The sequence below is a fragment of the Rothia sp. P6271 genome (assembly GCF_048512995.1).
In the GTDB taxonomy this organism is placed as follows: domain Bacteria; phylum Actinomycetota; class Actinomycetes; order Actinomycetales; family Micrococcaceae; genus Rothia.
The window spans coordinates 1-41,051 of record NZ_JBLXXV010000012.1 but is presented as its reverse complement, the minus strand read 5'-3'; the positions used below and the strand labels follow the sequence as shown (position 1 = coordinate 41,051).

Sequence of the window (41,051 nt, the reverse complement as noted above, 5' to 3'; positions counted from 1 at the left end):
GTTTCTCATCATTAAGATGATAGAGACCTAGGTAATAAAAGAGCACCCCTCCGCAGAGGGGTGCTCTTTTATTTTAATAACCTTCTTAGAAGTTATTTTTATGGGAATGTATACTCGCGTTCTCAGTGGAGATATTTCCGCCTACATGCTTATTGACTGTATTGAGGGATGATTCCTTGTGATACTTCTAAGAGCTATCCTTGCCTCTAAAAATCAATAGATAAAATTACGAAGCTGTATACGCACTTCGATAAATATTACGAATAAGCACTTGTTGACGTAGGCGAATAAATACCTGTTCAAGAAAATCATGCATATAACGTTCGTCGGTGCTTGTTGAAGCAGCAAAGCTAAGTCCCGAAAACGCTCCAAGTACAATGGATACTTTCACCAGAACAGAGCTTATAGGAAGTTCTACTCCAAACAATAAAAAGTTCTCTGGAACATGGTTGACCCAAGATGCAGCAGCTTCTGTTGGGATAGCAAAACTGCCAAACCATATGAAAAAGAGAAAAACAAAGATAGAAAACATGAAAGTTTGGATGCACTGAACCGTAGCTGGGACAAGAATAAAATTAATACGTTCACTTAGTCCTAAAGGTTTAGCAGAAACAGAACCTTCTATACGTTCTGTAACTGTGTTCCAAAAGATCCTAGAGTCAGCTGATACTCTCTGATAATCTTCTGCATTAAAGCGGATTTCCTTGCCTTGATGATCTCCTAGAACCTCTTTAGAACGTTCAATAACAGTTGTTGTGATAATAAAAAGTGCAAGAGTAAACATTACGGCTGATACACCAAAGGTTTTTGTATAACTGAGAGTGTCTGCTACTTTCCATATTTCTGCGTTAACAAAGAAAAACAAGACTGCAACCATCAACATCGGCAAAACCTTTGCAATCATAATCATTGCCGATCCAAGCTGTACAAGAGTTTCTTTAAACGCCCACCATAAAATTGAATCTAACCCTAGAAAAAGTGCTAATAGTATAGCTACCACGCAAAGAATAACCTCAATGGAAGAGCTAAAGAAGAGAGGCTCCCCAATACCCATTCGATAGCTTAGGCTGGGGGATAAAAGATACATGATGGAGAGAATGCTCGTAGATCCGGTAATAACAAAAAGTGTTTGCGGTATTTTTCTTTTAAAACGAAGAACTAGCCACGGGATAACAAATGCTACTAGCGGTCCACCAAACAAGAGAACGAAAGCTCCAATGCCTTTGATAATTTCTAGTTGGATATCATCACTGGTATCTTCTTGAACAAAAATTTTATCGTCTAGATGAGCCAAAATAGCCACAGAAATCGTCACAATGAATAAGGTGACTGATAGCCATAACCCTAAAGGAGTAATTCTCACGAACATTTCTTTAAGGCGCTCCTGTGGAAGAATAACTAAAGGAAGGCCATTCGCCCTAAACCAACGTGATGCCTCATGATGTTCTGAAGAAGATAAGCTCATAGTTGCTATTCTAGAGTATACAATTTTGTCTTTTTCTAGCGTAGTAGAGACTGAATAAACTCAAGTATGCAGATAGGATTCGCCGATGACTCGTTTTACTAATGAACAATTGCGTACTTTTACTTTAGTCGTTGATGAAGGTACCTTTGAAGCTGCAGCAGAAATTTTAGGTGTTAGTGCTTCGGCGATCTCTCAACGCATTAAAACAATGGAAACGAGTGCCGGTCGTATCCTTTTACAACGTACCAATCCTGTACGTCCAACAGATTCCGGTGAAGTAGTTCTCAGAGTTGCCCGACAAAATGAGTACCTCAACGCAGAATTAGAACAAGAACTCGGTGAGCGTTCCGGACAAGGTAGCATAACCATTGCTGTAAACTCTGATTCTTTGGCTACCTGGTTGCTCTCTGCTGTAGGGGAACTATCCCGATGCGATAAAATCTTTTGCGATCTCAGAAGAGAAGGAGAACAGCATTCCTCAGCTCTTCTCCGTTCTGGGGAAGTCATGGCGGCAATTACGTCTCATCCAGAACCCATTAATGGTTGTGAGGTTGAAGAACTTGGCCAAGCGCGGTACTGGTGTGTTGCCTCACAAGAATTTGTCGATGAACATTTTAAAAGTTGGCCACACCATATAACAGCAGAAGAACTCAACACCGCACCCGTTATTGAGTTTGATAGAAAAGATCACGGACAGCGTTCTTCTCGTCATCTGATTCTCAAAGCCCACAATATTGAAGATAACGGAGGAGAATCACCGAGTATTTATATTCCCTCATCCCCTGACTATGCTCGAGCAGTAGAAGACGGTATTGGTTGGGGGCTTGTTCCAGAAGCTCAGTGCCGTCAAGGTCTTGAATCTGGCACAATAATATCTCTAGCGGGGGAGAAACCCCTAGAATTTCCTCTTTATTGGCAACGCTGGAAAATATCTTCACGTATTCTTGACCGTGTTACTGAGCGTATTTATGAGGCTGCTCAAAAATATTTAGAACCCAAAAATAACGCTTGAAAAATCTATAATAATAGTTTTGACAAGTGTATATTCTGTTTTGAGAATATACTTATCGTATTCCCTGCCATACAAAATACACGACAGCGGCAAAAATAAAACCAGCTAAAGCTAAACGACGTAACTTTGTCTCAAAAATGGCAGCACGAATATCCTCCCTCTTCTGGCGAGGCTCATGAGGATTCACCGGCGCCAAATTCGACGGATTCGTCACCTCAGGTTTATCAGATAAAGACCCCGTATCTTTCTCAGACATAACATCCACTAACGCCAACGAGTCATCATCAAAAGACCAGCCATCATCAAACCAACACCAATAGCAACATTCCACATTGAAAGACCCGGAATTGGCAGAGTTGTCTCACTAATATAGAAAACCATAATCCATAAAATACCGAGAACAACAAGACCAAACATAATAACCTGATACCACAGAGGAGTAGGAGAAGCGAAATCATCAGTAACCATTTCTTTAGCTATCCGACGAAAAGTCTCCTCCTCATGCAAATCACTATCCGTCATTACTTTCTTATCTTCTGCCATCTTTCCTCCAAATACTTATTTACCCATATGCCATATCAGGTACGGTTGAACATATACCTAATAAATCAACAGATTCATCGCTTAGAATTTTATCTGCTCAGACCCTAACAAACATAGCAGACACCTAAAAACACCCTCAAGAAAACCGACGAACCCGTACAACAGAAAATCTATGAAAAACACCTCCACCAGACCAGAAAAAAATACATCCCCTCATACAAAAGGGCGCATGGTCATACAAATTATCGGAGAAATACTCATCACCCTAGGGCTCATCTTGCTCCTCTTCGTCGGATGGCAACTTTGGTGGACCAACATCTCTGCTTCACAAACACAATCACAAGCAGTGCACACCCTCGCCGAAGAATTTAAACAAGCTGCAGAATCTGAGAAAACATCACCACAACAACCAACAACACCCGATACAACCACACCACAACAAGACCCGAATACAACGTCACAACCCCCAGAAACACAACCTCATGAACCACTAACACCGCACCCTACAGAATCCCCAACAACACCAGAAAAACATGAGAACATAACGCCCGAAGAAGAAAAAACCTCAGAACAGCCAACACACAACAATGCAGACTCCCATAACCCACCTGTAGGACACGAACCAGAATACGGAAAAGCCTACGGCATCGTCTACATTCCACGATTCGGTGCACACTACCAGCGCCCCATCGCAGAAGGCACCGGAACAGACGTCCTCGACACTCTCGGACTAGGACACTACGAAAATACCGCAATGCCCGGAGAAATTGGAAACTTCGCTCTTGCCGGACATCGCCAAACCAATGGAGCAGTGCTCGATTACATCGACCAGCTCCGTATCGGCGACAGAATATATGTACAAACCATCAACGGCTACTACACCTACACCATCTACGAAACATCAATCGTATACCCCGAAGACATCTACGTTATTGCACCGAATCCTCAACACCCCAACGAACAACCCACTGAACGCATCATGACACTCACAACTTGTCACCCCCGCTTCGGAGACACCCAACGATATATCGTTCACGCACGCTACGAACACTGGCAACCACTCTCTGCCGGAGCACCCCAAGAACTTCAAATAGCGCAATAAACACCGCAAAAAAACCAAAGGTATAAGAAAATATGTACGCATGGATCTTTAGACACCTACCCGGGCCGCTCTGGGTACGTATCATCATCGCCATAGCACTAGTGCTCCTCATCATTTGGAGCCTCATGGAATACGTATTCCCAGCTATCGCAGAGTATAGCCCCCTATACCGTGACGTGACCGTAGACCACTAGCCTCCATCCAAAGAAGGAACTATGACCAAAATCCTTGTTATCGACAACTACGACAGCTTCGTCTTCACCCTAGTTGGCTACCTAGAACAACTAGGTGCTCATGTCACCGTCATCCGTAACGATGAAGCATCCTTAGAAACCGTCATCGCCCAAGCCCAAGAACATGATGGCATCATGATCTCCCCCGGCCCAGGAGCGCCCCATGAAGCTGGCTGTATTATCGAGCTGATACAGTGGGCGGCACAACACCACAAACCGCTTCTCGGCGTATGCCTAGGACATCAAGCCATTGCAGAAGCGTTCGGGGCCGTAGTCCACCATGCACCAGAAATTATGCATGGGAAAATATCTCACATCACACACAACGAACAATCCGTATTCAACGGATTACCTAGCCCACTACGAGTAACGCGCTACCACTCACTAGCTGTAGACCCAACAACAATGCCCGAAGAACTTGAAGCCACCGCAACCAGCGAAAACGGCATCATCATGGCACTACAACATAAAACATGCCCCATCCACGGAGTTCAATTCCACCCAGAATCAGTGCTAACAGAAGGCGGATATAGCATGCTTGGAACATGGCTAGAAGAAGTCGGACTCAGCGGCGCCCAAGAAAAAGCACAAAAACTTAGCCCTCACATCAACTCATAAACCCATAAAAAATGCTGGTGTAAAACTCATAGCGAGTTCTACACCAGCATTTTTTTACTAAAGATATACCAGCTACAACATATCTGCTAATAGCACCTAGCTATCTGACTTCTCATCAGCGGCAGGAGCAGAAGGCGCAGGGGCCTGTGAAGAACGCTCCGGTGCCGGACGGCGCTGATTATTGCCCTCAGTATCGCCTGACGCAGGAGCAGAAGGCGCCGTAGAACGCGAAGGCTGAGGAGCAACCGTCGGACGAGGACGAGGAGCGACCGTCGGAGTAGGAGGAGCAGCAGCAACACGAATAGTCACAGTGCTTCCCTGACCAATAGTCGTACCAGCAGCTGAACTCTGAGAAAGAACCGTACCTGCTGGAGCAGCATTGGTCTGAACCGTCTCAATATTCGTACTCAACAAAACATCAGGAGCACTCAATGCAGCAATCGCCTGATCACGGCTTAGCCCAATCAACTCAGGAACTGTCACTTTACCGTCTGAAAGAACAATATCAATGGTAGAACCAGCCGCAACCTTACTTCCGGGCTCCTTCGACAACGACACAACCATGCCAGCAGGAATCGTTGCACTATTGACCGTAGACGTACGTCCAGGAACAAACCCAGCATCCTGCAAAGCAGAACGAACATAAGCCTCAGACTGGCCCTCGACATTATCCGGTATCGCCAACTGAGAAGGACCCTTAGAGAGCGTCAGAAGAACCTCGCTGCCTTCCTCAACCTCAGTACCTGTCACCGGCGTACTCTTAATAACATCGTTCTTAGCCACCGCATCAGAGAACTCTTCATCCCACTTAACCGTCAGATTAAGATTACGGACTGCCGTTTCAGCATCATTCTTTGACAGCCCCTGAACAGCAGGAACCGGATGAACAGGAACCTTCTTCAACTCATTCTGGTAATACAACACCGTTGTCACCGAGAAAAGAGCCAAAGCAACAATAATCATGCCCGTAATGACACGAGTCCATGCCTGACGACGACGACGCTTCTTTGCTAAAGCTTCATTTCGCTCATAATCATAAAGCTCTTCATCAGTATATTCAGCCTGAGCATTATCGAACCAGCCACCTAAACCAGCTGCCTCATCGGAAGAAGGCTGAGCATGAGCACTCGTATTCAACGAAGAATACGCGGCAGAACCACCAGCAACACCTGTCGCAGCTGCTGCACTCAGCGCAGTTGTAGAACCAGTCTCAACATCCTCAAACGTTGCAGAAGGAACACCCTGAACAACATTTTTCAACGCCGAACGGAACTCATCTGCAGACTGAAAACGATCTGAACGAGACTTACTCAAAGCCTTAAGCAGAACACCATCTAAAGCCGGAGCAAACTTTACCGAAGCATAAGAACTCGGGTCAGCAGGGGTCTCACTAAGTTGTTGACGCGCTAAATCCTTTGCTGACTGAGCCATAAATGGAGTGCGACCACATAACATCTGATAAATGACGCAGGCTACAGAATAGATATCACTACGAGAATCTACGGTCTCACCGCGAACCTGCTCTGGGGCAATATACGCATTAAAATGGTCTGCCTGATCAGAGTCTTCGGAGGAACTTCCCACATTCTCTAACGCTCGAGCTAAACCAAAATCTAAAACCTTCACCTGACCAAATTGGTTCTTTGAACGGTCTTCTTCAGTGCAAGGTAACACCATAATATTGGTTGGACGTATACTACGATGGGCAATGCCCCGATCCTGAGCATACTGAAGAGCCTCAAGAATCTGCGCACCGTAAGAAACTGCCTCATCAACTGGAAATTCGCCACGCTCTTCCAACAATGTTGCAAGGGACTTTCCTGAAACTAATTCCATCACAAGATACGGAATCTGATGTAGAGGAGTACCATCTTCACCCTCTACTGTAATTGTTCCGGTGTCGTAGACTGCCACGATAGCAGGATGGTTCAAAACAGCAGCAGATTCTGCTTCACGTTGAAAACGTGCGCAGAAAAGTGGATCCGCGGCAAGCTCTGGATGCACCACTTTAAGTGCAACCTGACGCCCTAACCGCGCATCTTCGGCAGAATACACGGTAGCCATCGCACCGGAACCAAGAACATCTTGAATCCGGTAACGTTTATCAATCATTTCAGGAAGCTGAAATTCCATTCAATTCACCCGTTATTCGAAGCAGTTGGAGTAGTAGATGGATTAGTTGAAGGCTGAGAATCTTCAGGCTGTTCTTGAGAACCAGCACTAGGAGAATCTGTAGCCGTTGGCGAAGCTGTTGACTTCGGTGAAGTCGCAACGTAAATATCTACGCTACTACCAACTTCAACTTTAGTCCCAGAAGAAGGGTTAGTTCGGAGTATCGTGTTTGGCTCCGCGCTATGAGACTCCTCCTGATGAACTTTCACATTAACACCAAGTTTAGTAATTTCACTAATAGCTGTGTCGGTATTCATTCCCTCTAAATTAGAGGGAAGCGTCACAGAACGAGGACCAGTCGAGTATGTCACCGTCACCGTAGAACCTGGACTTAACGGACCCTCAGGTGATACCGACAATACCGTATCTGCTGGTTGATCAGAAGTTCTTCCCGCCGTTTTTGTAGATAACCCCTGTGCGACAAGATCATTAACAACTACCTCAAGTTTCTGCCCCTCAAAAGCGGAGGAGACCACCTCAATAGTTGCCGGAGAATCATCAGCAGGAGCCTTCACCTCAGGAGAAGCCTCAACCGTTGAAACCGTACCAGATGCCGTTGGAACAGGAACATCCTCAGAAGAACCAGGTGTTCTCTGAGAACCCTCAAGAACAACAAACCAAACTACCAAAGCAACCACAATAGCTGCCAACACCAAAGACACCCAAACCCACGGTGACTTCTTCTCCGGTCTTGCCGGATAAGAACGATACGTAGACTCAGCGACAGCCGGTATTGGAGCCGTCGTAGACTGCGGAACATGACGTTGACCAGAACCAAAACGAGGACGTTGAGGAGTAACAGCAGTAGGCGCAGTAATTACCTCGGTCGTAGAAGTACCATCAGGCGACAAGAAATTAGCTAATGTCGGCACACTCTTAATCGCAGCTTTAATATCCTTACGGCGGATAGCATCAATAGCAGAAGCTAAAGCTGTCGCATTTTTGGGACGCTGAGCAGGATCCTTCGACAACAAACACATAATCAACGCGGCCGCTGGCGCCGGAACAGATGATGGCAACGGAGGAGGCGGATCATTCACCTGAGCTAAAGCAATAGCAATCTGAGACTCCCCAGTAAAAGGACGTTTCCCAGCTAAACACTCATAACCAATAATGCCTAAAGAATACATGTCAGAAGACGGAGTTGCCTGCTGACCAGTAGCTTGCTCAGGAGCAAGATACTGAGCAGTGCCCATCACCTGACCAGTAGCCGTTAACGGAACCTGATCAGCAAGACGAGCAATACCAAAATCTGTCACCTTAACACGATCGCCAGGAGCAATAATCAAATTTCCAGGTTTCACATCTCGATGAACAAGACCCTGATCATGAGCAACAGCAAGAGCACGCGCAGTCTGAGCAATAATGCTCAAAATACGATCTGAATCTAAGGTACGTTCCTTCTCGATAATGTTCGATAACGGATCCCCAGGAACAAGCTCCATCACCAAAAAGGCAGAGCCTTCTTCTTCACCATAATCAAAAACATTTGCCACACCAGGATGATTTAATAAAGCAGTATGGCGAGCTTCCGCACGAAAACGTTCCAAAAAACCAGGATCGCCAGTGTACTCCTCTTTAAGGATTTTGACCGCAACAATACGACCAAGTACCTTATCGCGAGCCTTCCACACCTCACCCATACCGCCAATAGCAATACGTTCGGTCAGGTTATAACGGCCACCTAACGACGTCTCAGTTGAAGGTCTCACTTATTCAACACCGCCTCAAAGAGTTTTTTAGCTGCGGGGGCAGTAAGCTGAGTGCCCTCAATGGTACTAACATCTTCATACATGACTGCAAGAGCAACCTGCGGATCATCTGCTGGTGCAAAACCAGTAAACCACGAATTATTCTGACCATTTACACCAGTCTCCGCAGTACCCGTCTTGCCCGCTACCTTCACGCCACTAACTGCAGCACCAGAGGCAATGCCGTTATCCACGTCGTTAACCATCCAATCACGAATTTGTTGCGAAATCTTTGGCGACGTAGAAGTACGCAACTCCTTCGCCGAAAATTCATAAAGAGAACTCAAATTATGAGACTTTACAGAGCGAATCAGATTCGGCTTCATCTGAACACCATTATTGGCAATAGCCGCAGACATCATCGCCACCTGCAAAGGCGTCGTTCTCACGTCATACTGGCCAATAGCCGATAACGCCAAAGTACTATCCGACAAATCTGACGGAAAGACCGACTCCGAAACAGGTAAAGGAATCCTCAACGAATCATCCTGATACCCAAAGTTCTTAGCCGTACGAGCAATAGCATCCTGCCCCAAATCTATCGCAATCTGAGCAAAAGGCGTATTACACGATTGAGCTAAAGCCCATTCTATAGTCGCCTCTTGAGAAGATGAACAATGACCATTGACATAATTAGGTAATGCCGTATTCGTCCCAGGAAGAACATACTCTTGAGGATTAGGAATAACACTCTTAGCAGAATATTTTCCCGACTCTAAAGCAGCCACCGCATCAATAATTTTAAACGTTGAACCAGGAGCATACGTCTTACCCGCAATAGCACGGTTATACAGAGGTGCACTCTTATCATTATTGAGCTTCTGATACTGAGCCAACACCGACTCATTCTGAGCAGAAGACAAAAGATTAGGATCATAAGACGGGCTCGTTGCCATCGCAAGAACCTCACCCGTCTTCGGATTCAACGCCACAATAGCGCCTTTATGTCCCTCTAAAAGCTGATACGCCAAAGTCTGCAACTGAGAATCAATAGTCAACTCAACCGTCGCACCCTGAGCAGAACCACCCGTAAAAAGATGCGCAAGACGATCATAGAACTGGCTGTCAGAATTTCCTGACAACTCATCATTCATAGCATTTTCTAAACCAGTTGAACCATAAATAGACGAGAAATAACCGGTCAACGGAGCATAAACATACGGGTCCGAATAAACACGCTGGTACTCATAACCATTATGAGAAGGAATTGAAGAAGCAATCTCCTTACCGTCAACCACAATAGAACCACGCTGAGAACCATAATTCTCATATAACGTCCGAGAATTCCACGGATTATCAGCTAAAGCCTTAGCGTCAAAAAACTGGATATATGTCAGGGAACAAAACAAAAGAACAAAAATGCAACCAGAAGCAATCCACACCTTACGAATGGCCTTATCCACGGGGTGAACCTCCTAACCGGTCACGCATTGTCATTTTAGAAATAAAACGAGTCACACCGCTCTCTTGAGAACCAGCATCTAATGTCCCATCAACGCCTGCTGAAGAATCAACAACATGTGGGGCACGTGCAGAATGTGAAACTGAAAGTAAAAGCGCAATAATAATCCAGTTTGCCAGAAGAGAAGACCCACCAGCAGATAGGAAAGGTGTCGTCAAACCAGTGAGAGGAATCAAACGAGTCACACCGCCAACGACCACAAAAAGCTGAATCACAATGGCAGCAGACAAGCCGCCACTGAGCAACTTACCAAAAGCGTCACGAGTTCCTAAAGCAGCACGGAAACCACGAGTAACCAACAAAAAATACAACAATAAAATCGCTGATAACCCAACCAGCCCAAGTTCTTCACCCAAAGAGGTGACAATCATGTCCGAATTAGAGAACGCCACCAAATCAGGGCGTCCCTTACCCCAGCCACGACCAAAAAGACCTCCGGCGCCTAAACCAAAAATCCCCTGAATAATCTGGCCTGAACCGCCATAAGCACGGTTATAAATATCTGGATCAAATGCATGCATCCAACCATAAATACGAGCATTCACATGTCCGATAAACTGGTACGCCAAGACGCCACCTAAAGCGACAAAACCCAGACCAAGGAAGACCCATGTAGAACGCCCCGTTGCAAGATACAACATCGAGACGAACAAGCCGAAGAACAAGATAGCTGAACCTAAATCCCGCTGGAAAATAAGAACGCCGATACTCGCCAGCCACGCAATAAACATGGGGGCTAAATCTCTAAAACGAGGAAAACGAAGTGGACCTAGCTTGCGACCAGCAACCAAAATCAAATCACGATGAGTTGAAAGATACCCGGCAAAAAATATCGCCAGAGTAATCTTTGCCAGCTCACCAGGCTGGAATGTACGACCCGCAACTGAAATCCAAATGCGAGCACCATAAATCTCAACACCCAAAAACGGAACTAGAGGCAACAGCAACAACACTAACGAAACCAGCAAAGAAACATAAGTTACTCGACGAAGAACACGATGATCTTTCAACATCAAAAGCGTTACTGCCGCAACAACCATCCCTAACGCTGTCCACATAATCTGCGTTGCCCCAGCATTAGCAGGGGTCGTCAAATCAATACGATAAATCATCGCCAGACCAAGACCGTTCAACAGCACCACAATAGGTAAAATCAACGGATCAGCATACCGCGCTCGCATGTAAAGAACACCATGAATGAGCAACGCACCACCACCAAGGACAGCTGTTGCAAGAACCCAAGTATTATCATGATTGAGCATAATATTCTCAGGGTCTATAAGCCACATGCTGATAGGGCAGAACGCTATAGCAATAACCGTCAAACATAGTTCTGTGAAACGACGAGAACGAGGCCTGTCTGAAGGCTTAAACAACTTAGCCACGGGTAGCCTCCTCGGACGCACTTGGTGAAGGTGAAACACTGGTCAGCTCTGGAACAGGAGTAGCAGATGCTGAAGGCTTCTGTTGGTCTTTCTTCTCCTGAGCAGAATCAACCTGCTGCCGTAAATCTGAGACAATTCGTGTAGCGTCGGATAAATCATGAGCAGAAATAGTGCTACGAACTAAAGATTGCGAATACTCCGGAAGCTCTGCAACCTCAAGAGAAGTTTCTTCAACAACCTTATAAAAATGAATGGCACCTAAAGACTGTGGAACCCCATTAAAAACGGCAACTTTCTCGTTATTGATGCCGACATAATATTGGTTCGATACCCAAGACACGAAAGTCAAAACACTAGCAAAAAGAGTCCCCGCAACTAATAAAGCAGTGAAAATTCGAACACCCCACCGAGAACGCACTGAAGGCTCTGGCGTGGTAATAGCTGCCTGAAATTCTTGAGGTAATTCAACTTCTTCTACCGGCACCAGCATCGTAGGCGTAGTAACTAAAGTTGCCCGCTGTGCTACCGTACGCTTCGTGACGGTAGGAATCATTCCGGTGTTAGTTGCATTTGCTGCTGCACCGACTAGCTGATGTGGGCGCTCCGCCAATTCTTCACGAAGCACTGCTGCAGATGAATCCTCAATATTTTCTGGACGTTCATCTACCCCAGAGGTCTCAGTCATCATATTAAAAACACCGTCGGAGAAAGATTCTCCACGCCACTTACCATGGGTCAGGGCGTTACGAATCTTTGTCTCTACCGGAAGGCGACGGCGCCACGGAGCACGATGTGAAGAATGATCCTGTTTGGCTTCTTCTTGCTCTGATGATACTGACTCGATAGGAGCATCTTCATCCAGCGTATGAGGATTTTTAACAACACCAAGAAACTCGCCTTCGTCAGAATACTGGCGTAAAGGAATAATCGGTTGAGGTGAGGTAACAGTAGAAGAAAGGGAATCTTCTTCGATGACAGAAAGAGCAACCACCGTTACGTTATCTGGTGCACCACGGTCTAAGGTTAAATCCACAAGAGAATCCACAATATGCTTGAGGTCCTCCGTGGAGCGCATCAACTCTTCAATTTCCTCAACGCTGACAACAGCGTCAAGACCATCTGAACTTAGAACCCATTTCTCACCACATTCTGCGTCTAGGGTCAATAGTTCTAGCTCAGGGGAGGCGTCGACATCACCGAGGACACGCATAATAACGTTCTTATGAGGATGAGTCAGAGCCTGTTCAGGGGTGATACGCCCCTCTTCTAAAAGACGTTGTACAAAGGTGTGATCTGTTGTGATCTGTTCAAAAACATTATTTCGTAGACGATAAGCTCGCGAATCTCCGATATGTGCAAGCTCAATTTTTTCACCGTCAACTAAAAGAGCTGTGCACGTTGTTCCCATACCAGAAAGGCTTGGGTTTAAATCAACGAGTTCATTCATGATGATATTAGCGGTTTGAATTTCATCCGCTAAGTACACTCCCGCAGAGCCCTCATAATTATTGTGATCTAAGGGGGTGAGGTCAAGAACTGTTGTTGCGGAAGCTACGTCACCGCCGACATTCCCACCCATACCGTCGGCGACAACGGCTAGATAATGTCCGGCGTATCCTGAGTCATCATTCTTAGAGCGCACACGACCAACATCAGACCGTGCCGCAAAACGAAATGCAATTCCCATAGGTTTTATGCCTTCAACTGCATATTTGTATGGCCGACACGAAATTGCATGCCTGTCTCCAACAAGGTAGCCCTCGTCAAACGCTGACCATTAACAAAAGTGCCATTTGTCGATGAAAGATCCTCAATGAACCAACGAGACCCCTGTGGAAACAGTCGTGCGTGTTGACCCGAAGCATAATCATCTTCAATCTGCACGTCAGCATGAGCACCTCGACCAATTACTAGAGGCGTATCGGATAGGCGGAAAACCTGACCTGCATACGCGCCGTCCGTAATAAGAAGCTGCTGAGCGCGCGCGGGTGGCTTAGGCTTAGCTGGAGTAGCTGATTGTGGGCCTGTTATCGGGGCTGACCCCTCAGAAATATATTCCCGTTGTTCTATCCGGTAATTTTTCCCGATTGCTAAGTCTTTACGCAAGGCAGCAACAACACCATAAATGAACAACCACAAAATTACTAAAAACGCATAACGAAGGATAAAAAGTGTAAGTTCTGAAGCCATTAACGTGCACTCCTTGGAACCATAAGACGGAAAATAATTCGTGCACGACCCATCTTAAGGATTGAGCCATGAGTAAGTTCTCTACGACCTCGAAGTTTTTGGCCATTGAGATAGCTACCATTAGTGGATCCTAAATCAACGGCAAGATACGTTCCGTCTTGTTCCATAATTTCTAGATGATATCGAGAGACCCCAGCATCCTCGACCGTAATATCAGCTTGAGCCCCGCGACCAAGAACTACGGGGAAAGAGTCAATAGAATAGTTCTGACCATTAATATTCAAAACTACCTGAGTTTTTTCGACAGCTTCGTCCGATAACTGATGATCCCACGACGGAGAATGTTCGTGAGCGCTATACGAACCCTGAGATGTTCCAGCACTATTTTGACGATATATATCTTGGTGATGAGGACGAGGAACTGACGGGCGAGATTGTTGAGAAGGAACCTCTCCGGTTGAAATTTTCTCTTGAGCAGAAGAAATCTTAAAATCTCCAGCATGAAGAGAATCCTCACGAATAAAAGTCACGCGTACCGCCCCACGCAAAGAATACCCCTGAGCACGTGCTTGCCGAATTGCAACATCACATAACTCTTCAGCTAACGGAGTACCCCAACTTTTAACGCGCGGAAAATCTTCAGTAGCAAAATATAACGTAAAGACATTAGGCGCTAAAGTGTGCCCAGATTCTATGGAATATGAACGGTCATCCATCTCCGTACGAATCCGATTAGCCAAGTCGGCAGGCTCAAAACGGCTATTCCCGCCACTAAACGTTCCACGAACAGCTTTCTCTAGGCCTTGCTCAAGTTTGTTGATAAAACCCATGCTTGCCTCCTTGAGAATTTATATGTCCTTGACCGCAGATAACAGTAAAAACACCTAATAATGACTTTCAGAGTGATAATCTACGTTCCTTATACGTAAACACACTACAATGCCAGTCTAATAGATGATTGAGAGAAACCTGTAGGAATTAGGGTTTTCTCTCCCTAGGAAGTTTTTTAGAAGTTAAAGGACTGATCAATCTTTTGCCCTGAAGCTGAATGATATTTCGTCCGAAGCTTCCGAAGATGAATATGGCGAGTAATGCGGATAGAAAGACGAATCAACATCAACATTGAACCAACAACAAAAAGCCACGTTCCAGCAGTAACCGTCTTAGGTGAGAAAAAAGAAAAGAACCAATGAGGAAAATAACACCGATTAAAATGTCATTCAAAATGGATAGCGTCTCATATCATTGGCGAATAATGAGCTCTTCATTGCCCCAACGTATCTCTAAGGAAGTATCTGTTTGAGGTTTTTTCATGAAAACATCATGTCATGATTACGAATAAGTATGTACCATCGGGTGACTGAAGACATGATATTTTTTGCAAAGAACACCGTTTATAGGTGTATAATAATTTCTCGTTGTCGTCATTAAAACGACTCTAGCGCAAGTGGCGGAATTGGCAGACGCGCAGGCTTCAGGTGCCTGTGCCCGCAAGGGCGTGGGGGTTCAAGTCCCCCCTTGCGCACCAACAGAGGTGCTTCCCTATTCACCTATGAATAGGGAAGCACCTCTTTTATTAAACGCATCATACAACGCGGCTAAGAACTACGAGATTCCTGATACTTCTTCTCATGATGGGCTCGAACCATCCAAGAAATCGGACCAAAAACAGGAAAAGCTAACGCCACAAAAAGCCACCCAAGCTTCTGACCACGAGAAAAATAAGGGTTTCTATGAATGGTCAAAAGGCAATACGCCGCAAGAACAGAACCTACACAGATACCTCCTAAAATAACCCAACTTAACACCGTCGGATCAGACGTATTTCTCTGCGAGGCCTCCAAAACCTCAGCACTTCGCCACACCATAAACACTCCCACCTCCATAAACCGAATAAAACTCAAATAGCATATACGAAGACGTCGGCTCCCTCGACACAAGAGAACCGACGCCTTATCTCACGACATTACCAATCGTCGAAGAAAACTACACCTTAACGGCGAGTCTTCTCTCGATCGACCTGTTCCCAGAACTCACGAGTACATACCTCATCAGTACCGTCCCAAGCAGCAAGATTCTTAATCTCGGGCATGTCTGAGGCCTTAAAAATAGGCTCAAGACCAGCCTTACGCTGAACCTCATAGTTACGAAGCAACTTCATGACCTTCGGCATCAGCAAGCATACAGCCGTCAAGTTCACAACAACCATGCCAGCATTCAACAAATCTGCCAAGTTCCATACGAGCTTCAACGAAGAAATCGCACCAAAGAATACGAAGAACAAGACAAGAACACGGAAAATAAACATCGGGGTCTTGCTCTCGGTCAAGAAACGAAGGTTTGACTCACCATAGTAGTAGTTACCAACGATGGAAGAGAACGCAAACAACGCAATAGCAATGGTCAAGAAGTTAATAGACCATCCACCCAACTGCTCAGAAAGTGCAGACTGAGTCAATGCCGCACCCTTAGCGTCACTACCATATTCTGGGTTTGAGAGTAGAACAATAAACGCAGTCACCGAGCAAACCAACATCGTATCGAAGTAAACACCGAGAGTCTGCACAAAACCTTGTTTAGCAGGATGAGAAATTGTTGCGGTCGCACCGGCGTTAGGTGCAGTACCCATACCAGCCTCGTTAGAGAGCAAACCACGACGCATACCCAGAGTAATTGCCCCAATCAAACCACCAGTGGTGAATTCTTTAAGACCAAAAGCACCCTGAAGGATTTCTCCAAGAATATGAGGAATCTCGGTAAGATTCATCAGCACTACCGCAAGACCAAGCAACAGATACAGCACCGCCATAATAGGTACAAGCCATTCAGTTACAGAAGAAATAGCGCGAATACCACCAAAAATAATGCTTGCAGCAAGCACCATAACGATGACACCAATAGCAACACGCAAACCAAGAGAATCATCAGACGCAGAATCAAAACCAAAAGAAGTCGCTGCCGCATCAACAATAGAGTTCGTTTGCAAAGCCACAAAAACGAAAGCGTAAGTGACGATAATAAACGCCACGAAAATGAGGCTCAACCAGCGCGCGTTCAAACCACGCTGCATATAGTATGCGGGGCCACCAATATAAGAATCTTGACCATGCTGTTTATATAGCTGTCCGAGGAGAGACTCTGCAAAAGCAGAAGCCGCACCAATAGCAGCAATAACCCACATCCAAAAGACAGCACCAGGGCCACCGAGAGAAATTGCAATCGCAACACCAGCAATATTTCCAGTACCTACACGCGAAGCCGCAGACACCGTAAAAGCACGGAAAGAGGAAATACCCTTACGCCCATCGCTCTCTTTACCAGACGGTTCAACTATGGAGCGGAACATCTCAGGAAGGGCACGCCACTGCACCGCACGAGTAGCAATAGTAATGCCAAGACCAACAACGATTAAGACAATAAATAAAACATTCCAGACACTATCTGAAATGGATGTAATAACTTCTGCCGCGGAGGCAGTAGCATCATTGATGTTATTAATGACATCAATAAAAGCATTCATAAAATGCTCCTTTACTGAGGAACGCACCGCACTATCTTACGGGGATAAGATGTGCTGAGCTGGATGATTATGTGCCTCTGAACGACAGAAACGCAGTGTGTTACCGAGCAAGATAGAAAACGATGAAACCATCGGCAACATCCGAAAACCCAATGAGGGTAGCCAAAAAGTCTATAAGGCACGGCTGTAGATATTACTTAACTGGGTTATACACTAAGGGAAAAATGTTTCATCGGTGTAACACCAAAACGCGAAATAGTCTCAAAAAAGCCCAAAGCCTAAGAAAAATCTCTAGATAACCATAGTTCAAAAGGCCAGAGCTGTACGCTATTGAAAGAGCTCCGACAACGGTAAGAATCGACACCATTATGGTTGTGTAAGAAAGAGTGCTGCGAACGTGAAGAATAATTCAAAGACCCAACACATCACAACGCTGTGGGAAAAACTTACCTCACGTGCAGAACGCACCGCTCGCTGGGTCATTGGTATCTATACTATTAGTTTCGCATTATCATTCGTCTCATGGGTCCTAACGCCCTTCCATAAAAACCACGTAGGGTACCCCTGGTGGGAAATACTACTTGGCGCCATGAACATACCAGTAGACCACACACTGGTGTCAGCCGTCGTCCTACTCCTCATCACCACAGCTTTAATTCGCAGACGTCGAGTTGGTCTATACGCCGTAGTGTTCTTCCAATACGCTGGCATTCTCGTCAGTATCCCTGGTGTATTGCAAGTCATAGGAAATAGCCAAGAATTCAAACATCTCTTTGACGTTTATAGCTCTGTTGCCAACGGACTCTCCCTCATCTTTGCTTTATGCGCGCTAATTCTCCTGTACTCATGTAAAAGCGCATTCCCTGCACACACTCTGCGCTCGCGGTGGAAACAAGCCGCAGTATCTTTGATAATCGGCACTTTTATGACATGGTGTATTGCATTCTCCATGGGCTATATCCAAGAAAGAATGGGCTCTGGAACGCTCTGGAAAAACACTCTTGAATATGGGCTTTCTGTGGTAAATATTTCCCCGCTGGGCACCCCTGATGGGTCTCATCGACTAATCCACTTTTTTAAAGCGCTGATTGACCTCTGCTATGCAACAACCCTTATTGTCACTATCGCTGTAGCACTTAGAACACCTGCTGATAGAAAAAGTTGGACTCCCGATAATGAACTAGAACTTCGAGCGCTCATTTGGGAATATGGTGATAAAGACTCCCTCGCATATTTCGCAACTCGACGTGAAAAATCCATGATTTTTTCTGATGATCGCCGAGCTGTTATTACGTACCGTCTTATCCACTCCGTAACGTTAGCCTCTGGAGACCCCATCGGAGCACCTAGCTCATGGGACAGTGCTATCAGAAACTGGATGAAACACGCCAGAACCTACGGCTGGACACCTGGAGTCATCAGTGCCAGTGAACGCGGGGCGAAAGCCTACGCTCGGGCAGGATTAGCGATCACCTATATGGGAGATGAAGCGATACTTAATGCTGAACGATTCCGCATTAACAACACCTCTTTAGCAGAAGTACGTCACGCAACGAGAAAACTATCTCACGACGGGTACACTCTCAACATTCGACGCCACGTAGACGTCCCTGCGGATGAGATGGAATCTGTAACAAAGTTGGTCAACCAGTGGCGCCATGGTGCAGAAGAACGTGGATTCTCTATGGCATTAAACCGGCTTGGAGACCCCTCAGACGGTAAATGCGTACTGATGACCGCCTCTTCTCCCAGCGGAGATATTGTAGGAATCTTATCTTTTGTTCCTTGGGGAAAAAAAGGAATTTCACTAGACGTGATGCGTCGTTCTCCACAGGCTCCCAACGGTTTGATGGAGTTCATGATCGCAACGATGATGCAAACCCTGCCAACACTTGGAATTACAAAAGTTTCATTGAATTTTGCGATGTTTCGAAAAACTTTTGTGGAAGCCGATCATTTTGGTGCAAGCCCTTGGACACGTCTAACATCATCGACTTTGGGAATCCTTAACAGATTCTTGCAACTTGAAAGACTCTATCGTTTTAACCAAAAATTTGAGCCTATATGGGAGCCTCGCTACCTTGCAGCAGATTCTATGTTGACGCTTTTCCAAGTTTGCATATCTTCAGGAGTAGCAGAAGGATTCTTACCACCATTGCTCGTGCAAGAAGAACGAAACTTACCCACACTAGATAATGAGCATCTGCATCAACTTCATGAAATCGAAAATAATGCAGAAACACTCACCTCGGTCGCTCATCGATACACTGGCCACACAAGAGACCGTATTCGTCATCTTGAGATGCTTAGGGAATACGGTATAAACCCCTACCCTCTAGGCGTCAAAGCACAATATACTGTCGGACAACTTGCAGATTTTTTGACCTCTAATGGAGGGAAACCCACAGACCATATAACCGTCGCCGGGAGAGTTCGAGCTATCCGAACGCACGGAGCTGTTGTGTTCTTAACGCTCATAGACGGTTTTAAACAAGCTCAAGCAATTTGCGAACAACAATTTCTTAACGATTTCCGCATATTTCGCACCACAATAGATCGCGGCGATATTCTCATCCTTACAGGAACTTTAGGTTTTTCACGTAACGGAACGCCCTCCTTCATCGTTCATCATTGGATTCTTGGTGCAAAAGCTCTACACGATATTCCGTTTGAACACTTTAGCGATGCTGAAGCACGGTTGCATCGCCGTTCAACAGACTTGCTAGTTCACCCAAAACAACGTGAATACCTCAGAATGCGCAGCACGGTTATCACTTCTTTACGTAAAACCTTAGATGCATCAGGATTTCTTGAAGTGGAGACACCCATACTGCATACCATCCATGGCGGAGCAAATGCACGACCATTTAAAACATTTATCAATGCGTATGGCTCAGACCTATATTTACGTATTGCCCCGGAACTATATCTCAAACGTCTCGTTGTAGGAGATATGGGCGCTGTCTATGAGATTGGGCGTAACTTCCGTAATGAAGGTGCAGATGCTACTCATAATCCAGAATTTACAGTCCTAGAAGCTTATAAACCATATGCTGATTACAGGGTGATGCTTGCATTTACTCAGACTCTTATTAAGAACGTCGCATATAGTGTTTTTGGCAGTGAATCTCTACCTTTAGGAGAACAGAAGAACGGACAACGACAGCTTATCGATGTCTCTGCACCATGGCCCGTCAAGACGGTGTGCGAAGCACTATCTGAGGTGCTTAAAGAGCCTGTTTCTTTAGACACTGACTTTGAAGTTTTGCTTGCTCACGCTCGAACTCACGGTATCTATGTGCGAGATGATATGGGCTCTGGTGCCATTATTGAGGAGCTCTATAGTGAGCTCATAGAACCGTATACGATATACCCCACGTTCTATATTGACTTTCCGCAAGAAACGTCTCCTTTAGCGAGTGCTCACCGAAAGATACCTGGATTAGCTGAGAGATGGGATTTAGTAGTTGATGGTATGGAGTTAGGAACTGCGTATTCAGAGATGGCTGATGCGATAGAACAGCGTCAGCGGTTTAATGAACAATCTCTTAAAGCTGCTGCTGGAGACGTTGAAGCAATGGAAGTTGACGAAGACTTCCTTTACGCTTTAGAAGTTGGTTTACCGCCGACTGGTGGTTTGGGTATTGGAGTAGATCGTTTAATCATGTTGTTAGCAGGGCAGAATATTCGAGGCGTTTTGAGTTTTCCTTTTGTTAAACCAACACGCTGATAAGAATAATCGGTGTTTATGAGTGTTTTGAATTATCTGGGGCTGTTATTACCTTTAGGTATCGCTGGTTTTGATCCGACGCCAGCATTATTAGCGGTGTATTATCTTTCAGTTCGCCCAGGAAAGCGTTCACGTAGAGCCGTCTTTGTTTTCTGCCTGTCAATTATTTTAGGCATTGTAGTGTGGGGTCTTTTGCTCACTGCTGTCTTGGGGGAGACTCTAAATCATTTACCGTGGAAACAGATTCTTTCGTGGATTGTCAGTAGCCGTCAGGTTCCTGTTCTTGTGGGTAAATTGGTGTGTGCATTGCTATTGGTCACTTACGGAATATATTCCATTATGAGAATACGTTTTCATGCTCACCGCTTAGATGGCAATGAAATGCACACCAAAAAAATGCGTTTCACAAGCCCCGTGGGGTTAGCTCTTTTTACACTAGGTTTCCTTGCCATCATTACTTTCGAAATTTCTTTCACCACATATATTGCGTTATCAGCACAACAACCACTACCTATCCGTAGCCTTGGATTATTAGGGTGGGCTACTATCTCCCAACTTCCACTTGTCTTGCTGCTACTGTTAATGTTGTACCGACGAGAAGCAATATTTGGGGTCATGATCGATGCGATACGTCGTCGATGTGGGCGTTTATTCGCATATATTGTCCCTGCACTCTGCTTTAGCTTGGGTGCTATCTTATGTGCAGATGTGTTCATCTATCCAGTACTACAAGCAATTCTTGAGATATTCCTGAAAACAGCGTAAAGAGGACTTTGGCTAACTCGTTTTCCGATGTGATGCTGCTTTAATTTTGTCAATATCGTCGCTAAACACATCAGGAATGCCGTCAGCGTTCTGATCAACATTCTCTTTAGCTTCAATATCGCGATATTTTTTATTGCGGAGAGAAAGTAACGTCCCGCTCATACATGCTGCGGTAACGGAACCAACAAGAATTGCAATTTTAGCGTTTTCTGTATGGATAGAATGAGCCGGAAACGACAACTCAGAGATTAACAGTGAGACGGTGAAACCGATACCTCCAGTGATAGAAATACACAGAATATCTATCCATTGAATATCGGGGTCAAGGTGAGCATTTTTGAGTCGAGTAATCAGCCATGTTGTTAACGTGATACCTATACTCTTGCCGAGGACTAGGCCTCCAATAATTCCTAAAGATACGGGGTCACGTAGAGCTTTGAGGAGCCCGTCAACTCCACCGAAAGATACTCCTGCAGCGAAGAACGCAAAAAGCGGGATACAAAAGAGAGAAGAAATCGGCCGCATTCTTTTTTCGAGGACTTCTGCCAGCCCAGCATCGGCCTGAACCGCGCGAGCTTGTGGTGTATATTTGACAGGCACACAAAAACCTAAAATAACACCTGAGATTGTTGCATGGATACCAGATTCGAGAAATAGCGCCCATGTTATGACGCCTAGAGGTAATAAAATCACCCATGCCGCCCAATCCCGAGTATGAAAGAAATACTCAAAACGATGAGCAATCCACAAATATGCAACTATCGGAATAATCGCTAGTAGAAGGTACATTACCTTAAAATTATGGGTATAGAAAATAGCAATAATAAAAATCGCAATGAGGTCGTCTACCACTGCCAGCGTCAGAAGAAAAGTTCTTAACGCTGAAGGTAAATGAGAACCAACTGCCGTAATAACAGCTACAGCAAATGCAATATCTGTTGCTGTAGGAATAGCCCACCCATGGACTGCTGTTGAACTGGAATGATTAACAGCAAAAAATATAAGTGCTGGTGCAATAACGCCACCAAAAGCTGCTGCTACGGGGACAATAGCTCGTTGAGGGTCTCGCAAATCTCCAAGAACAAATTCCTTTTTAAGCTCTAGACCCGTCAGGAAGAAAAAGACTACTAATAGCCCGTCTGCTGCCCACTCGCTAACAGACATCATCAGGTGACTAAACCCTGGAATATGCACCCCTAGTTCCGCTTCTTTGACTCCAAAATACCAAGAGGATGTAGGGCTATTTGAGAGAACCAAAGCTAGTACTGTTGCAATAAGTAAGATAAATCCGCCAGTGGATTCTCGTTTGAGAATATCTGCAACACGAGAAGACTCTGCATAGGTCCCACGGGAGAAAACAGCGTTAGGTTGTTCGTCGTTTTCATCGTGAGCTAAATGTGCCATGGCAAGAAGAATCCTTTAAATGTGTTGGTGTGTTGTTATGTACTTTAGCTAATAAAGACTAAAAATAGTATGTTTGCTGATTAGTTGATGGATAGTGTGCACTATCTCATGACAATAAAGTTAATACATGACAGACATAAAAAACCCACGCTATAGACAAAATGCTATAACGTGGGCTCATAGAAAACTTCTACAGAAGAGTAACTTTATCCGTCTGAATCATCGGTGAAAACGTCAGGGACACCATCACCATCAGCATCAACGGATTCTTTTGCTTCAAGGTTCTTATAGTATTTATTGCGAGAACCAAGAATAAAAGCACCAATACATGCTGCCAAGACAGAACCTGTAAGAATCGCAATTTTAGCGTGGTCATTGTGCTCTGAACCAATGCCGAAAGATAACTCTGCAATGAGTAGCGATACGGTGAACCCAATACCGCCCAGAGCCGCTAGCCCTAAAACATCCACCCACTTAATATCAGGATCAAGGTTTGCATGACGCAATCGAGTGATGAGCCATGTAGAACCAAAAATGCCGATAATTTTACCGCCAACGAGAGCGACAATAATACCGAGAGCAATAGGATCTTTGAGAGAACTCGTAAAACCGTTAAAACCGCCGATAGCAACACCTGCGGAGAAGAACGCAAAGACTGGAACGCAGAACCCTGCAGAGAATGGGCGAACTCGATGCTCCATGACTTCTGCTAGCCCGTGATCTGCATCAGCTGCATGGGTATGCGAGGTATGCTTTACAGGAATAGTGAACGCAAGGATAACACCAGCGATAGTAGCGTGAATACCAGAATTAAGGAATAACGCCCATACGATAGCTCCGATTGGAAGAAGCACAAGCCACGAAGTGGCCGGCTTGAGGTGGAACATTTTTTCACCTTTACGAGCAATGAGCGCATAAATGATGATGGGCACAATAGAGATTGCTAGGTAATGAATTTTCAACTCTGAGGTGTAGAAAATAGCAATAATGATAATTGCTATCAAATCATCTACGACTGCAAGAGTTAAAAGGAACGTTCGTAGAGCCGCTGGTAAATGAGTGCCAATAACGGCAAGAACAGCTACCGCAAAAGCAATGTCGGTCGCAGCAGGAATAGCCCATCCGCCGAGAGCTTCAGCACCTGAATTGAGGTTGATAAGCGTATAAATGATGGCTGGAAGTGCCACGCCGCCTGCTGCTGCAGCAACGGGAACAAGAGCTTTTCCGGGGTTGCGTAAATCGCCAATAACAAATTCTTTTTTGAGTTCAAGACCTGCAAGAAAGAAGAACACTGCAAGCAGTGCATCTGCAGCCCAGTGCCCTAACGACAATTTGAGGTGAAAATCCCCAATATCTTGACCTAATTTAGTGTCTCGTAGGTTGAAATAGAAATCTGCAGCCGAAGTATTAGCGAGTATGAGAGCGAGGACTGTTGCCCCGAGTAGGATGAATCCACCAACAGATTCTTTGCGTAGAATCTCAGTAATGCGCTGTGACTCTTTATATGAGCCGCGCGAAAGGACGGTCTGAGAAGACATATAGCTCCTTGTGCGTGTGTGGTGTGACTTTGATATATTCCGTTTCGACAGGGGTTATATAGAAACGAGCCGACCAGACTTCCCGGCACACCATACTCTCGGGTGGACAGTTACGATACGCTTTTCCATCGGTATTATCCACATAGAGTATTAGGTAGCAAGCTTATCATAGGAGAGAAAGCGTCATAAATGATGACTTCTGTTAGTCTAGGCACCACTACTATGAGAAAAGTCCATATATATGTCCTCAAATATTTATGAAACAGACATAATGTCTTAACTAATCACTAAAATAGAAAAGGTTAGATTTTTTAGACTGCGGACATTAGAAAGAACGGAGGCTTGAGCGTGAGTACACCCTCATCTGAAGTATCTTCTCAGGATACTGATACCGTAGCGTGGCTATCTGAAGAAGAACGCGAAGGATGGCTGTTTCTCGCCTCCGTGATGTTTAGCTTGCCTGGAAAACTTGAAGCGCAACTCCAACGAGATTCTGGTTTGAGCTTTGTCGAATATATGGTTTTAGCAGTGTTATCAGAAGCTTCTGAACAATGCCTGACCATGACTGAGCTGGCACATCAAACGAATACGTTATTGCCGAGACTCTCTCGAGTTGTAACTCGCCTTGAAAAAAATGGTTATGTCACCCGCGCCTTGTGGAGTAAAGACCGCCGAGTGTCGATGTGCAGGTTAGAGAGTAAAGGTCTGACGAAGGTCCAAGAGGCTGCTCCGGGGCATGTCACAGAAGTTCGTCAGCAGATTTTTGATAATTTAGGCGCTCGCCAAGTTAAACAATTAGCAAAAATTGGTGAAGCAGTTTTAGGAGATAAGCCTTCTGAAGTTATTACGGTTAAACGTTCTATGCTCTTGGGCTAGCCTTAGTCGGGTATGGGTGCTTTAGACTGGGATATAAATAGCTCGGTTTTAAGGATTTAGCGTTGTTGAGTCTTTATGAGGAAGCTATTGATATTGCAGATTAACATGTATTTTTTTCTGCACATAAAAACATGCCTATCTGCATGTGAGCCAATATATAAGGAGAACACCTAATGGCTAAGAACTTCTATGAGCTTCTCAGCGAACAAATTGGACATGAGTTCCATGCGTCTCACCAATATTTAGCGATGGCAGTGTGGCTCGACTCTGAGGATCTTCCTCAGCTTGCTCGCCATTTCTATCGTCAGTCGTTAGAAGAGCGCGGACATGCTCTGATGATGGTCCAGTATCAGCTCGATCGGGGCCAAGAAATTCAGATTCCAGGTATTCCTCATGTTGAAAACAATTTTTCAAGTGTTCTAGAAATTGCTGAGCTTTCTTTACAGCAAGAGAAGACTGTGACTGAGCAGATTGAGGCTCTTTTTGAAGCTGCTCGTGCTGAGAACTATGCTTTGGGTGAGCAGTTTATGTTGTGGTTCCTCAAAGAGCAGGTGGAGGAAGTTGCTTCAATGGAAACTTTGGTAACTATCTGTAAGCGTACCGATAACCTCTTTGATATCGAGAACTTTGTTGCTCGTGAGTTTGGCGATGACCACGGTGTTGATGATTCTGCACCGACACCCGCGGGTTCCTAAAGTGTGTAATATTTGAGCTTCTTATAGAGTCTCAAGAGTGACGGGGTGTGGCATTATCTTTGAGCTGCGCCCCGTTGCTCTTTAAACACCCTTTTGAGCCATAGTGTGATAAATCACCATAAAAAGGCATGATAAATATTACTTTATACGTCTAGGAACTTGTAATGGAAAGTATTTCTAGACGAAGATAAAGTTATGGATATTTTAAGAAATACACCTTCATCTTCTGTAGGGCTTTTGGTTCTACGTCTTGGGCTAGGTATTGCAATGATGTTGCACGGCTGGCAGAAATACAGCGAAAAGACCATCAGTGGTGTTACCGCGGGATTCGAGAAGTTAGGGATTCCAGCTCCTGAAATCTCAGCAAACTTTACCACCTATGTTGAGCTTGTTGGTGGCTTGCTCATTGTTCTCGGTCTAGCAACTCGTTTAGCGGCGCTTCTTACGAGCATTGCTATGTTTGGCGCTATCGCTTTTGTTCACATTTCACATGGATTCTTCGCAAGCGGTAGTGGCTTTGAGCTTCCTCTTAGCTACGCAGTCATGGCGGTTGCCCTTGTTCTTACTGGGCCTGGAGCTTACGCTGTTGACCGTATCTTCTCTCGAGGGAAAGTAGCTGCTTAGTCTTCACGCTAAATTCTTCTAAGGAAGGTTCGTCGTTGATATCAACGACGAACCTTCCTTTTTTATCGTCTCTTATAGCGATGAGTTATGCACAGCTTTTATCCACAGGGGTGGAAAACTTACAACTATGTGATTACACCAGTGTGAGGATGTGGGTCATAGCGGATTCTAGGGTTGGGTGTTCAGCGATAAGCTTTTGACATGCTGTTTCTTTGGCTTCTAGAGGTGTTTTTTGAGCACTGGTAGAAAACATCACGGGGGCTTACCTATCTAAAGTATTTGACTATCCCCACTTGTGGATAACTATGTGCACAATTTCCACTTAATGGCGGAACAATCTGCTCTAGGTGTGGAAATATCGGAAAAATGTATGGTTGAGACCTCAGGGGAAGACTGTTTTAGGCTAGTTATGCACAGGTTTTATCCACAAGGGTGGAAAACTTACACCACTGTCATTATCGAAGATTAATACGATGATTTCTGAAATTATTCGAATTGCATAGAAAAATAAGCAATTTTTATTCAAAATAAGCCAATACAATCGCTGATATTCGAACATTCCACATGTTTATCCACGAGTTGTGGAAAACTTTGTTCACATTATTCACAATATTTTCTTGAGAAAACAATGTGGGGGAGTGAATCTCTAAAGCTCCCCTAAAACCCACTTAAAGTGTCTCTGACATGAATAAATGTATTCTCAATAGAACAAATACAAGAGCTTGAAAGTACTCAAAAAACCTCAACGACAAGTCGAACTGTAGTTCCCCTTGGAAGACAACCCTACTTTCAATGCGTAAACTGTACATGAAACCAAAAAATCACGATACAAAACAACACAACTTGTGAAAGGAACTCTCCTGATGGCAGAGAAATACGTTCTTCCAGACCTACCCTACGACTATGCGGCACTTGAGCCACATATCTCAGCACGCATTATGGAACTGCACCACGACAAGCACCACGCAGCTTACGTCGCTGGCGCTAACGCAGCGCTAGAGCAGCTCCATGAAGCACGCGAAAACAACTCCTTTGGTACCGTCTCAAAACTGTCCAAAGACCTCGCATTCAATCTCGGTGGACACACCAACCACTCCATCTTCTGGCAAAACCTCTCCCCAGAAGGCGGCGACAAACCTACCGGCGAACTCGCTGCTGCAATCGATGAATTCTTCGGCTCCTTCGACGGATTCCGCAACCACTTCACGAACGTTGCCACCACCATCCAAGGCTCAGGATGGGCTATTCTCGCATGGGATACCGTTGGTGAACGCCTCATCATCGAACAGCTCTACGACCAGCAAGGCAACATCTCTGTCGGTCTTATCCCACTACTACAACTAGACATGTGGGAGCACGCTTTCTACCTCGACTACCAAAACGTCAAAGGTGAATACGTCAACGCATTCTGGAACATCGTTAACTGGGCAGACGTCCAAGACCGATTCTCCCGTGCGGTATCCCAAACTAAAGGACTCATCATCCCTAACGTATAAACCTGCATTAAGACATCAATCTTAAATGCTGGTGGGGCAACACGTACGTGTTGCCCCACCAGCATTTAACGGTTATAAAATCAGCTAAAACTAGCTGCCAGGACGAACCGGCTCATTCGCCTCAGACTGCTTTTCTTGTTCAGTTTTACCTTGAAGGTCATAATAGTTCTTGCCGAGAGCGTTCTTAAGTTCTTTGAGCTGATCCTTGACCGCATCAAGAGTCACAATAGAACCAATCCACGTATTTGGAGATTTCGCCGTAGACATTAACGTGTTATAAAATCTTGACGCAGCTTTATAAGAGCTTATGCGTGCATCCTCATCATCAGACTCGTTTGCTTGATGAACTCGATCGATATGGAGCTGGATAGCATGAGGAAGAGCGCACTCAACATCTTTAGAATAAATGCCGTGCCCCTCACGAGCAGCTTCTTGCTGAGCCTCAGAAACAGGGGCATAATGCTCATCCCGTTCAGAAAGGAACGTTGTTGTCGCAAATCCCTCACGGACAACGTCAGCATTAATCAAATCATCACCAACATAGACTGCAGCTTCAAGATAACCGGAAGAACCTACTCGTGAGTTATCAAAGTCCAACGTTACTTCAGTACCTTCAGGAAGCTTCTGCCTTAAAAAGTCTGTGGACTCAGGTATTAAACATGACCCTGAAAACTCATTATTATGTTCGGTTGGTGCAACAACATTCAGCAGACGGACTTCCTTAGTCTGTCCATCAATATCAACGCTAATCGTATTTGCTGTTTCTACAGAAAGAACTTTAGCGTGCACCCCATCCGCATAAGAAACTTTGCTTGAAGACGGTGAAGGCTCAGCCTCCGGGGCAGCAGAAGAACAACCTGAAAGCGCCAAGAGAGCTACCCCTGAGAGAACAAAAGTGCGAGTGATTTTCATAAAATTCCTTAGAGGTTAAAAAGGTTAAAGGTTATTTGCTGCATGCTCTGCAGCACGATACATACCCAACGGCCCTTGATCAGCAAAAGCCTTGGAATGATCATAACGATACAAACGCGGAGGACGATGACGAGTTCCCTCAACTCGTTTACCCGTATCAATAATAGATTTAGATGCAGCAATCTGGCGACGGAAATTCGCCGGATCCAAAGGACGCCCCAAAATCGCTTCGTACACCTCACGCAATTGAGCTAAAGTGAATTCCTCACCCAAGAAAGAATGAGCAATACGAGAATATTCCACCTTATTCTGCAGACGATACAACGCATACTCAATAATCTCGTTATGGTCAAAAGCCAACAACGGTAACTCATCAGCAGGGAACCAGCGGATATTCTCATGGATTCGGGTATGGCTGACTTCCGTCGCAGGAATAGACGCCCAATACACAACGGACACAGTGCGTGGGGTATTTTGAGTATCCGTCGATGGAACAGGTAAGGACCCACCATCACGGTGTACGCGATAATCTGGTGTCCGATGAACATCACCAAAAGCATAAAGTTGCTCAAGATAACCCGGAACAAGCCCCGTCGCACGTTTAAGGGTAGAACCTGCTGCCTGTTCCAAAGACATATCGTAAGGCAACGGGCCACCAGGCAACGCCCACTGTCCCTTATAAGGTTCGCGTAAACGACGTACTAATGGGAGCCATAGAGAATGTTGCGATTCCCCCTCCTTAGCACGCAAAGCAAGAATAACAGTAGACACCGCAAGCTGAGTAGAAGGGCAATTCACTCCCTCTGCAGTATTGTTTTCTGTTTCCTGTGGGTTCACAGTCATTAAGGAATCTCCCATAGTCGGTTATATATAGACGGGTTTACACTATCCATACTTATTCTAGTGAAAATTACCCACACTAGAACCGAGAAGACTCAGAGAAAACGCTATTACTCTTAGAGGTGAGAAAATAACACCCGTATTCCCTGAGTCTCCCCGCAAGAAAACTCATGTTAAAGCCGTTTAGCCCTCGACTTTAAGCTCTCCCATCTCATCCCAATCATGCCCCTCAATAACACGAGAAATAATCTGAGGAGTACGAGTGAGAAGTGGTTGCAACGTTTTCATTGCCTCACGGAAATGATCAGAATTAACGTGAGCTTCTGCTGCGTCCTCTTCAAAAGCTTCAACAAGGACAAACTCACAAGGATCTTCTACGCTACGAGACCACTGGAACCACTTATTACCAGGTTCTGCACGAGTCGCCTCGGTAAACGGAGTAAGCTTCTCAACGAAGTTCTCAGCTTCTTCAGGCTTAACAGGGAACTTAACAACAATAAAAATCATGGGAAGTACCTCTCGAGGATTTAAACTATTTAGAGTACAAACCACTGTAAAAGTAGATACTCTTATTTTGACACGTCAGCATAACAGCCCCAAACGCACAGTAAGAAATATTTCCCACGAAGATAAAAACCTAGGATAGAGTACAGCATATGACTCAACCTTTGGTGCAATTCGTCGATACTAACGCCGCTGTTATCTGCGCAGAAACAACACTGAACGCAAACGTCCAAGAGCTCTACACCTTCATTGCCAACCCCGCAAAACATTGCGAGCTCGATGGTGGGGGAAGCGTCCAAAAACTGCTTTCACAACAAACTCCAGAACTCACAACAGGAGACCGTTTTACAGAGAAAATGTTCTTGTTGCTTCCCTATCAGATGACGCTCACCGTAACCCGTGCCCAAAAAAATCAATTCATCACATGGCGTCACCCCGCAGGGCACGAATGGGGCTGGGAACTTATCGACCACCACGACGGGTCTGTAACAGTACGAGAAACCTTTGATGCCCGAGAAGCACGATGGGGGAGATACTCTCTTCACCCAATATATAAAGCACTAGGCATGTATCGCAGGAACCGGAAAAATATTGCTCTATCCCTTGCCAAACTGCATCGAACCTTCAAATAGGAGAATCCTTAGATAACTCGTGAAAACTGCCCCCAACACCATCGTTTCTGAACACCAACTGATAAGCAGCTCACGTCGTCGCTGGTCTGCTCTAGCTGTGCTGATGCTACCGGTACTACTCGTATCCGTAGACAACACTGTACTTGCTTTTGCAATGCCCTCTATCTCTCAAGCGCTACAACCTACTGGGGTGCAACAACTATGGATGATTGACGTATATTCTCTTGTCCTTGCCGGCCTATTAGTTCCGATGGGAAGTCTCGGAGACAGAATCGGCCGTAAAAAACTTCTATTGATCGGTTCAACAGGGTTTGCGCTCGCTTCCGCCTTAGCCGCTTTCTCGCCAAATGCCACGTGGCTCATCATCGGGCGGGCAACTATCGGGTTCTTTGGCGCAATGCTCATGCCGTCAACCCTTTCGCTCATTCGTAACATCTTTACCCGCGCTAGTGAACGAAGGACTGCAATAGCTATTTGGGCAGCAATGTTTTCTGGTGGTGCCGCATTGGGACCTATCGTTGGAGGGTTCCTGCTAGAACACTTCCCCTGGGGCTCCATCTTTCTGATGGGGCTTGTGGTTCTCCTACCATTTCTTGCGTTAGCGCCATGGATTCTTCCAGAATCTCAAGACCCCAACCCCGGAGAAATAGACGTTACCTCCATTTTTCTTGCAATATCAACGATGACCCCCATCGTCTACGCCATCAAAGCGGTTGCAGAATCAGGGTTAACACCCTTGACCATTCTGACAGGAATCACCGGAATAATGTGCGGTGTACTTTTCGTTCGTAGACAGCTCAAGCGTCCTATCCCGATGCTCGATGTACGGTTGTTTACCAACCCAACCTTTACCGGCGCTATCGTCGGAAATCTCTTAGCAATTTTCTCCTTAGCGGGGTTCATTTTCTTTGTCTCACAGCATCTTCAGCTAGTTCGGGGAATGTCGCCCATGGGTGCTGGTATCTTTCTCTTACCAGGTCTAACTATTACCGTTCTGGCAGGTTTAGCTGTCGTAAAAATCGTACCTAAAATTGCTCCTGGGACGGTCGTTGCTGGTTCTTTGATGCTCAGTGCTATCGCCTATGTCGTAGTAGCAGTTTCTGATAACGCTGTCACGAACTTAGGGCTGATGATTGCGTTCCTCATGCTTGGTTCTGCCTCCGGAGCAGGTGAAACTATCGCTAATGATCTCATGCTCTCGAGCGTGCCATCTGAAAAATCTGGGGCTGCCTCAGCTATTTCAGAAGCCTCGTATGAGTTAGGTGCACTCTTAGGAACAACAGTATTAGGTGGAATCATCACCGCAATATACCGGTCACAGATTCAGCTACCCCAAGGACTTAACGCTGAGGATGCACATCATGCACAAGAAACCTTAGGAGGTGCTGTCGCTGTGGCACAACATATGGGACACGGTGCACAGTTACTTTCCTCAGCTCAACATGCTTTCGACGCTGGGGTTGTGTGGACGGCTATTATCTCAGCAATACTGATGGCTTCAGCTTCCGTTGTTGTGCATCGTCTCTTGCGTAGAGCATAAAACCTATGACATAACGCAAAAGAGTGTTTTTTGAAACCAGCGTGGTTTCAAAAAACACTCTTTTAATGAGCTGAACTCTACAATGCGCGACGTGTTTTCACAGATGAGAACACCCACGCGACTAAGAATCCCGCAATCATGGTCAAAACAATTGTTCCACCTACGGGTAAAACACAAGACCACGAAAGATACAACCCAATCGTTGAACATATAGCACCAAAAATAGGGGAGAAGAACATCATCCCTCGTAACGTAGAACATAACATGCGAGCAGCAGACGCTGGTACAACAATCAACGAAAGAACCAGAACGTTACCTACCGTCTGTAAAGAGATAACCACGGAAACAGTAACCAGAACGTAGAGAACAATATCCATCAGTAAAACAGGAATGCCAAGAGCTCGAGCGGACTCTTTATCAAGACTTACCGTGACGATGGGGCGATGAAAAATAGCTAAAACGAGAAGGACAACAGCACCAATTAATGCAGCCGTTGCAACGTCTTGTGCCGAGATACCAACAATAGATCCAAAAAGGAAATCTTGGACAGACCCCGAATACCCTGGCTGCAAGGAAATAATGACAATACCGAGTGCAAAAGACCCCGCAAAGAAAATGCCGATGACCGAATCTTCACGTAACTTTTGGTTCTGACTAAAAATAGCCACCAAAATAGCAGTCACAACACCGGCAACCATCCCGCCAAGCATCAGATTAGAACCGATGACAAAGGCGACCGCTAAACCAGGGAAAACTGAGTGGGCAACAGCATCACCGATAAAGACCATCCCCCGTAAGACAACATGGTTACCAATAATTCCTGTGACAACCGAGGCGATAACAACAGCACCAAGCGCACGAAGAAGAAAACTCAGATGAGGGTTCAAAAGATCTTGAATAAAATCCAAAGGGGTAATCAATTACGCCTCCCTAAGCCAATGATGAAGTTCTTCCACACTGAGCTGATGCGCAGGAGCATCTAAGGCAAGGCTCCCACGAACACCACAAATACGAGAACAATGCGTTAGCGCCGAGAGCATATCGTGAGTAGACATCACAATACCTAAACCCTCTTCGGCTAACGACGTATATAACTCATTGAGAGAATCTTGCGTGGGCGCATCAACGCCGGTGAACGGTTCATCAAGGAGCAATAAAGAAGGATCTGAAGCTAAAGCTCGGGCAAGCAAAACCCTTTGACGTTGACCACCAGATAGCTCCCCGACCACCCGATCTTGCAGATGAGTAATTCCCGAACGCTCAATAGCACGGAACACGCTCACCCAATCATCCGTTGACGGGCGGCGAAACCACCCAATAGCACGAGTCCTACCCGTAAGAACAGCATCTTTGACAGTAATGGGAAAAGACCACTCAAAGTAATGTTTCTGAGGGACATAACCAATCTTTTCACGTGCCGCTATCGGCGACCGACCCAAAATAGATACGGTACCCGAACTTGGAGAAATCAAGCCCATCAGAGTTCTTAAAAGAGTAGTTTTTCCGGCACCATTTGCACCAACTAAGGCAATAAACTCTCCCGGTGAAACTTTCATATCAAGACCCGAGATAATCTCCCGATGCCCGTAATGAACTCGAACATCTTGAGCTAACACAAGGGGCGTTTGCACAGCAGAATCCTGAATAGAAGAAGTAAAAGAATATCTCAATGAAGACGCTCCTGCGCTTCTTGTTGAGCACGTTTACTTTTACGAGAGAAAACATACAGGAGAACAACAAGAATCACTCCCACACCAGCAAATAATGCGATGGGAAGAATAGAAGAACCTGAACTTTGAGAATCTTGTGCTGAAACTGCTTGAGCTGATGATGCTGACTGAGGAGCTACCGGTGAAGAAGACGCTTGAGCATCATCTGGTGAAGAAGATTCTGCCGGTTCTGACTCTGCTTGTGTAAAAAGCTCTTGCGGATTTAACACATTGCCAACAGCGAATTGTAGTCGTTCAGTATCTGAGACCTTTGTGCCATCTGCGAGAGTCCCATGAGCCTTAACCGTCACAAAATATGCACCAGGTTTCGTGAAAACCCAGTTTGCGTGAACGTGGCTATTATTGTCGACCCAAATATCTTGAGCTTGAGTATCTGCAGAGTTCCACAGTACCTGCGGGGCACTGAAATTACCGTTTTCGAGGTAGAGGCTCATCTGGCCTGGGCCCTCAACCTTCTCTAGGGTGAGCGTCATACCCTCACCAAGACGTGAAACTACCTCTGGGTCTTGACTGTTCCATCCAGGCCAAACAACACCAGAACGTTCGGTTTGAGGAATAACATAAACATCATCACCAGCAGAAGCGTGCACAAAAGCATAGCGCGGGTCATCTGGTACCGGAAGCTTAGCGTCATCATTACCGTGAAGAACAACATCAGATAGATGACGCCATACAGGGGATTGACCATGATCGTCGTGAAGCATCAAACGCCACTGCCCATCAACAAACTTTGGTCCCATATCAACATGGCCTTGGGAAATGACAACATGTTCTGTACCAATTGGGGCATCAGAACTTAGAGTTTGCTCTAACGCTCTTTCTTGAACTGAAATATTTGCATCGTGATGCTCTGAACCAGACTCATCTGCTATTGCTGGAGCAATAGAAGAACTCATCCCCACAAATAATAGAGTGCATATAGCGGCGGTTAAACGAGGAAATTTTTTCATAGAATTTTCTTCTCCCAACATGTCATCTGTGAATTATTTTCCTGATGAACAGGTTCGTATCATGTTTGCGTTAGCTAACATCATGTCTAAATAATGAGGGGCTTGATCATCGAGCGTGTCTGAATACAGCTCGCATACTCTTGTACCAGTATCTGAGGCAACTTCTGCAAGAACACTTGTCCGCTGAAGTATTCCACGCTCTAAATAAAGTGCTGGAACATTGAGATCTTCAATGGTTCGACGCAGACGCGCTCGCTGTTGCGCACTTGGTTCTGAGCCGGCGGCAGGAGTAACAAAACCTGCCACTTTGAGCTGATATGTATCGGCTAGATACCGGTAACCGTCATGAGTGGTGATGATATTTCGTTCAGACTCATTGAGGGCCCCATATATTTCCTGTAACTTTTGGTGCCCTTTTGAGAGTTCCTTAACGTATTCAGAAGCATTGCGTGCGTACTCGGTAGCACCTTGAGGGTCTGCTGCGCTCATGACATCACGAATAACAGAGACAGCAGCTTGAACATTGGGAATAGAATGCCAAAAATGAGGGTCAGTATCCCCATGAACGTGTTTTCCAAGAACAGCTTGAGCTAAGAGATACACCTGTCCCGTATCGTTATGCAAAAAACGGTAGTGACTACCTGAAGGTATTTCTTGCAAGGTGCGGGTCGGAACTTCTATAAGGGTCTTGTCGGGGTCTAAGTACTCGATATTTTCGTGTGAATCGGTACGTAGAGAAATCTTGCCGGTATCAATATTTGCAGTAATATCTGCGTGTCCTGCATCGAGAACTTTCACCTCTGAACCAAGTTTTTGAGCAAGCTGGGCAGAATCAACACCAACAGCAAAACGAACAACTTGTTCTTGTGTGGTTTTTCCTTGATGGTCTGCTGCTTGGACCGTTATCTCATAGAGCCCAGGTTTTGCAAAACTCCACGAAAGGTGGGTATGAGCTTGTGCCGGCAATTCTACTGATCCTAAAACACCAGTCGAGACTTCTTGCCCATTTAAATCTTTGCGAGTTGCTTGGGAAGAATGAGAATCTGAAACAGTGTCAACGGCACCGAAAGTTTCTGTAATAAAACTTGCGGATTGTCCGGGGCCTACCATCTTTGTTGTGTTCAGATGAACTGGCTCACCAGCATGTCCACCTTCAATACGTACACCGAGCCAGAGGGAATCTAAGGATGCGTCTTCGACAATACGTTGGAGTTGCCCACCGTATTGAGAGATATGTTCTGCAACGGGAACGGCTTTTACCGGTTCGGGGAGGTTCGCGTCAATAGTCCGAATGAGCTTATTTTGTTCTAATAAAAGACCGTTAGTTAACGCGACATGGGCGTAGGCGATATCTCGAATATCGCGTAGAGAAGGCTCATATGAGTGGGGGTTAGCACCGGGGGGAACGAGTGAGGTAACGTGCGCGCGTGAGCCTCCAACAGTTTGTGCTAAATCTGCCAGGATAGGCGTGGAAGCCACCACCTGCAATGGTTGGTTGCTGGTGGTGGCTGCAGGGGGCGTACACCCGGTCAGTGCAAGAGCAAAGACCGGGATGTACGCCAATATGCGCGCTATGCGCGATTTACGCATTCTTGCGACGAGCGATAGTCAACGCGCCCGCGCCAGCTACGAGAAGCAAAGCTGCGAAACCGAGATATGTTCCGGTTTGCGAACCTGTGTATGCAAGTTTGCCGGCTGCAGATTCTTTCTGTGCTTGTGCAAGTTCTTGCTGAGGTAGTGCGCAATCTTCTCCATCAGCGGTTTTTCCAACGATGCGAACTTTCGCCCCATCAGGACGTGTGACGATACCTGTTGCGGTATCAATAGTGCCTCGTTGGGTTTCTTGTGATTCTTGTTGTGGAGTTTTTTGAGGAGTCTGTGCCTTAGGGGCAGAAGCTTTTTCTTCTGCTTGGCTCTTATCCTCTTGAACGTCTCCTACTTGGAAGTTGAGGTCGGCAGAAGTTGTGACTTTCTGTCCATTTTTCAACGTTGCGGTGAAGGAGATGTTTGCGGTGTAGTTGCCGGGTTCGGTAAATACCCAGTTGCCGTGTTGGTGGGTGTTTACTGGAACGTCAAATGAACCTAATGTGTTGGAGTCAAAGACCTTCTGCCCAGCAGAACCGAAGTTTCCGGAGAGGAATACTGCCATTTTTCCTGGACCTTTGAGGCTGTTGAGCTTCATGGTGACAGGACCTTGAGCGTTCTTGACAAGTTCTGGATCTTGAGTGTTCCAACCTAACCATGGAACTCCAGCTTCTTGGGTTGCGCCAATCAAGTACACCTCGCTACCGGCTGGAGCGATGTCACTCATGCCAGCAGGGAGTTTTTTCTGTGCGGCGTTACCCAAGACGAATTGCAATGAGGTAGGTGCAACCCATCGAGATGGGCTAACGCGATCGTCCTTGACGGAGGCTGAGAGTTTTCCTCCGCTAAGTAGCGCACCGAAGTCAAAGTGTCCTTCGTGAACTTGGTCAGCTGAAGTATTGACGACGGTGCTCGTCTGAACAGCTCGCTTGATAGCCGGTACAAATGAAGCGTTAGTAGCATGATGCGCGTGATCATTGTGAGATGCGTGGGCAATCACTTGCTCTTTGGGGTAACACTTCTTCTGTGCTGGGGCTGTTGCTTTAGCGTGTTGAGCAGATGATGGTGCTTGGGCAGTCGGTGCTGGAGCTACACCGTGGGTGTGCCCATGTTCATGGTGCCCATGATGGTCACCGTGCTCAGCCTGTTCAGGGACAACAACCTCAACGACAGGGTCTGTGACTTCTGGAGCTGGGGTGTCTTCTTCTGAAGACGGTGGCATCGTTGCTTCGGGAGCTTTATCCTCTACTTCAGGAGCTTCAGGAGCTTCAGGAGCTTCAGGAGCTTCAGGAGCTTCAGGAGCTTCAGGAGCTTCAGGAGCCTTATCCTCGACTTCAGCTGCAGTCATGCAAGAAGTAATAGCTTCTTCTCCAACAGCAAAAGAAAGCTGCTGTTTTTCGCTGCTTACTTCAGTTCCATCCTTGAGAGTGGCAGTGTAATACGTCGTAAATGCATAGTTACCTGCTGTAGAGAAAATCCAGTTCGTATGGGTATGCGTTGCATAGGAAATATCGATAGCATTGAGGTTCTTTGTTGAGTCTAAAAGAACTCGATTCTGACCGAAAGCATCGCTAAGGTACATACCAAAAGTAGCGTCTTGAGGCATCATCGTCGGTTCAATGTGCAATTTAACGCTGCCGTCAATCTTTGAATAATCAATTTCTTGAGTGTTGTACCCTGGCCAGATGGTTCCTTGAATTTGAGTCTGTGGCAAAGCGTAGAACATTGATCCTTCTTTACCGACGAAGCTATCAAGTTCTTCTCCACCCATGAGCGCTGTGCGGGTATGACGAGCATGGTCACCAACAGTAAAGACAATATCATTGAGGTTTCTATCGACAGCTTTTGAATCGATTTGGCCAGTTTCGTCTTTGAGAGCTAAGCCGAGGCTTTTTTCTGAAAGGTTGAGCGTGCCTTTAATGTCGACGTGTCCATCACTTAGGATTTTTTTACCAATAAATGGTGTTGCCACACATTGGTCTTTAGTAGGCTCGGCTGGAGCGGGATCAACAGGCTCAGCCGGAGCAGGATCAACAGGCTCAGCCGGAGCAGGATCAACAGGCTCAGCCGGAGCAGGAGAAGCTACGGAACTCAGCTTAATTTCTGAATCAGCAGCATAAGAAGTACCACTCTTATACTTATCGCTTAGTACAAGAGATGATGCATAAGCATCAATATCTGGATGAGGAAAAATCTTAACAATCAAGTGATCGTTGTTAATCCAAGAACCATCATCGCTATAGTAAGCCGTTGCTTCACCATTAACAAAAGGCGCATCAAAAGCTGTATCTGGGTACGGAGAATCAGCCTTAAAGTAGAAACCTCCGCCTAAGACTCCTCGGAAATTAGGGTCATCAAATTTAACTTTGACTTTCCCGTATCCTTCAATATCTGAAGGAAGAACCTCAACGGAATATTTACCGGAAGTCATAGAGTAATTCTCGGTTTTAAGGGTCAAATTATCGGGGTCTGACACCTTTTCAGGCCAAGAGCTCTCACCCTCGGCGCTAGTGACACTACCAGAGCCACCTTGAGTGTAAGACAGAGGTTGTGAAATCCAGCGAACACCCTCAGAACCTTCATGTGGAGTGAATACTGCCTGAATATTTGTAGCTGATGTTCCAAAGAGCTCATCCCATTGAGCCTGTCCATCGACAACATCTAAATCAGTCAGGAAATAACCATTATTGAACAAGGTAAGTTTTCCGTTAACCTTGCTGTCGGCATGGAATGTAAGAGTTGTGAGTAAATCATCTCCATCACGTTCAACTTTTTCCTTCGGAGCATAGGAGAGCTCGTACTGAGCCGTCGTTACATCACCAGAAGGCGCGGCATCGTAGCGGTTTTGAGTGTCATTCTCGTTCGCTTGAGATGCTCCGCTACCGGAGAGTGGGCGTTGACCGCCTACCTGCCATGTAACGGTTGTTGGCTTGGACTGAATAATCGTTCCATCTGTTGCACGAGCAACAGTGCGATAGGTGAACTTATAACGTCCAGGAGTGGTGAAACTCGTGTAATTGTGAGTGTGGCTTCCTTGACGCAAGAGGGAAGACTGATAACCGTTTTCTGTTGAACTAAGAAGACGGCGGAAAGCGGTGGGGGAGTTGCTTCCACTGTACCCAAAAAGCTGAACCTCTCCGGGGCCGTCTACGTGGAGTAAATCAAGGTAGAACGTTGCATCACGGAACTTTTCAACAGGAATATCAGAGTCTGCACCAAAGCCAACCCACGCAGGATCATGGTTGAAGTTTGGAAGCTGGGGTGCTGCATAGAGAACATCGCCAGGATTACCTAAAAAGCGTGCTGCTTCAGAATCTGGCACCACGAAAGCGTACTGATTGGCCTGTCTAAAGTCTGAGCCCCAGCCTTTGCCAACCCAAATAACAGCATCATTTGGGTCATAGTTTGCTGGCCCCGTGCCGTCTTGTGAAGGTGCTTCAGCATAGATGGCGAAGGTGTTTTGATCTTCATCCCAGAAACTCTTGGGGGTGTCGATATGTGCTTGAGTGGCAACAATTTTGCCATCATCAGGTCCAGCCTGTGCTGCTGGTAGAGCGGCGAAGAGAGAGCTAAATGCTAAACCTGCTGCTAGCGTGCAACGGGTAATAGGGTGCTTTGATGCACCAGATGTGGGTGTAAACATCATTGCCTTTCTAGTGATATGCATTCAGCATCATAACTTAATAATGAGAATCGTTATCAGTATATGGTTAAAAAATTTTCTTTACATGTCGTTCCAAAAAACAGCACCTCACAATAAAGAGTCGTGTGGGTGTTT

The 41,051-nt window shown here is 45.7% G+C and carries 35 protein-coding genes, 1 tRNA gene and 1 pseudogene; 13 read left to right on the top strand and 24 right to left on the bottom strand.

Annotated features, from left to right (window positions below; all coding sequences use genetic code 11):
- Nucleotides 1-226 precede the first annotated feature (226 nt).
- Complete coding sequence (locus ACN08X_RS08020) at nucleotides 227-1,363, bottom strand: hypothetical protein (RefSeq protein WP_419106459.1); 1,137 nt, start codon at nucleotides 1,361-1,363, stop codon at nucleotides 227-229.
- 187 nt (nucleotides 1,364-1,550) lie between these two features.
- Between ACN08X_RS08020 and ACN08X_RS08015 the strand changes: the two genes are divergently transcribed.
- Nucleotides 1,551-2,477: a LysR family transcriptional regulator ArgP gene (locus ACN08X_RS08015; RefSeq protein ID WP_419108428.1), complete on the top strand. Its 927-nt coding sequence runs from the start codon at nucleotides 1,551-1,553 to the stop codon at nucleotides 2,475-2,477.
- Between the two features lie 52 nt (nucleotides 2,478-2,529).
- Here the strand turns inward: ACN08X_RS08015 and ACN08X_RS08010 are convergent, their stop codons facing one another.
- Nucleotides 2,530-2,733 carry a long-chain fatty acid--CoA ligase gene (locus tag ACN08X_RS08010; protein ID WP_419102234.1) on the bottom strand — a complete coding sequence of 68 codons (204 nt, stop codon included), beginning with the start codon at nucleotides 2,731-2,733 and terminating at the stop codon, nucleotides 2,530-2,532.
- A gap of 8 nt (nucleotides 2,734-2,741) precedes the next feature.
- Nucleotides 2,742-3,020, bottom strand: coding sequence for a cell division protein CrgA (locus ACN08X_RS08005; RefSeq protein WP_419102235.1), 279 nt, complete (start codon nucleotides 3,018-3,020; stop codon nucleotides 2,742-2,744).
- Nucleotides 3,021-3,249: 229 nt separating this feature from the next.
- Between ACN08X_RS08005 and ACN08X_RS08000 the strand changes: the two genes are divergently transcribed.
- The 3 genes from ACN08X_RS08000 to ACN08X_RS07990 are packed head-to-tail and all read left to right on the top strand — an operon-like array spanning nucleotide 3,250 to nucleotide 4,973.
- On the top strand, nucleotides 3,250-4,122 hold the full coding sequence (locus ACN08X_RS08000) for a class E sortase (protein ID WP_419108427.1): 873 nt from the start codon (nucleotides 3,250-3,252) through the stop codon (nucleotides 4,120-4,122).
- Between the two features lie 32 nt (nucleotides 4,123-4,154).
- The gene (locus tag ACN08X_RS07995) at nucleotides 4,155-4,316 is read left to right on the top strand and encodes a hypothetical protein (protein ID WP_419102237.1); all 162 of its coding nucleotides are present in this window, start codon (nucleotides 4,155-4,157) and stop codon (nucleotides 4,314-4,316) included.
- A 21-nt stretch (nucleotides 4,317-4,337) separates the two neighbouring features.
- Nucleotides 4,338-4,973 carry an anthranilate synthase component II gene (locus ACN08X_RS07990; RefSeq protein ID WP_419108426.1) on the top strand — a complete coding sequence of 212 codons (636 nt, stop codon included), beginning with the start codon at nucleotides 4,338-4,340 and terminating at the stop codon, nucleotides 4,971-4,973.
- Nucleotides 4,974-5,069: 96 nt separating this feature from the next.
- On the opposite strand, the gene pknB is transcribed toward ACN08X_RS07990, so the two are convergent.
- From pknB to ACN08X_RS07950, 8 genes and pseudogenes are all read right to left on the bottom strand, one after another.
- Entirely contained in the window at nucleotides 5,070-7,106 is a 2,037-nt protein-coding gene (gene pknB / locus ACN08X_RS07985; protein WP_419108425.1) for a Stk1 family PASTA domain-containing Ser/Thr kinase, read from the bottom strand.
- 5 nt (nucleotides 7,107-7,111) lie between these two features.
- Complete coding sequence (locus tag ACN08X_RS07980; RefSeq protein WP_419108424.1) at nucleotides 7,112-8,857, bottom strand: protein kinase domain-containing protein; 1,746 nt, start codon at nucleotides 8,855-8,857, stop codon at nucleotides 7,112-7,114.
- Nucleotides 8,854-10,299, bottom strand: coding sequence for a peptidoglycan D,D-transpeptidase FtsI family protein (locus tag ACN08X_RS07975; protein ID WP_419108423.1), 1,446 nt, complete (start codon nucleotides 10,297-10,299; stop codon nucleotides 8,854-8,856). The genes ACN08X_RS07980 and ACN08X_RS07975 overlap by 4 nt, the downstream gene beginning before the upstream one ends.
- Nucleotides 10,292-11,743 carry an FtsW/RodA/SpoVE family cell cycle protein gene (locus tag ACN08X_RS07970; RefSeq protein WP_419102242.1) on the bottom strand — a complete coding sequence of 484 codons (1,452 nt, stop codon included), beginning with the start codon at nucleotides 11,741-11,743 and terminating at the stop codon, nucleotides 10,292-10,294. The genes ACN08X_RS07975 and ACN08X_RS07970 overlap by 8 nt, the downstream gene beginning before the upstream one ends.
- Nucleotides 11,736-13,430, bottom strand: a complete 1,695-nt coding sequence (locus ACN08X_RS07965; RefSeq protein ID WP_419108422.1) for a PP2C family protein-serine/threonine phosphatase — start codon at nucleotides 13,428-13,430, stop codon at nucleotides 11,736-11,738. Before ACN08X_RS07965 ends, ACN08X_RS07970 begins: the two co-directional genes overlap by 8 nt.
- Nucleotides 13,431-13,435: 5 nt before the next feature.
- A complete protein-coding gene (locus ACN08X_RS07960; RefSeq protein ID WP_419102244.1) occupies nucleotides 13,436-13,933 on the bottom strand; it encodes an FHA domain-containing protein FhaB/FipA in 498 nt (165 codons plus the stop codon).
- Nucleotides 13,933-14,763, bottom strand: coding sequence for an FhaA domain-containing protein (locus tag ACN08X_RS07955; protein ID WP_419106467.1), 831 nt, complete (start codon nucleotides 14,761-14,763; stop codon nucleotides 13,933-13,935). The genes ACN08X_RS07960 and ACN08X_RS07955 overlap by 1 nt, the downstream gene beginning before the upstream one ends.
- Nucleotides 14,764-14,939: 176 nt before the next feature.
- A pseudogene (locus ACN08X_RS07950) lies at nucleotides 14,940-15,163 on the bottom strand (YrhK family protein); the annotation flags it as partial.
- A 211-nt stretch (nucleotides 15,164-15,374) separates the two neighbouring features.
- Here ACN08X_RS07950 and ACN08X_RS07945 point away from each other — a divergent pair.
- Nucleotides 15,375-15,461: transfer RNA gene (locus ACN08X_RS07945), tRNA-Leu, on the top strand.
- A 70-nt stretch (nucleotides 15,462-15,531) separates the two neighbouring features.
- On the opposite strand, the gene ACN08X_RS07940 is transcribed toward ACN08X_RS07945, so the two are convergent.
- Nucleotides 15,532-15,801, bottom strand: coding sequence for a PLDc N-terminal domain-containing protein (locus ACN08X_RS07940; RefSeq protein ID WP_419106468.1), 270 nt, complete (start codon nucleotides 15,799-15,801; stop codon nucleotides 15,532-15,534).
- Nucleotides 15,802-15,926: 125 nt separating this feature from the next.
- Entirely contained in the window at nucleotides 15,927-17,453 is a 1,527-nt protein-coding gene (locus tag ACN08X_RS07935; RefSeq protein ID WP_419102247.1) for an alanine/glycine:cation symporter family protein, read from the bottom strand.
- Between the two features lie 397 nt (nucleotides 17,454-17,850).
- Between ACN08X_RS07935 and lysX the strand changes: the two genes are divergently transcribed.
- Both lysX and ACN08X_RS07925 read left to right on the top strand, forming a co-directional pair.
- On the top strand, nucleotides 17,851-21,183 hold the full coding sequence (gene lysX / locus ACN08X_RS07930; protein WP_419108421.1) for a bifunctional lysylphosphatidylglycerol synthetase/lysine--tRNA ligase LysX: 3,333 nt from the start codon (nucleotides 17,851-17,853) through the stop codon (nucleotides 21,181-21,183).
- Nucleotides 21,184-21,201: 18 nt separating this feature from the next.
- Nucleotides 21,202-21,948, top strand: coding sequence for a hypothetical protein (locus tag ACN08X_RS07925; RefSeq protein WP_419108420.1), 747 nt, complete (start codon nucleotides 21,202-21,204; stop codon nucleotides 21,946-21,948).
- A 12-nt stretch (nucleotides 21,949-21,960) separates the two neighbouring features.
- Here ACN08X_RS07925 and nhaA (ACN08X_RS07920) read toward each other — a convergent pair whose 3' ends face one another.
- Both nhaA (ACN08X_RS07920) and nhaA (ACN08X_RS07915) read right to left on the bottom strand, forming a co-directional pair.
- Nucleotides 21,961-23,352, bottom strand: a complete 1,392-nt coding sequence (nhaA, locus tag ACN08X_RS07920) for a Na+/H+ antiporter NhaA (protein WP_419108419.1) — start codon at nucleotides 23,350-23,352, stop codon at nucleotides 21,961-21,963.
- A gap of 206 nt (nucleotides 23,353-23,558) precedes the next feature.
- On the bottom strand, nucleotides 23,559-24,890 hold the full coding sequence (gene nhaA, locus ACN08X_RS07915; protein ID WP_419102251.1) for a Na+/H+ antiporter NhaA: 1,332 nt from the start codon (nucleotides 24,888-24,890) through the stop codon (nucleotides 23,559-23,561).
- 348 nt (nucleotides 24,891-25,238) lie between these two features.
- On the opposite strand from nhaA (ACN08X_RS07915), the gene ACN08X_RS07910 reads away from it, so the two are divergent.
- The 3 genes from ACN08X_RS07910 to ACN08X_RS07900 all read left to right on the top strand — a co-directional run bounded on the left by ACN08X_RS07910 (nucleotide 25,239) and on the right by ACN08X_RS07900 (nucleotide 27,085).
- Nucleotides 25,239-25,766, top strand: coding sequence for a MarR family winged helix-turn-helix transcriptional regulator (locus ACN08X_RS07910; RefSeq protein ID WP_419106497.1), 528 nt, complete (start codon nucleotides 25,239-25,241; stop codon nucleotides 25,764-25,766).
- A gap of 173 nt (nucleotides 25,767-25,939) precedes the next feature.
- On the top strand, nucleotides 25,940-26,461 hold the full coding sequence (locus tag ACN08X_RS07905) for a ferritin (protein ID WP_419102253.1): 522 nt from the start codon (nucleotides 25,940-25,942) through the stop codon (nucleotides 26,459-26,461).
- 195 nt (nucleotides 26,462-26,656) lie between these two features.
- Entirely contained in the window at nucleotides 26,657-27,085 is a 429-nt protein-coding gene (locus tag ACN08X_RS07900; protein WP_419102254.1) for a DoxX family protein, read from the top strand.
- A gap of 133 nt (nucleotides 27,086-27,218) precedes the next feature.
- Here the strand turns inward: ACN08X_RS07900 and ACN08X_RS07895 are convergent, their stop codons facing one another.
- Nucleotides 27,219-27,341, bottom strand: a complete 123-nt coding sequence (locus ACN08X_RS07895) for a hypothetical protein (RefSeq protein ID WP_419108418.1) — start codon at nucleotides 27,339-27,341, stop codon at nucleotides 27,219-27,221.
- A 607-nt stretch (nucleotides 27,342-27,948) separates the two neighbouring features.
- On the opposite strand from ACN08X_RS07895, the gene ACN08X_RS07890 reads away from it, so the two are divergent.
- A complete protein-coding gene (locus tag ACN08X_RS07890) occupies nucleotides 27,949-28,581 on the top strand; it encodes a superoxide dismutase (RefSeq protein ID WP_419102255.1) in 633 nt (210 codons plus the stop codon).
- A 90-nt stretch (nucleotides 28,582-28,671) separates the two neighbouring features.
- On the opposite strand, the gene ACN08X_RS07885 is transcribed toward ACN08X_RS07890, so the two are convergent.
- The 3 genes from ACN08X_RS07885 to ACN08X_RS07875 form a co-directional block, all read right to left on the bottom strand.
- The gene (locus ACN08X_RS07885) at nucleotides 28,672-29,493 is read right to left on the bottom strand and encodes a thermonuclease family protein (protein WP_419108417.1); all 822 of its coding nucleotides are present in this window, start codon (nucleotides 29,491-29,493) and stop codon (nucleotides 28,672-28,674) included.
- 24 nt (nucleotides 29,494-29,517) lie between these two features.
- Complete coding sequence (locus ACN08X_RS07880; protein WP_419102257.1) at nucleotides 29,518-30,336, bottom strand: NUDIX hydrolase; 819 nt, start codon at nucleotides 30,334-30,336, stop codon at nucleotides 29,518-29,520.
- A gap of 180 nt (nucleotides 30,337-30,516) precedes the next feature.
- Nucleotides 30,517-30,840: a putative quinol monooxygenase gene (locus ACN08X_RS07875; RefSeq protein WP_419106474.1), complete on the bottom strand. Its 324-nt coding sequence runs from the start codon at nucleotides 30,838-30,840 to the stop codon at nucleotides 30,517-30,519.
- 149 nt (nucleotides 30,841-30,989) lie between these two features.
- Here ACN08X_RS07875 and ACN08X_RS07870 point away from each other — a divergent pair, with 149 nt between their 5' ends.
- Nucleotides 30,990-31,469, top strand: a complete 480-nt coding sequence (locus ACN08X_RS07870; RefSeq protein ID WP_419108416.1) for a polyketide cyclase — start codon at nucleotides 30,990-30,992, stop codon at nucleotides 31,467-31,469.
- 103 nt (nucleotides 31,470-31,572) lie between these two features.
- On the top strand, nucleotides 31,573-33,009 hold the full coding sequence (locus tag ACN08X_RS07865) for an MFS transporter (RefSeq protein ID WP_419108429.1): 1,437 nt from the start codon (nucleotides 31,573-31,575) through the stop codon (nucleotides 33,007-33,009).
- A 77-nt stretch (nucleotides 33,010-33,086) separates the two neighbouring features.
- Here ACN08X_RS07865 and ACN08X_RS07860 read toward each other — a convergent pair whose 3' ends face one another.
- From ACN08X_RS07860 to ACN08X_RS07840, 5 genes are all read right to left on the bottom strand, one after another.
- A complete protein-coding gene (locus ACN08X_RS07860) occupies nucleotides 33,087-33,929 on the bottom strand; it encodes an anchored repeat-type ABC transporter permease subunit (protein ID WP_419108415.1) in 843 nt (280 codons plus the stop codon).
- Complete coding sequence (locus ACN08X_RS07855) at nucleotides 33,930-34,679, bottom strand: anchored repeat-type ABC transporter ATP-binding subunit (RefSeq protein ID WP_419108414.1); 750 nt, start codon at nucleotides 34,677-34,679, stop codon at nucleotides 33,930-33,932.
- Nucleotides 34,676-35,689 carry a choice-of-anchor M domain-containing protein gene (locus ACN08X_RS07850; protein ID WP_419108413.1) on the bottom strand — a complete coding sequence of 338 codons (1,014 nt, stop codon included), beginning with the start codon at nucleotides 35,687-35,689 and terminating at the stop codon, nucleotides 34,676-34,678. Before ACN08X_RS07850 ends, ACN08X_RS07855 begins: the two co-directional genes overlap by 4 nt.
- 33 nt (nucleotides 35,690-35,722) lie before the next feature.
- Nucleotides 35,723-37,168 carry an anchored repeat ABC transporter, substrate-binding protein gene (locus ACN08X_RS07845; RefSeq protein ID WP_419108412.1) on the bottom strand — a complete coding sequence of 482 codons (1,446 nt, stop codon included), beginning with the start codon at nucleotides 37,166-37,168 and terminating at the stop codon, nucleotides 35,723-35,725.
- 103 nt (nucleotides 37,169-37,271) lie between these two features.
- Nucleotides 37,272-40,919 (bottom strand): TIGR03773 family transporter-associated surface protein, encoded by a 3,648-nt coding sequence (locus tag ACN08X_RS07840; protein ID WP_419108411.1) that lies wholly within the window; start codon nucleotides 40,917-40,919, stop codon nucleotides 37,272-37,274.
- Between the last annotated feature and the right edge of the window lie 132 nt (nucleotides 40,920-41,051).

Coding starts and splice junctions, on each gene's coding strand:
- ACN08X_RS08015 (WP_419108428.1), top strand. CDS start 1,551: ATGACTCGTTTTACTAATGAACAATTGCGTACTTTTACTTTAGTCGTT.
- ACN08X_RS08010 (WP_419102234.1), bottom strand. CDS start 2,733: ATGTCTGAGAAAGATACGGGGTCTTTATCTGATAAACCTGAGGTGACG.
- ACN08X_RS08005 (WP_419102235.1), bottom strand. CDS start 3,020: ATGGCAGAAGATAAGAAAGTAATGACGGATAGTGATTTGCATGAGGAG.
- ACN08X_RS08000 (WP_419108427.1), top strand. CDS start 3,250: ATGGTCATACAAATTATCGGAGAAATACTCATCACCCTAGGGCTCATC.
- ACN08X_RS07995 (WP_419102237.1), top strand. CDS start 4,155: ATGTACGCATGGATCTTTAGACACCTACCCGGGCCGCTCTGGGTACGT.
- ACN08X_RS07990 (WP_419108426.1), top strand. CDS start 4,338: ATGACCAAAATCCTTGTTATCGACAACTACGACAGCTTCGTCTTCACC.
- pknB (WP_419108425.1), bottom strand. CDS start 7,106: ATGGAATTTCAGCTTCCTGAAATGATTGATAAACGTTACCGGATTCAA.
- ACN08X_RS07965 (WP_419108422.1), bottom strand. CDS start 13,430: ATGGGAATTGCATTTCGTTTTGCGGCACGGTCTGATGTTGGTCGTGTG.
- ACN08X_RS07960 (WP_419102244.1), bottom strand. CDS start 13,933: ATGGCTTCAGAACTTACACTTTTTATCCTTCGTTATGCGTTTTTAGTA.
- ACN08X_RS07955 (WP_419106467.1), bottom strand. CDS start 14,763: ATGGGTTTTATCAACAAACTTGAGCAAGGCCTAGAGAAAGCTGTTCGT.
- ACN08X_RS07940 (WP_419106468.1), bottom strand. CDS start 15,801: ATGGTGTGGCGAAGTGCTGAGGTTTTGGAGGCCTCGCAGAGAAATACG.
- ACN08X_RS07935 (WP_419102247.1), bottom strand. CDS start 17,453: ATGAATGCTTTTATTGATGTCATTAATAACATCAATGATGCTACTGCC.
- ACN08X_RS07925 (WP_419108420.1), top strand. CDS start 21,202: ATGAGTGTTTTGAATTATCTGGGGCTGTTATTACCTTTAGGTATCGCT.
- nhaA (WP_419108419.1), bottom strand. CDS start 23,352: ATGGCACATTTAGCTCACGATGAAAACGACGAACAACCTAACGCTGTT.
- nhaA (WP_419102251.1), bottom strand. CDS start 24,890: ATGTCTTCTCAGACCGTCCTTTCGCGCGGCTCATATAAAGAGTCACAG.
- ACN08X_RS07905 (WP_419102253.1), top strand. CDS start 25,940: ATGGCTAAGAACTTCTATGAGCTTCTCAGCGAACAAATTGGACATGAG.
- ACN08X_RS07900 (WP_419102254.1), top strand. CDS start 26,657: ATGGATATTTTAAGAAATACACCTTCATCTTCTGTAGGGCTTTTGGTT.
- ACN08X_RS07890 (WP_419102255.1), top strand. CDS start 27,949: ATGGCAGAGAAATACGTTCTTCCAGACCTACCCTACGACTATGCGGCA.
- ACN08X_RS07885 (WP_419108417.1), bottom strand. CDS start 29,493: ATGAAAATCACTCGCACTTTTGTTCTCTCAGGGGTAGCTCTCTTGGCG.
- ACN08X_RS07880 (WP_419102257.1), bottom strand. CDS start 30,336: ATGACTGTGAACCCACAGGAAACAGAAAACAATACTGCAGAGGGAGTG.
- ACN08X_RS07875 (WP_419106474.1), bottom strand. CDS start 30,840: ATGATTTTTATTGTTGTTAAGTTCCCTGTTAAGCCTGAAGAAGCTGAG.
- ACN08X_RS07870 (WP_419108416.1), top strand. CDS start 30,990: ATGACTCAACCTTTGGTGCAATTCGTCGATACTAACGCCGCTGTTATC.
- ACN08X_RS07865 (WP_419108429.1), top strand. CDS start 31,573: ATGCTACCGGTACTACTCGTATCCGTAGACAACACTGTACTTGCTTTT.
- ACN08X_RS07850 (WP_419108413.1), bottom strand. CDS start 35,689: ATGAAAAAATTTCCTCGTTTAACCGCCGCTATATGCACTCTATTATTT.
- ACN08X_RS07840 (WP_419108411.1), bottom strand. CDS start 40,919: ATGATGTTTACACCCACATCTGGTGCATCAAAGCACCCTATTACCCGT.